The following is a 43,589-nucleotide window of genomic DNA, read 5'->3' on the forward strand; positions in this document are numbered from 1 at the left end:
TTGACCGACCCGGACAGCGCCCGCGGCAAACTGCTGCAAGTGGCGGCTCACCTGTTCCGCAACAAAGGCTATGAACGCACCACGGTGCGCGATCTGGCCGGCGCGGTGGGGATTCAGTCGGGCAGCATTTTTCATCACTTCAAAAGCAAAGATGAAATTCTCCGTGCCGTGATGGAAGAAACCATTCGTTACAACACCGCGTTGATGCGCGCAGCGCTCGCCGAAGCGACCAGCGTGCGTGAGCGGGTGTTGGCGCTGATCCGTTGCGAGTTGCAGTCGATCATGGGCGGCAGCGGCGAAGCCATGGCGGTTCTGGTCTATGAATGGCGCTCTTTGTCCGAGGAAGGTCAGGCCAAGGTTCTCGCGTTGCGCGATGTCTATGAAGACATCTGGCTGCAAGTGCTCGGTGAGGCCAAGGACGCCGGGTTTATCCGCGGCGATGTATTTATTACCCGACGTTTCCTCACTGGCGCACTGTCCTGGACGACCACTTGGTTTCGCGCAGGTGGCAGTTTGAGCCTTGATCAGTTGGCGGATGAAGCCCTGATTCTGGTCCTCGAAGAGCGTTGAGGCGCTTTATATCCGTCCGGGAAACTGGCTAACTGGGCAAAACCGCCTAGCTTGAATGCATTGATCGATATTTTTTCGGGGAGTGGGGTGTTTTGAAGTCTTCGCCAATTCGCACAGTCGCGGGGTTAGTGCTCGCAGTGCTGGCTGCATTATGGGTATTGCCCGCTCAGGCAGCGCAATTGGTTCGGGTCGGCGCGGCACATTTTCCGCCTTACACCGTTCGCCCCGAAAATGGTGCCGATACCGGTCTGTTACCACAGTTGGTTGAGGCGCTTAATCGCCTGCAAAGCGACTATCAGTTCGTGCTTGTGCCGACGTCGATTCCCCGACGTTTCGGCGATTTCAAGCAAGGCCGGATCGACATGGCAATCTTCGAGAACCCTGACTGGGGCTGGAAGGAGATTCCCCACACCGACGTCGACATGGGCCTTGAAGATGCCGAGATCTTCGTCGCGCAGCGCGAGGCTGGTCGCCAGCAGAACTACTTTGCTGATCTCTCCGGCAAACGCCTGGCGTTGTTCAGTGGTTATCACTACGAATTTGCCAACTTCAACGCCGACCAAAAATTCCTCACGCAGCACTTCAACGCCACGCTCACCTATTCCCACGACAGCAACCTGCTGATGGTGCTGCGCGGGCGGGCGGATATCGCGCTGGTGACCCGCTCCTATTTGAGTGATTACCTGCTGCGTAACGAAAAAGTGCGCGATGAGTTGTTGGTGTCGCAACGCATTGATCAGGTCTATCACCACTACGCCATTCTTCGCCCGACCGCGCCGATCAGTGGCGAAGCGTTCGGCAAGCTGCTACAGGGTTTGCGCGACAACGGCGAGATGCTGAAGATTTTCCAGCCGTACCAGATTGCCGTGGTGCCAGTGCCTCATCACTGAGGCACTGATTGACCTCCAAACCTAAATTTCCCCTCTCGGCCCACGTTCCATCGTTTAACTGTCGACGATTACCGTGAGCCCGACCCATGTCCAATCTGAATGACCTGACTGCCCTGGCCTTGCCATCGGGCAGCCAATTGGTAGCCGATGCAACCGAAAGCCGTCTGAGCCTGAGTCTGGAAGGGCAACCGTTGATTCGCCTGCGTCTGGATCGTGTGGCCAAGGGGCCGATCCAGATCGATGAGCGTTTTGCCCTGCCGCCAGGCCAGGCGCTGTGGGCTGCCTGTTACTGGCTGTTCGCGCGGGACCCGGAGTGCCAGCAATTGACCTGGCAACTGGATCAGCCGCCGACTGAGGCCTTGCTCAGCGGTTTGCTGGTGAGCACCGACGTGGCGGGTGAATACCGCTGCGAACGCACGCTGTTCTGGCAACTGCCGCAACCGTGGCTCGGCGCTTCGCTGACCGGCAGCTATCCGCAGCAAATGGTTGTCAGCGCTGGCAAGCGCCATCCGTTGCGACCGATGAAGCCGCGCGGCGAGGTTTATCGGCGTTTTGATGCGCGCCTGGGCGCTTGGATTTCCCTGCGTACCGTTGAAATCGAAGCAGACCTGCCGCGCTTCAATTGCTGGCAGAACAGTCCGCGGGTGGCCAGTTTCTGGCAGGAAGAGGGTAGCCTTGAACAGCATCGCGAATACCTGAGCAAGCTTGACGTCGACCCGCACACCCTGACCCTGATCGGTTGTTTCGATGATCAGCCGTTTGCCTATTTCGAAGCCTATTGGGCCAAGGAGGATCGCATTGCACCGTTCTACGACGCGGACAATTACGATCGTGGCATTCACATGCTGGTGGGGGAGGAAGATCACCGTGGCCCGCACAAAGTGGCAAGCTGGTTATCGGCGCTGGTGCATTACCTGTTTCTCGATGATCCGCGCACTCAACGGGTGGTCGCTGAGCCCCGTGCAGACAACGCGAAGATGATCGGCCATATGCAGAACCAGTGCTTTCATTGCGAGAAAGAGTTCGACTTCCCGCACAAACGCGCAGCGCTGATGATTCTGGGGCGTGAGCGGTTTTTTGATCGATGCAAATTGGCTTGATGATCGGGCCTCAGGATCAGGGTGATCCAGAGGCCGCCTTCGCGAGCAGGCTCGCGTCCACATGGGTTTGATGAACAAGTCAAATCCAGTGTGGGGGCGAGCCTGCTCGCGATTGGGAGCGCTGAAAACTCTACGGGTTAGCGACGACCCACCGCCACGGCATCCCGACGACTGCCCGAGACCTTGCGGCAGTGCACCAGCGCATCACGAATCATGAAGTTGACCAGGGTCGGCGAAACGCCGAGTTCCTTGGCGATGTCCTTTTGCGGCACACCGTGCAAGCGGTACATCTCGAATGCATAGCGAGTGCGGCTGGGCAGCTCGGTCAGGGCGTCGGCGATGTGTTCCAGGGTCGAGAAGTTGATGTGCGAGATTTCCGGGGAGGCCCCCTGAATGACCACGTTCAACCCTTCCTCTTCAGGGCCGGAATACTTCTGCTCCAACGCCTGTTTGCGGTAGTGATCGATGGCCAGGTTGCGCACGATCTGGAACAGGTAGCTCAGTTGAGCCTTGATCGACGAGGTGATCTGTGGCGCTGATTGCAGTCGGAAAAACGCATCCTGCACCACGTCTTCGGCCCGCGATCGGCAGCCGGTAATGCGCGCTGCAATTTTGACCAGAATCAGTCGGTTGTCGACAAAGGCCTGAAGTAGCGGTGAATCGCACCTGCCTGTGGATACTTGTTCCGTCATGGAAATCACCTTGCTGCCAATAGGTTAGTGGGGCGCCTGGGGGAGGGGCGTCCTACACATCGAGCGACAAATTATGTTGAATGATAATGATTGTCAATTGAGAAAGAGAATTAATGATCCATCAAGGTGCGGTCTGAGAACTGCGACACGCCGCCGCACTCCGGTCCCATTGGCTAGCCCGCTTGGCGACTAATTATTTCAAGACGTCATCCGTTCTCATTGGTGAATGGTTGCGGGTTAACAATCCAAACCAGACAGCATTCCCATGCCTTGCGCGGTCGGCGTAGACCGCGCCCTGCATGCCCTCGAAGGGCGTGACGCAGCAACCCGATTCCACTAGCAAGCCGAATTCAGGCAGGAAACCAAATGACCGACGCGTTCGAACTCCCCAGCACCCTGGTCCACGCCCTCCAGCGCCGCGCGGCCCTGACGCCGGATCGACTGGCCTTGCGTTTTCTCGCCGAAAACGAAGAGCAGGCTGTGGTGCTCAGTTATCGCGAACTCGATCAGCGTGCGCGCAGCATTGCTGCCGCGTTGCAAGCCGAAGCCGAGTTTGGTGATCGCGCGGTTCTGTTGTTTCCCAGCGGTCCGGATTACGTCGCGGCGTTCTTTGGTTGTCTGTACGCGGGGGTGATTGCGGTACCGGCCTATCCGCCGGAGTCTGCTCGTCGTCACCATCAGGCGCGATTGCTGTCGATCATCGCCGACGCCGAACCGCGTCTGTTGCTGACCAGCGCTGATCTGCGTGACGCCTTGCAGCAGATCGAAGGGGCGCCGCCGTTGCTGTGCGTCGACACCCTCGACAACGCTCTGGCCGAGCGTTGGGTTGAACCGACCCTGCCGCCGGATCACATCGCCTTCCTGCAATACACCTCCGGCTCCACCGCGTTGCCCAAAGGCGTGCAAGTCAGCCACGGCAATCTGGTCGCCAACGAATTGCTGATCCGCCACGGTTTTGGTATCGACGTGAACCCCGACGACGTGATCGTCAGTTGGCTGCCGCTGTATCACGACATGGGGCTGATTGGCGGTTTGCTCCAGCCGATTTTCAGCGGTGTGCCGTGCATCCTGATGTCGCCGGCGTACTTCCTCGGCCGGCCGTTGCGCTGGCTCGAAGCGATCAGCCAATACGGCGGCACCATCAGCGGCGGGCCGGATTTCGCTTACCGCTTGTGCAGCGAGCGGGTCAGCGAATCGGCGCTTGAGCGTCTCGACCTGAGCCGCTGGCGTGTGGCGTATTCCGGCTCCGAGCCGATCCGCCTCGACACCCTGGAGCGTTTCGCCGAAAAGTTCACCGTGTGCGGTTTCAGTGAAGACAGTTTCATGGCCTCGTACGGCCTGGCCGAAGCCACACTGTTTGTCGCCGGCACACCGCGCGGCACGGGCATTGCTGCGCTGCGCGTGGACGATCAGGCGCTGGCACAAAACCGCGCCGAGCCTGGTGACGGCAGCCCGATCATGAGTTGTGGCATCAGTCAGCCGGAACACGCGGTGCTGATCGTCGACCCCACCCGTCTTGAAGAACTTGCCGATAACGTCGTCGGTGAAGTCTGGGCGGCCGGCCCGAGCATTGCTCAGGGCTATTGGCGCAACCCCGAGGCCAGTGCCAAGACCTTCGTTCAGCACGCCGGTCGCACATGGCTGCGCACGGGTGACCTGGGTTTCATCCGCGACGGTGAGCTGTTCATCACCGGTCGGTTGAAAGACATGCTGATCGTGCGCGGTCACAACCTGTATCCGCAGGACATTGAGCAAACCGTCGAGCGCGAAGTGGAAGTGGTACGCAAGGGGCGCGTGGCCGCGTTTGCGGTCAGCCAGGATGGCGAAGAGGGCATCGGCATTGCCGCAGAAATCAGCCGCAGCGTGCAGAAAATCCTGCCGCCCGAAGCGCTGATCAATGCGATTCGCCAAGCGGTGGCCGAGGCTTGTCAGCAAGCACCGAGCGTGGTGGTGCTGCTCAATCCGGGCGCGTTGCCGAAGACGTCCAGCGGCAAACTTCAGCGCTCAGCCTGCCGCCTTCGTCTGGCCGATGGCAGCCTCGACAGCTACGCGGTGTTCCCTTCGGCTGCAGCCTCAAGCAGCGAACCGGCCGTGCCAACCACTGACCTGCAAGCCCTGATCGGCAACATCTGGGCCGAGCAATTGAACGTCAAACAGGTCAACAACGATGACCACTTCTTCCTGCTCGGCGGTAACTCCATCGCCGCCACCCAAGTGATCGCCCGTGTTCGCGAAGCACTCGGCCTGGAACTGAACCTGCGCCTGCTGTTTGAAGCGCCGACCCTGTCTGCTTTTGCCGCCGCCGTGGCGCAACAGCAAGAGGACGGCGGCCACGCTCAGGGCGCAATCACCGTTGTGCCGCGCACTGAGCCGATGGCGCAATCGCTGGCACAGAATCGTTTGTGGATCACCTGGCAACTGGACCCGCAAAGCAGCGCTTACACCATTCCCGGTGCCCTGCGTTTGCGCGGTGAGCTGGACGAAGACGCCTTGCGCCGCAGCTTCCAGCAACTGATCGAACGCCACGAATCCCTGCGCACGCGCTTCTTCGAACGTGACGGTGTGGCCCTGCAGCAAGTCGATGCGACGGCTCAATTCAACCTGCAACGGATCGACATCAGCGATCTGCCAGTCCATGCGCGTGAAACCCGTGCGCAACAAATCCGCGAGGACGAAGCGCGCACTCCCTTTGATCTGCAAAAAGGTCCGTTGCTGTGGGTGAAGCTGATTCGTCTCGATGACGAAGACCACCAACTGCTGGTGACGATGCATCACATCATCGCTGATGGCTGGTCGCTGAACGTGCTGATCGATGAGTTCTCGCGCCTGTATGCCGCCGCCTCGCAAGGCGCTACCGCTGATCTCGCGCCGCTGCCCACTCAGTACGCCGACTATGGCAGTTGGCAGCGTCAATGGCTGGCGCAAGGCGAGAGCGAGCGGCAACTGGCGTACTGGAAAGCGCAGTTGGGCGATGAGCATCCGCCTCTGGCACTGGCCACCGATCATCCGCGTTCGGCTCAGCAACTTCATAGCGCCGCACGACACACGGTGCGTCTGAGCGTCAGCCTCAGCGAAGCGATCCGCAACACCGCGCAGGCGCACGAAGCGACGCCGTTCATGCTGTTGCTCTCGGCATGGCAGAGTCTGTTGCACCGCTACAGCGGCCAGCGCGATATTCGCATCGGTGTGCCCAATGCCAACCGTCCGCGCTTGGAAACCCAGGGCCTGATTGGCTTCTTCATCAACACCCAAGTGCTGCGCGCGGAAGTCGATTCGCGCTCGTCGTTTCTCCAATTGCTGGCCCAGACCCGCCACGCCGCACTCGGTGCTCAGGCCCATCAGGATCTGCCGTTCGAACAACTGCTCGAAGCCTTCCCGCAGGCCCGTGAGCAAGGCCTGTTCCAGGTCATGTTCAACCACCAGCAACGCGATCTGAGTGCGCTCAAACGTCTGCCGGGTCTGCTCGCCGAGGAGCTGCCGTGGCACAGCCGCGAAGCCAAGTTCGATCTGCAGTTGCACAGTGAAGAAGACCGCAACGGGCGCCTGACCCTGTCCTTCGACTACGCCAATGAGCTGTTTGACGCCGCGACCATCGAGCGTCTGGCCGAGCATTTCAGCAACGTGTTGCGTGAGGTCTGTGAACGTCCGCAACAAGCCATCGGCGACCTGCAACTGCTGGCTGCCGACGAGCACGATCAACAGCAACAGTGGAGCGTTGCGCCGTGTGCTCCGGCGCAACAATGGTTGCCGGAACTGCTCAATGAACAGGCACGCCAGACCCCTGAACGCAGCGCACTGGTGTGGGAGGGCGGTAGCCTCGACTTTGCCCAATTGCACGCCCAGGCCAACCGCCTCGCGCACTGCTTGCGCGACAAAGGCGTTGGCCCGGATGTCTGCGTGGCCATCGCCGCCGAGCGTTCGCCGCAACTGTTGATCGGCCTGCTGGCGATCATCAAGGCAGGCGGCGCCTACGTGCCGCTGGACCCGGATTATCCGGCCGATCGCTTGGCCTACATGCTCAGCGACAGCGGCGTTGAACTGCTGTTGACCCAGACCGCACTGCTCGACCGCTTGCCGGCCAGCGCGGGTGTCAGCGTCATCGCCATGGACGCGCTGCATTTGGAAAACTGGCCAAGCGAGGCACCGGGTCTGCGCCTGCACGGCGACAACCTTGCCTATGTGATTTACACCTCCGGCTCCACTGGCCAACCCAAAGGCGTCGGCAACACCCACGCGGCGCTCGCTGAACGTTTGCAATGGATGCAGAACAGCTATCGCCTCAACGAAACCGACGTGCTGATGCAGAAAGCGCCGATCAGTTTCGACGTGTCGGTGTGGGAGTGCTTCTGGCCGCTGATCACCGGTGCCCGTTTGCTGATCGCCGGCCCCGGCGAGCACCGCGATCCGCATCGCATCGCCCAGCTGGTTCAGCAGTACGGCGTGACCACGCTGCACTTCGTGCCACCGCTGCTCGCGTTGTTCATCGACGAGCCGCTCAGCGCCGAGTGCACCAGCCTGCGTCGGGTCTTCTCTGGCGGTGAAGCCTTGCCGGCGGAGCTGCGCAACCGCGTGCTCGCGCAATGGCCGGCGGTCCAACTGCACAACCGTTATGGCCCGACCGAAACCGCGATCAACGTCACCCATTGGCATTGCACCCGCGCCGATGGCGAGCGCTCGCCGATTGGCCGACCGCTGGGCAATGTGGTCTGCCGTGTGCTCGACGCCGATCTCAATCCAGTACCGGCCGGTGTACCCGGTGAACTGTGCATCAGTGGTAGCGGTCTGGCCCGTGGTTATCTCGCCCGCCCGGCACTGACCGCCGAACGTTTCGTGGTCGATCCATTAGGCGAGCAGGGCGCGCGGCTGTACCGCACTGGCGACCGCGCACGCTGGACGTCGGCTGGAGTGATCGAATACCTCGGCCGTCTCGATCAGCAGGTCAAACTGCGCGGCTTTCGCGTAGAACCGGAAGAAATCGAAGCGCGTCTGCTCGCTCAGGACGGCGTTGCCCAAGCCGTGGTGCAGGTGCGCGAAACCGCCGCTGGCGCGCAACTGATCGGCTACTTCACCGCCCTTGATGGCCGCGAGGATCAGGACGCGCAGATCATTCGCCTGAAAACCGCATTGGCCGCCGAACTACCGGAGTACATGGTCCCGGCGCAACTGATGCGTCTGGACGAAATGCCCCTGAGCCCAAGCGGCAAACTCGACCGCCGCGCCTTGCCAGAGCCGCAATGGCAAGTGCGCGAACACGTCGAGCCGGTCAGCGAACTGGAACGGCAAATCGCCGCGATCTGGCGCGAAGTGCTCGGTCTGGCGCAAGTCGGTCTGCGCGACGATTTCTTCGCCCTCGGCGGCCACTCGCTGCTGGCCACGCAAATCATCTCGCGTACTCGTCAGGCTTGCGACGTCGAAGTACCGTTGCGCGCCTTGTTCGAACACAGCGAACTCGGCGACTTCGCCGAGCAGATTCGCCTGATCCAGGTCAGCGGCCGCACCAACCAACAACCGCCGATTGCTAAAGTCGACCGTCGCCAAGCGGTGCCGCTGTCCTACTCACAGCAACGCATGTGGTTCCTCTGGCAAATGGAACCGGACAGCCCGGCGTACAACGTCGGCGGCATGGCGCGCCTGCGTGGCGTGTTGCATGTCGAGCATTTCGAGGCGGCATTGCAGGCGCTGATCCTGCGCCACGAAACCCTGCGCACCACGTTCCCCAGCGTCGACGGCGTGGCCCGTCAGCAAGTGCATGCCGAAACCGGTGTAAGCATGGGCTGGAAGGATTTCTCCCAACTCGCGGCTGACGTGCGTGAGCAAAACGTCCAGCAACTGGCCGACGAAGAAGCGCACCTGCCGTTCGACCTGGAAACTGGTCCGTTGCTGCGCGCCTGTCTGGTCAAGACCGCCGAGCAAGAGCATTACTTCGTCCTGACCCTGCACCACATCGTCACCGAAGGCTGGGCGATGGACATCTTTGCCCGCGAGCTCAGCGCGTTGTACGAGGCGTTCATCGATGACCGCGATTCGCCGCTGGAACCGCTGCCGGTGCAATACCTCGACTACAGCGTCTGGCAGCGCGACTGGCTGGAGTCCGGCGAGCGTCAGCGCCAACTCGACTACTGGACCGCGCAATTGGGCCGCGAACACCCGCTGCTGGAACTGCCGGGCGACCGTCCGCGTCCGCCGGTGCAAAGCCATCAGGGCGAACTGTTGCGCTTCGATCTGAGCGACGATCTTGCTGCTCGGGTTCGGGCATTCAATGCGCAAAACGGTCTGACCCTGTTCATGACCATGACCGCCGCTCTCGCCACGCTGCTCTACCGCTACAGCGGCCAGACCGATCTGCGCATCGGCGCGCCGGTGGCCAACCGTATTCGTCCTGAAAGCGAAGGGTTGATTGGTGCGTTCCTCAACACGCAGGTGCTGCGTTGTCAGCTCGACGGGCAGATGTCGGTCGGCGAGTTGTTCGACCAGGTTCGTCATACGGTGATCGAAGGGCAGTCGCATCAGGATCTGCCGTTCGATCATCTGGTCGAGGCCTTGCAGCCACCGCGCAGCGCTGCCTACAACCCGCTGTTTCAGGTGATGTGCAACGTGCAGCGCTGGGAGTTCCAACAGAGCCGCACGCTCGCTGGCATGACCGTCGAATACCTGGCCAACGATGCGCGGGCGACCAAGTTCGACCTCAACCTGGAAGTCACCGACCTCGACCATCGCCTCGGTTGCTGCCTGACCTACAGCACGGATTTGTTCGATGAGTCGACCATCGCACGCATGGCCAGACATTGGTGCAACCTGCTCGAAGCACTGATCGCCGATCCGCAACAACGCCTCAGCGAGCTGCCGCTACTCGATCAACCTGAACGCCAGCAATTGCTCGACAGCCTCGGCGTCGAGCCGGGCGAGCATCGTCTCGATCAATGCATCCATCACCTGTTCGCCGAGCAGGCTATGGCGCGAAAAGACGCACCGGCCCTGACTTTCGCCGCACAGACCCTGAGCTACAGCGAACTCGATGCCCGCGCCAATCGTCTGGCCTGGGCGCTGCGTGAGCGCGGCGTCGGGCCGCAAGTGCGGGTTGGTCTGGCGTTGGAGCGTTCGCTGGAAATGGTCGTCGGTCTACTGGCGATCCTCAAGGCTGGCGGCGCCTATGTGCCGCTGGACCCGGAATACCCGCTCGATCGTCTGCATTACATGATCGAAGACAGCCGCATCGGGCTGCTGCTCAGTGACCGCGCCATGTTCAAAGCCCTTGGCCAATTGCCGTCGAACGTGGCGCGCTGGTGTCTTGAAGATGACCGCGCCGCACTGGCCGATTACCCGGCCACCGAGCTGCCCTTCATTAGCCTGCCGCAACATCAGGCGTACCTGATTTACACCTCGGGCTCGACCGGCAAACCGAAAGGCGTAGTGGTCAGTCACGGTGAAATTGCCATGCACTGCCTCGCGGTGATCGAGCGTTTTGGCATGCGTGCGGATGACTGCGAGTTGCACTTCTATTCGATCAACTTCGACGCCGCCACCGAGCGTCTGCTGGTGCCGTTGCTCAGCGGTGCGCACGTTGTGCTGCGGGCGCAAGGGCAGTGGGATGCGCAAGAAATCTGCGGGCTGATTCGCCGTCATCGCATCAATGTTCTTGGCTTTACCCCCAGCTATGGCAGCCAGTTGGCGCAATGGCTGGCGACGCAAAACGAAATCCTCCCGGTACGCATGATCATCACCGGTGGCGAAGCGTTGACCGGCGAACACCTGCAGCGCATTCGTGCAGCGTTCAAACCGAGCCTGTTCTTCAACGCTTATGGCCCGACCGAAACCGTGGTCATGCCGCTGGCGAGTCTCGCTCCCGAGGTGCTGGAAGAAGGCGCCGGCAGCGTGCCGATCGGCAGCGTGATCGGCGCGCGCGTCGCTTACATTCTCGACGCCGATCTGGCGCTGGTGCCGCAAGGCGCGACGGGTGAATTGTTCGTTGGCGGCGCGGGACTGGCTCAGGCCTATCACGACCGTGCGGGCATCACCGCCGAACGGTTTGTCGCTGATCCGTTTGCGACCGATGGCGCACGCATGTACCGCACCGGCGACCTGGTGCGCCAGCGCGCCGACGGTCTGGTGGAGTACTTGGGGCGCATCGATCATCAGGTGAAAATCCGTGGTTTCCGTATCGAGTTGGGCGAAATCGAAACGCGCTTGCTCGATCACGACGCGATCCGTGAAGCGGTGGTGCTGGCACTGGACGCGCCGAGTGGTCAGCAATTGGTGGCCTATCTGGTGACGGCGGTTGCCGAGCAAGGCGAAGCCAGACAGGCCGAGTTGCGTGAAGCGCTCAAGTCCCATCTGAAGGCAAAACTGCCGGATTACATGGTGCCGACGCACCTGATCCTGCTGGCGAGCATGCCGCTGACGGCCAACGGCAAACTCGACCGCCGCGCCTTGCCGGCGCCGGATCCGGAGCTCAATCGTCAGGACTACGTTGCCCCCGGCAGTGAACTGGAGCAGACCCTGGCGCAGATCTGGTGCGAAGTGCTTAACGTCCAACGGGTCGGCCTCAACGACAACTTCTTCGAACTCGGTGGCGACTCGATCCTGTCGATTCAAGTGGTCAGCCGTGCGCGCCAGCAAGGCATTCATTTCAGCCCGCGTGATCTGTTCCAGCACCAGACGGTGCAGACGCTGGCCGCCGTGGCCAGTCGCACGCAGCAGGTGACGGCCGAGCAAGGTCTGGTTGTTGGTGAGTCGCGTATGACGCCGATTCAGCGCTGGTTCTTCGACACTGACATCCCTGAGCGTCAGCACTGGAACCAGGCATTGTTGCTGGAGCCGACCGTGGCGCTGGAGCCTCATCGTCTGGAGCAAGCGCTGTGGGCGGTGGTTGGGCAGCACGACGCCTTGCGCCTGCGTTTCAGCGAAGTCGCAGGCGAGTGGCAAGCGACGCATCAAACGGTGTCTGAAACGGCCGTGTTGTGGCAGGTGCGTGTCACGTCGATGGACAAGTGCGAAGCGCTGTTCGCCGATGCCCAGCGCCGTCTCGATCTGCAAAACGGCCCGTTATTGCGCGCCTTGCTGGTCGATGGTCCGCAGGCGCAGCAACGCCTGTTTATCGCCATCCATCACTTGGTGGTCGACGGTGTGTCGTGGCGTGTATTGCTCGACGATTTGCAAACCGTGTATCGCCAACTCGACAGCGAGCAGTCGCTGAAACTGCCCGCAAAAACCAGCGCCTTCAAGGACTGGGCGGCGCGTTTGCAGGCTTACGCCGGCAGCGAATCCCTGCGTGAAGAATTGAGTTGGTGGCAGTCGCAACTGGCCGGCCCGAACGCTGACTTGCCGTGCAAACACCCGCAGGGCGGCCAACACAATCGTCACGCACAAACCGTCAGCGTGCGACTCGATGCCGAGCGCACCCAGCAGTTGCTGCAACAGGCACCGAGGGCCTATCGCACCCAGGTCAATGATCTGTTGCTGACTGCGTTGGCCCGTGTCCTGTGCCGCTGGAGCGGTCAAGAATCGGCGTTGATTCAACTCGAAGGCCACGGCCGTGAAACCCTGTTCGACGAGATCGACCTGACCCGCACGGTCGGCTGGTTCACCAGCGCCTATCCATTACGCCTGACCCCGCACAACATCGAAGAGGCGGCCGGGCAGGGCGCTTCGATCAAGGCGATCAAGGAACAACTGCGTGCCGTGCCGCACAAAGGTCTGGGCTATGGCGTGCTGCGTTATCTGGCCGATGACGTCTGCCAGCGCAGCATGGCGGCGTTGCCGAATGCGCCGGTCACCTTCAATTACCTCGGTCAGTTCGACCAGAGTTTCGGCATCGATGCGCTGTTCCGTCCGCTGGACGAGCCGGTCGGTGCCGCCCACGATCCACAGGCGCCGCTGCCGAACGAGTTGAGTGTCGACAGTCAGGTCTATGGTGGTGAACTGCTGCTGCGCTGGACTTTCAGCGCCGAGCGTTACAACGCGCAGACCATCAACGATCTGGCCGATGCCTACCTTGGCGAATTGCAAAGCCTGATCGCTCATTGCCTGCAAAGCGAGGCCGCAGGCCTGACGCCGTCGGACTTCCCGCTGGCCAGGCTAACCCAGGCGCAACTCGATGCCTTGCCGGTGCCGGCCGCGCACATCGAAGACGTCTATCCACTCACGCCGATGCAGGAAGGCATGCTTCTGCACACCTTGCTCGAACCGGGCACCGGTCTGTACTACATGCAGGATCGTTATCGCATCAACAGCGAACTCGACCCCGAGCGTTTCGCTCAGGCCTGGCAAGCGGTGGTCGCCCGTCACGAAGCGTTGCGTGCGTCGTTCTGCTGGAACGTTGGCGAAGACATGCTGCAAGTGATCCACACACCGGGCCGCACGCCGATCGAATATCTGGACTGGAGCACCATCGCCGACACCGAGCAGGAACCCAAGTTGCAAGCGCTGCTGAAAAGCGAGCGCGAGGCCGGATTCGATCTGCTCAATCAGGCACCGTTCCACCTGCGTCTGATCAAGGTCGGCGCGGGGCATTACTGGTTCATGATGAGCAACCACCACATCCTTATCGATGCCTGGTGCCGTTCGTTGTTGATGAACGATTTCTTCGAGATCTACACCGCCCTCGGCGAAGGTCGTGAAGCGCAGTTGTCGGTGCCACCGCGTTATCGCGATTACATCGCTTGGCTGCAACGCCAGAGCCTGGCCGAGGCGCGGCAGTGGTGGCAGCAGAATCTGCAAGGGTTCGAACGCACCACGCCGATCCCGAGCGACCGTCCGTTCCTGCGTGAGCACGCCGGTGAAAGCGGCGGCATGATCGTCGGCGACCGCTACACCCGCCTTAATGTCGAGGACGGTGCGCGTCTGCGTGAACTGGCGCAGGCCCATCAACTGACCATCAACACCTTTGCCCAAGCGGCGTGGGCACTGGTGCTGCGACGCCTGAGCGGTGATCGCGACGTGCTGTTTGGCGTCACCGTGGCCGGGCGCCCGGTGGACATGCCACAGATGCAACGCACCGTTGGCCTGTTCATCAACAGTGTCGCGCTGCGGGTGCAGATGCCGGCGGACGATCAGCGCTGTGGCGTGCGTCAGTGGCTCAGCGGTCTGCTCGACAGCAACATGCAACTGCGCGAATACGAATATCTGCCGCTGGTGAATATCCAGGAACAGAGTGAATTACCCAAAGGCCAGCCGCTGTTCGACAGCCTGTTCGTGTTTGAAAACGCGCCGGTAGACGTCTCGGTGCTGGACCGGGCGCAGAGCCTGAATGCGACCTCGGATTCGGGCCGCACCCACACCAACTTCCCGCTGACGGCGGTGTGTTACCCGGGCGATGACCTCGGCCTGCATCTGTCTTATGACCAGCGTTATTTCGACGAATCGACGGTCGAGCGCATGCTCGGCGAGTTCAAGCGACTGCTGCTGGCGCTGGTTGACGGCTTCCATGGCGACATGGCCGATCTGCCGCTGCTCGGCCGCGAAGAACAAGACTTTCTGCTTTACGGTTGCAACCAGAGCGGGCATGACTATCCACTGGAGCACAGCTACGTGTCGCTGTTCGAAGCGCAGGTTGTGCAACATCCGCACTGCATCGCCGCCAGTTACCTTGATCAGCAACAGAGTTATGCCGAGCTGAACCACAATGCCAACCGCCTGGGCCATGCATTGGTAGCGGCCGGCGTGCAGAGGGATCAACCGGTGGCGTTGCTGGCCGAACGTAACCTCGATCTGCTGGGCATGATCATCGGCAGCTTCAAGGCCGGTGCAGGTTATCTGCCGCTGGACCCGGGCCTGCCGAGTCAGCGTCTGCAACGCATCATCGAACTGAGCCGCACGCCGGTGCTGGTCTGCAGCGAGGCGTGCCGTGAACAGGCGCAGGTCTTGCTGGACGAATTCAGTTGTGCCAACCGCCCACGGTTGTTGGTCTGGGAAGAGATTCAGACCTTGGCGACATCGATGGAAAACCCGGGCATTCACAGCGGCCCGGACAACCTCGCTTATGTGATCTACACCTCGGGCTCCACCGGTTTGCCGAAGGGCGTGATGGTCGAACAGCGCGGCATGCTCAACAACCAGTTGAGCAAGCGCCCGTACCTCGATTTGAGCGAGGCCGACGTGATCGCACAGACCGCTTCGCAGAGCTTCGACATTTCCGTCTGGCAGTTCCTCGCCGCGCCGCTGTTCGGGGCGCGAGTGGACATTGTGCCGAACACCATCGCTCATGATCCGCAAGGTTTGCTGGCGCATGTGCAGGTGCAGGGCATCACGGTGCTGGAGAGCGTGCCGTCACTGATTCAGGGCATGCTGGCCTCGGATCACCTGAGCCTCGACGGTCTGCGCTGGATGCTACCGACCGGCGAGGCGATGCCGCCGGAACTGGCGCACCAATGGCTGCAGCGTTACCCGCAGATCGGTCTGGTCAATGCTTACGGCCCGGCGGAATGTTCCGATGACGTGGCGTTCTTCCGTGTCGACATGGCCTCGACTCGCGGCAGCTATCTGCCGATCGGCACACCCACCGACAACAACGTGCTGTATCTGCTTGATGGCGCGCTGGAACTGGTGCCGTTGGGTGCGGTAGGTGAATTGTGCGTGGCCGGCACCGGGGTCGGGCGCGGTTATGTCAGCGATCCGCTGCGCACAGCGCCGGTGTTTGTACCGAATCCGTTTGGTGCGCCGGGTGAGCGTCTGTATCGCACCGGTGACCTGGCGCGACGTCGCAGCGATGGCGTGCTGGAGTACGTTGGCCGGGTCGATCATCAGGTGAAAATTCGCGGTTACCGGATCGAATTGGGTGAAATCGAAGCGCGTCTGCACGAACAACCGGAAGTGCGCGATGCGGCGGTCGGGGTGCAGGAGGGCGTCAACGGCAAGCACTTGGTCGGCTATCTGGTTGCGGCGGATTCCGCGCTCAACCCGAACGAACGTCTGGAGCGCATCAAACAACGTCTGCGCAGCGAATTGCCGGAATACATGGTGCCGCTGCACTGGTTGTGGCTTGCGCAGTTGCCGCTCAACACCAACGGCAAACTGGATCGCAAAGCTTTGCCTGCGCTGGAGATCGGTCAGTTGCAGAGCCGCGATTATCGGGCGCCACGCAATGAGCTTGAGCAGACCCTGGCGGGTATTTGGGCTGAGGTGTTGAAGGTCGAGAAGGTCGGTGTGCGCGACAACTTCTTCGAGCTGGGCGGGCATTCGTTGCTGGCCACGCAGATTGCTTCGCGGGTGCAGAAGACCCTGCAACGCGACGTGCCGCTACGGGCGATGTTTGAGTGCAGCACGGTCGAGGCGCTGGCCGAATACATTGAGGGGCTGGCGGCCAGTGATATCACCGAGGAGAAGGTGGATCGCTTGAATGATCTGATGGCGCAGCTGGAGGGTTTGTAGTCTCTGGCGTCATTGAACTCAACACACTTCAACCGCCACATTCGAGTACATTTTCAAGGTTGACGACCCCGAACCGGCAGCTCAGTCTGCCGGTTCACTTTTTTACCGCGCAGGTGAATCGATGCCCTTTTTCAAGGTGGACGGACAAGCACTTCATTACATTGATCAAGGCACAGGCCCGGCCGTGTTGCTGGCCGGCAGTTATTTGTGGGACCAGGCTATGTGGGCGCCGCAGATCGCCGCGTTATCGCCGCACTATCGAGTGATTGCGCTGGATCTGTGGGGTCACGGCGAGTCCGGACGTCTGCCCGATGGCACTCAATCGCTAGATGACATCGCCCGGCAGGTGCAGGCGTTGCTCGATCATCTGGGCATCGACAAAGTCACGCTGGTCGGGCTGTCGGTGGGTGGCATGTGGGGCGTGCGTCTGGCGCTGTCGGCACCGCAGCGGCTCAAGGGGTTGGTGCTGATGGACACTTACGTCGGCGTCGAACCCGAGCCCACCCGTCAGTACTACTTCTCGCTGTTTAAACAGATCGAAGAAACCGGGGAAATCTCGGAACAGTTGCTCGACATCGTCGTGCCGATCTTCTTCCGGCCGGGCATTGATCCGCAGTCGGCGTTGTATCAGGATTTTCGCGCAAAACTCGCGGCTTACACCTCTGACCGGCTACGCGAAAGCATCGTGCCGATGGGGCGCATCACCTTTGGTCGTGATGACCTCCTGCCGCGTCTGAGTGAGCTGAATGCAGCCACCACACTGGTGCTGTGCGGCGATCAGGACAAACCACGACCACCGTCGGAAGCGCAGGAAATGGCAGAGCTGATCGGTTGCCCTTGGGTACTGGTGCCGGAGGCGGGGCATATCTCCAATCTGGAGAATCCGGCGTTTGTGACTGAGGTGCTGTTTAACTTCCTGAGTGAGCGCAACGGTTAGACCGCGTCATCGCTCTTCGCGAGCGAGCCCGCGCCCACAGAAGGATGGCATTCCAATGTGGGAGCGGGCTCGTTTGCGAAGGGGCAGTAGCCTCAACAATGTCCAGTGTTACTTAGGCCCAAGAATCTTCGCCAACTTGTCCGGCGTCGGCGCGCCTTGTTGCTGTTGCAGTTCGCCCTTGTCGTCCATATAGAAAATCGCCGGCGTGGCTTGCAGGTCCAGGTCTTCCATCAACTGCATGTTTGCCGCCAGTTTGGTCTGCACCGCCGCCGGGATGTCTTTCAACGCCTTGAGCGAACTGCCCTTGCCTGCCTTTTCGTGGTCTTGCAGTGCCTTTGCCGGATCCTTGGCGGCCAGCAGCGCAGCAGATTTACCCGGGCTGTCTTCGCGAATGATCCCGACCATGATGTGCCGTAATTGCACCTTGCCGGAGTTGACCCACGGCCGTGCCTGTTCCCAGAACATGTTGCAATACGGGCAGTTCGGGTCGCTGAACAGGTACACCGTGCGGGGTGCATCCTTGTTGCCGTCCTGAATCCAGTTGCTCGCTTCAAACTTGGCCCAGACTTCCTTGGCCATCGGCGCGTAGACCAGTTTTTGCAGCGGTTCACTGCTCAGGTCCTTGCCGTCGGCGTCGTACAGGTTACCCAGCAAAACGTGTTGACCGTCCGGGGTCAGGTACAGCGCCATGCCACGGTTCTGGTACTGCGCGGCATAACCGCGCAAGCCGTCCGGGGCGTCGAACTGGCCGACGATTTTTGCGCCTTTGGCTTCGATCTTTTTGATCGCGGCCGGTAACTCTTCAGCGGCCTGAACGGACGGCAGGTGCAGCAGGGCAGTGCCCAGGGTCAGCGTCAGCAGGTGGCGGAGGCGGTGCATGGCAGTTTCCTTGCAGAGGTGGCCGGGCCAGTGGCTCGGTTCGGGACGTCGAAGTTTTCCAGGGCGCGGGCCAGGCTGGCGTTGGACAGCTCGCCCAGATGACTGGCCAACAGCCGGCCGTCAGGGCTATAGAACAGGGTAGTCGGTAATGCCATGGAACCCACGGCCTGACCCAGGCGGCCGCCACGGTCGAACAACACGTTGCTCAGGCTCAGGCCCTGTGTTTCGAGAAACGTCGCCACGCTCTGCATGCTTTCGGCCTGATTGACGAAGAGGAAGGTCAAATCGGGGCGTTGCTGTTGGGCACTTTCCAGTACCGGCATCTCCCGCCGGCAGGGCGGGCACCAGGTCGCCCACAGGTTGATCACCAGTGGCCCGCCCTGATAGTCGCTGAGTTTGATGGTCTCTCCGGCCGCGTTGCGCAGGGAGATGTCCGGCAAGCGGGTACCTTGTTCGTAGATATTCAACGACAGCGTCGCCAGCAGCCAGAATGCCACGCCGCTGGCGACGCCGAACCCCAGCGGTCGACGCGACCCCGGGCGACGCCAGCCGCGATACAGCGCAGCCAGCAGCAATACGATCACCCCAGGCCAGGCAAGGAAACCACCATCGCGCAGGTCGATGATCTGCCACGGATCATTGCGATAGTGGCTCCAGTACATCGCGACAAATGCGACGCGAGCCGCGAGTATGCCGAGCAGAAACAGGCTGAACAACGCTGACTCGGGGTTATCACCACCACGTTTGGCCACCCGCCAGCCAACAAAGGTCGCCAGTGCCAATGCACTGATCAGCAGCAGGTGATTAAGCGCGATGGCAAAAGTGCCGAGAGTGAAGGTCAGCATCAGTTGGCGTCCCGGGTGGCGGTCCAGCGTTGCAGGAACGTATCGGCATCGACTTCGCCGGTAATGCGCTGGCTACGACGTTCCTCGCCGTCGGCACCGATCCACACGAAGCTGGGTGGCCCCGGTACTTTGAAGCGAGCGAGCAGTTCACGGCTGGCGGCGTTGTCAGCGGTGACATCCAGTCGCAGCAGGCGCACATCGCTCAGTGCCTGCATCACCTTGTCCTTGCCGAACACCTGCTTTTCCATGACTTTGCACGACACGCACCAGTCGGCGTAGTAATCGAGCAGCACCCACTGGCCCTGGGCCTTGGCGGTATCAAGTTCGCGTTGCAGTGCCGCCGGATCCTTGAGAGTGGTGAACGCGTCATGGCCACTCGTTGCTGCGTTGGTGACACGGCCGGCGCTGTAGACCTGCAACGGCTGGTACGGATCGTCGCTGCCGCCAGCGGCGCCGATCACCAGCAAACTGCCCCACAACCCGAGCAGCAAGGACGTGGCACCGAACATCTGGGCAACCCGGCCATAACCGTCGGATTGCTTCCAGGCGCTATAAGCGGCGATCAACAACAGGGCACCGCACAAACCCTGCCACAACGACGGGTCCAGCACCGGGCGCAACATCAACAATGCGGTGGCGAGGAACAGGAAGCCGAACACGCCTTTGAGCAGGTTCATCCAGTCACCGGGTTTTGGCAGGAAGCGATTGCCGACTGTCACCAGCAGCAACAGCGGTACGCCAATGCCGATCCCCAGCGAGAACAGAATCAGACCGCCATGCAGTGCGTTACCGCTCTGCGCGATGTACAGCAGCGCACCGGCCAGTGGCGCGGTCATGCATGGGCCGACCAGCAAACCGGACAGCGCGCCGAGTACACCTGCGCCAATCAGGCTGCCACCGGTGCGGCTGCGCGAAGCGTGTTCCAGTCGGTCCCGCAGCGCGACCGGCAATTGCAATTCAAAGAAACCAAACATCGGCAATGCCAGCACCACAAACACGGCGGCGAAGGCGCCCAGCAACCACGGATTTTGCAACCAGGCCTGCAGGTTCGCCCCCAGCAGTGCGGCAATCACGCCCATCGCTGCATACACCAGTGCCATGCAGATCACATAACTGCTGGCCAGCGCGAAACCCCGGCGTGGCGTCGCACCACTGCCGACAATCATCCCGGCCAGAATGGGCAGCATCGGTAGCGTACAGGGGGTGAATGCCAACAGCAGGCCGAGGCCGAAAAACACCAGCAGGCTCCAGCCCAGCGCCCGTTGTTGCAGGCTGCTGGCCAAGGCTTGATCCGGAGCTTCTGCGCCTGTCGCCACGGCCGCTTTACCGCCCAGGTCAATCACCCGTGTTTGCGGTGGATAACACAAACCGGCATCGGCACAGCCTTGGTAGCTGACTTTGATCTGACCGGTAGCCGCCGCCGGGATCTTCACCTCAAGCCCTTGACGATAGACCGGTTGTTCACCGAAAAACTCATCGCTGTGGGATTCGCCTTCAGGCAGCAACGGTTGTTGTTCGGCGGTCAGCCCGTCGAATTTCAGGCGCTTCTGGTAGAGGTAATAACCGTCGGCGATCTGCCAGAACAGTTGGTTCTCACCGGACTCCAGGCGCTCGGATGTAAGGACGAATGCTTTGTCGACCGGCAAAAACTCGGGTTTTGTTTCAAATGGATTGTTCCCGGCCTGGGCAAGGCCCGAGATCAAGAGCGCAAACAGTAGAAAGAAATGACGCATGTAGGAGCCTTGTCCCTGTGCAAGTGAAGCGCAGAATGGGCGGTCGCGATTAACCGATGATTAACCGCGCCCTGTGACGCCTCCTGGCCAGTCAGTCACGCAACAGTCCTGGCCACGTACCGTCATTGACCGACTTTGGGCCGTACGTTCGTGACTTGCTCATGTCGTATCTCAGGTACTCGTGGTTAGTCAGGAAGATGTAAAGCACCGAACTGTCTGACGTTCGATCATTTTGTGCAACGGAAATAATTCGATGTTTATAGCGCGACAAGCCGGGCCAGTTATTTTCGTTGATCGTGTCGTGACAAATAGTGTCGCGTTCCAGGTTGGCGCTGACGGTGGTGCCATCGCTTAACAGAAACCGGAAATATTTGTCGTTTGCGGGACGTGGCCACCAGGTACCTCCGACAATCCGCTCAAAATAAGGTTGCAGGCGATGCCACATTGAATGTTCAACGTACTGTTGGCCCATGACTTTATCGGTATCCTGGTTGTACCACGTCACCACTGGAGTTTTATTCTGATAAGAGAACAACCACAGAATATCGCGGTCGTCGAACAATACGCTCTTGCGAGGGAATCCGGTTGTTGTGAAGCCGAAGCGCAGGTTCTTTACGTCATTGAGAGTATCCCAACTGCCCTCGACAGGTGAGGGGTAACCCGCCGGTACTTCATTGTCACCGATGTTGAAGCGTGAGTAGGTATTGGTGTCTTTGAAGAAAAAATAAATCCGGTCTTTTCCTGCGCGCCAGTCCACAGCGACAAAATTTTTTAATTCAGGCATGTCTGATTCCATTCATATAAAAGCGGTAAGTTTGCTGCTTTAAGGTTTGTTTGTACGGCGGCTGCCAAACACAGGTTCAGTCGCGCAGCAGTCCCGGCCAATTGGTTTCATTGATGTTGTGCGGGCCGGAGACGAGCCGGTCTGTCTGTATGTTGTAAACAAGGTATTGGTTGCCGGTCAGGAAGATATACCAATAGCTGTCAGCGAAAGTTCGATCATTTTGTGCGCCGGTGATGATCCGGTTTTTATAAGGAATAAGGGCGCCCAGTCTATGCTGGCCCAAAGCATTGCGGGTCAGTGTTTTTGCTCTGTAGTCGAACGTCAGGTAATGCCCGTCATTGAGGATGAATCTGAACAGGAAAGAATGGCCAGTAATCTCTGCCCATGTGCCGGTAATGATCTTGTCAAAGTAAGGAAGTATTGGCTTCCAGAGCGTGTCGGCCAGTTTGTAAATGCCCGACACTTTATCTTCATCCTGGTTGTACTTGCAGACTGTCGGTGTGTCGCCGTTGTAGAAGAACAGCCAGGCGATATCTTCGTCGCCACCGGCGTTAAAACCCAGCGACGTGGTGGTGAAGCCGAAGCGCAAGTGTTTGGTGTACGGGTCGAACTTGTCCCAACTGCCTTCAGTGGGGCCGGGATAACCGTCCGGCACTTGTCGATCGCCGATATCGAATCGAGAATAAGTGTCGGTGTCCTTAAAGAAAAAATAAATGCGGTCAGGGCCAGAGCGCCAGTCGACGGCGACGAAATTTTTTAATTGAGGCATGTTTTAAGTCCATTTAATTAGGGTTGTTTTTTGAGGCGTGTTCAAACTATCTGGAAACGTTATTTGTATGTAGTGAAAAGGTGTTGTTTTTTATTTCTGGAAACGCTGGATGGAAATGATCTTGCGCGACATCTGACTATTGGAGTGGGCGATCACAGGGCGCATGCCCACTCGATTGTTCACTGTGCTTTGCGTCACCATCGGGGATCGCCATAATTGCCGCTTAATCCTCGCTTGCTTCACTCACGTTTTTTGCTCAGGGAGTTGCCATGCACGTACTGGTTTGTGAAGACGATGAGTTGATCGCCAGCGGTATCGTCGCCGGTCTCACTGCCCAGGGCTTGACTGTGGAGCACGTCAACACCGCGTCCAAGGCGCGGGCGATACTCAAGGTCGCCGAGTTTGACGTGATGGTGCTTGATCTCGGCCTGCCCGACGAAGATGGCCTCAAATTGTTGCAGCAGCTACGCCAACAAGGCCTGGAGATTCCCGTGCTGATTCTGACTGCGCGCGATTCGGTCACCGACCGCGTCAACGGTTTGCAGGCCGGCGCTGACGATTACTTGCTCAAACCGTTTGACCTGCGTGAGCTTTTTGCGCGTCTGCAAACCTTGCTGCGTCGAGTGGCCGGGCGCAGCGTCAACCTGATCGAACACGGTGCGCTGACCTACGACCCGAGCAGCCGTGAAACCACCCTGGCGGGGCAACCGGTGGATTTGTCGCGACGCGAACAATCGCTGCTGCAAGCCCTCCTGCACAACCGGGGCCGAGTGCTTTCCACCGAACAATTGAAAGACAGCGTCTACGGTTTCAATGATGAATTGGAAAGCAACGCGCTGAACGTGCATATCCACCACCTGCGCAGCAAACTCGGCAAAGGCATAGTCGAAACCGTGCGAGGGCTGGGCTATCGCCTCGGGCCGGCCGATGGTGGAGATCAGAACAAGTGATGAGCCTGCGATTGCGCCTGAGCCTGACCCTCGGCGCTGCGTTTGCGCTGATCTGGGCGTTGGCAGCGGCCTGGATGCTCAGCGATCTGCGCAATCAGATGATGTTTTCCCTCGACCAGCGTCTGGTGGCTTCAGCGCGCATGGTTGCCGGGCTGCTGGAGCAATTGCCAGCCTTGCCGAGCAAAGGCGAGGGCACCCATTTCAGTGCCGAGCAACTGAACATTCCCGGCGGCATGGCCTGTCAGGTCAGTTCGCTGCGCGGGGAGATTCTTGCCCGCAGTCACAACCATCCTGAACAAGCGCTGGAGGCCGAGAAAATGGGCTTCCACGACCAGATGATCGACGGCGCGCCGTGGCGCAGTTTCACCCTCGCCCGGGGCGACGTGCGGATCACCACGGCGGACCGGCAGATTGAACGCGAAGCCCTGAACATGTCGATCCTGCTGGCGGCGTCGGTGCCGGTGGGGGTGGCGTTACTCGGATGTCTGTGCCTGCTGTGGCTGGGGATCGGCCAAGGGCTGGCGCCGCTCAACCGTCTGCGCGAAGCCTTGATGCGGCGTAATGCCGATTCGCTTGAGCCGTTGCAGTTGCAGTCGTTTCCCAGCGAACTGAAGCCTTTGCTCGACACCCAGAATCAGTTGTTCCAGCGCATCGGCAAGACCATCGAACGTGAACGTCGCCTGACCGGAGACGCGGCCCACGAACTGCGCAGCCCGCTGACGGCGATCAAGACGCACCTGCAAGTGGCACGCATGACCGACGGCAGTGCCCGCGATCAGTCGCTGGCACGGGCCGAGGAGGGCGCTGATCGCTTGCATCGCACGCTTGAGCAGTTGCTGTTGCTGGCGCGGGTTGAGGGCAGTCTGTCGTTTGATGACGGCTCGCAATGCAGCGCCGAACAAGTGGCCAGACTCGCCATTCAGGACGCCACGGGTGGTGAACGTCAGCGGATCGAATTGAAGTTGCCGGCCAATCTCTCGGCAGCGCCATTGCAAATGCCAGCGGTGCTGTCGATTGCCGCGCTGCGCAATCTGCTCGACAACGCCCTGCGCCATACGCCCGAGGACTGTGCGGTCGAGGTGAGCCTGGAAACCATCGGCAACCGTGTACGCTTTGTCGTGCGTGACCACGGTCCCGGCATTGCGCAGGACGATCTGCAGCATCTGACCCAGCGCTTCTGGCGCAACGGCCAGAGCACGGGCTGCGGCCTGGGCCTGGCGATTGTTCAGGCAATCGTCCAGCGTTGCGACTGCGCGCTGCATTTCGACAGCCGCCCGGATGGGTTGCGGGTTGAACTGACCATGCCGTTACAACCGGCCTGAATCCAGCATGAATCCCTGTGGGTGCGGGCTTGCTCGTGAAGGCGTCTGATCAGTTGATATTGATGTCGACTGACACAACACCTTCTCGAGCAAACCCGCTCCCACAAAGGATCAGTGTTTTGGCTCATCAAATGTAACTTCTCGGCGTTCGCTATCCGGCTGGCTTGGGGTTAAGGTCACCCCAGCTTTGACTCAATGGATTGAGGGAACTGCGCCATGGAAGCACCCATCTGCATTCGTCCGGCCATTCTGGCCGACGTCGGAATCATCAGCCGTATCATCGAACATTCGATCCGTTTCGGTTGTGCGCTCGATCATCGCAATGACCCGCCGCTCGTCAGTGGCTGGACCCGGCAGCATTGCGCCGACGTCATCAGTGCCCGGCTCGCCGATCCGCACTTCTACTTGAGTATCGCTTTGCTTGCGGACAAACCGGTCGGTGTCGGCATGGCCCGGGTCAGCGGCGACATTGTGTTCTGCTATGTACAGCCGCAATCCTTTCGCCGTGGTGTGGGGCGGGCGTTGATGAGTGATCTTGAAGGCTGGCTGCGGGTTCGGGGGGCGCTTCACGCCCACCTCAACAGCACTCGCACCGGTGAAGCCTTTTATCGTCATCTGGGGTATCACGAATCTGAACCATCCCTGGCACACCAAGGCTTGCAGGTCCTACCCATGTACAAGCCGCTGCCGTTGCCCGGATGACGAGTCGATCAAGGGCCTAAATCCTCACCTCGCTTAAGCGTTTCCAGAACAGGAAAACCTGCAAGTGCGCCCCGTGACGGGAGTGCGTAACTGTCGGGTGTGCTGTTTTGGTCGCTATTCATAGCCAATTGAGGGGTCGAGAGATGTCAGTCGCCACCAGCCTTATCGAAGAGTCGTCGGCCCGGGTCATCTCGGCGCCAGCGGAAACCTTGTATCAGTTCAATGAATCGCCATTGCTGGCCCGTCAGGCCCGGCAGGAATCCAATGCCCGCAGCTATCCACGCCGCATTCCACTGGCACTCAAGCGCGCCAAGGGCTTGTATGTCGAAGACGTCGAGGGGCGTACGTTCATCGACTGCCTGGCCGGTGCCGGCACGCTGGCGCTGGGGCATAACCATCCAGTGGTGATCGAGGCGATCCAGCAGGTGCTGGCCGATGAATTGCCGCTGCATACGCTGGACCTGACCACCCCGGTCAAGGATCAGTTTGTCCAGGATCTGTTCGGTCTGCTGCCCCCGGCGCTGGCGTCGCAAGCGAAGATCCAGTTCTGCGGCCCGACCGGCACTGACGCGGTGGAAGCGGCGTTGAAACTGGTGCGCACCGCCACCGGGCGCAGCACGGTGCTGTCGTTCTCCGGCGGTTATCACGGCATGAGTCAGGGGGCATTGAGCCTGATGGGCAGCCTGGGGCCGAAAAAACCGCTGGGGGCTTTGCTCAGCAGCGGCGTGCAGTTCATGCCGTTCCCGTATGACTACCGTTGCCCGTTTGGCCTCGGTGGCGCGGCGGGGGTGAAGGCAAACCTGAGCTATCTGGAAAACCTGCTGAACGATCCTGAAGCGGGCGTGCAATTGCCTGCGGCGGTGATCGTCGAGGCGGTGCAGGGCGAGGGCGGTGTGATCCCCGCCGATATCGAATGGCTGCGCGGTTTGCGCCGGATCACCGAGAAGGCTGGCGTGGCGCTGATTGTCGATGAGATCCAGAGCGGTTTCGCCCGTACCGGCAAAATGTTCGCCTTTGAACACGCTGGCATCACCCCAGACGTGGTGGTGCTGTCCAAAGCCATCGGCGGCAGTCTGCCGCTGGCGGTGGTGGTCTATCGCGACTGGCTCGACACCTGGCAACCGGGCGCCCACGCCGGTACGTTCCGGGGCAATCAGATGGCGATGGCTGCAGGCTCTGCGGTCATGCGGTATCTGGTCGAACACAAGGTTTGCGAACACGCCGCCGCCATGGGCGAGCGTTTGAGTGAGCACCTGCGCATCCTGCAACGGGATTTCCCGCAACTGGGCGATGTTCGTGGTCGCGGTTTGATGCTTGGTGTCGAGTTGGTCGATCCGAATGGCGCCCCGGATGCGCTCGGCCATCCACCGTCGTTTGCGCGCCTGGCGCCACTGGTGCAGCGCGAATGCCTCAAGCGTGGCTTGATTCTGGAACTGGGTGGCCGTCATGGCGCGGTGGTGCGTTTCCTGCCGCCGTTGGTGATCACCGCTGCCGAGATCGACCGTGTTGCCGAGATTTTCGGTCGCGCTCTGGGCGCGGCCATCGCGGCACTCTAAATTTCTCACCACGCCGAACGTTCTTTCTACATACCCGGCTGCACCCTTCGAGCAGCCCACCCTTACAACGATGGAGAATCAGCATGACGTCAGTATTCGACCGCGAGGACATCCTCTTTCAGGTCGTGGTCAACCACGAAGAGCAGTACTCGATCTGGCCGGATTACAAGGCCGTGCCAGAGGGTTGGCGCACCGTGGGCAAGAGCGGCCTGAAGAAGGAATGCCTGGCCTACATCGAGGAAGTCTGGACTGACATGCGTCCGCTGAGCCTGCGTCAGAAGATGGAAGGTCTGACAGCCGCTCAATAAGCTGCCGGGCAAAAAAAAGAAACCCGCTGGACTGGATGCAGTCAGCGGGTTTTGTCATTTCCGGGATTTGATCATGCAGAGCGTTAATGCGCTGTAACTGCACTCAGCCCCTTGATCAGGGCGTCGACATTGCCTTCCAGCTCAGCCACCGGGTCCGCCGCATCTGTACTCAACACCAACAGCCGACCGCCCGATTCAGCAATTGCCGCTTTTACCGCCTCCGACGGCTGTCGATGGTGCAACACCACCGCCACCTCATTGTCTTTTAGCGTCGCCGTCAGTTGCTTCAGATCTTCCGGCGTCCAGTCAGCATCAGGGCGCGGATCCTGAGCGATCAGTTCCAGGTTCAGGCTGCTGATCAGATACCCGAAGTGATCACTCAAGCTCATCACACTCAGATTATCGGTACTGGCCAGACGCGCTTCGCTGTCGGCGCTGAGCTTGAGCAAGCGCTGTTTCAGCTCCGCCAGATTCGCCTCGATCTTCGGCTTGGCGGTCGGTGCCAAACGCACCAGATCGGCGGCCATCACGTCGGCCATGCGTCCCATGTTGTTGCTCGCCAGCCATGGCTGACTGTTCAAACCATCGACCTTCGACCCCGGTTGCACAGCGATGCCGGGCAGGGCGCCGTCGACCGGACGGGCAGCATCGACTTCAACGATACGGATGTTGCTGCGGCGGGCGATCGGGTACAGCGGATCATCGGCCCACAACGAGCGCACACCGATCACCGCATCGGCGCCGGTTGCCAGTTTGCTCAACGCCGGCGCGCCGCGCCCGGTGAAGTAGGCGGTTTGGCGACTGCCCGGCAGGTTGACCGGTGCCGCACGTTCCAGGCTGATGTCGGTGCCTTTGAGCAGCACCTCGCTCAGGCCATAGGTGATTGGCAGTGAGGTCAGCACTCGCAGGGGTTTGGTGCTTTCGGCGGCCATCAGAGGGGGCGAGACCACGCCGCACAGGGCCATGGCCAACGTCAGGTTGCGCAATGAAAAAGCCATTTATCCAAGGTTCCCTTTCAGACTGGGGACGACACCGCGCGCAATGGCGGCGAGGGCGAAGGCGATGCCAGCGACCAGAATGATCGCGGCGCCGGACGGAATCGGCAGATCGAACACGATCGGCGCGAGAATGCCGCACAAAGTGCTGATGGTGGCAATCAATACCGAGCACCAGAAAAAGCCCTTCAGCGACTGGCTGAGTAACCGCGCGGCCGCCGCAGGAATCACCAGCAGCGCGCCCACAAGAATTGCGCCGATGACTTTCACGGCCGCGACGGTGATCAGTGTCACCAGAATCACGAACAGGTAATCCAGAGTCTTTACGGCCACGCCGCGCACGGCGGCCAGTTGCGGGTTGAAACTGGCGAGCATGATGCGGTTGTAAAGCGGCAGGGCCAGCGCCATGACCAGCGAACCGACGATGGCCAGCACTGCCAGATCGTTGCCGTTGACGGTCAGCACCGAACCGAACAGCACGTTTTCCAGAATGTGCACGTTGATCTTGCCCGCCAGAATCAGCAGCAGACTCGCGCCCAGTGCCAGCGACACTGACAGGAACACGCCGATCAGGGTGTCTGGTGCCAGGCCGGTGCGGTTGCGCAGGTAATTGAGCAGGATGCCGAACAGCAGGCAGTAACCGAACAGGCTGCCGTAAGGTCCGGTGTAGGGTTCGCCGAGCAGGATGCCGATGGCCACACCGGTCAGCGCCGCATGGCCCACCGCCTCCGAGAAAAACGCGAAGCGCTTGACCACCACCAGCGTGCCGAGGCCACCGAGTACCGGGCCGATCAACAGACCGGCAAGCAATGCATTGACCACAAAACCATAGGCCAGCGCTTCGGGCAGGTAACCGGAGGAGGCCCAGCCCTGGACCATCAGACGAAAGGCTTCATAACTCATCAGGCAACGCTCCGTGGATGGGTCGAAAACAAACTCAGCAGGCGTTCCGGAGTCAATGCCTGTTGCGGTGTGGCGTCGAACAGCACGCGACGGTTGAGACCGGTGACGCGGTCGGCCAGACGCCCGACCGCGTCCAGATCATGTTCGATCCACAGCACGGTGATGCCCGCTGCGCGCCAGTCGCCGAGCAGGCGTTCGAACACCTGAATCCCTGCTTCGTCCAGAGCTGACATGGGCTCGTCGAGCACCAGCAGTTGCGGCGCCGGGATCAGCCCTTGCGCGAGGAGCACTCGCTGACGTTCACCGCCAGACAGCGCGCCCATGCGGCGTTTGCGTTTGTCCTGCATGCCGACGCGCTCCAGTGCCGCACCGATGGCGCCGGCGTAGCGCTTGCTCAATCCGAGAAACGCCGGTCGGCGCTGGCACATGGCGGCCATGAAATCGTCGACTGTCATCGGCAAACCGCGATCAAATTCCAGCGCCTGCGGGACGTAGCCGATGGTGCCGGGCATGCCGGGCCATTGCAGGCTCAACTGCCCCTGATGCGGCATTTGCCCCAGCAACGTCTTGATCAGCGAGCTCTTGCCACCCCCGTTGGGGCCGACCAGTGCATGCACGCTGCCGGGCTGCACCTCAAAGGTTACGTTGTCGAGAATCGTGGTGCGCCCCAGCGTCAGACTGACTTCGGCAAAATCCAGCGTCGGCCCCGAAACCTGTGCGAGCAAGCTCGCTCTCACAGCGGATCTGGATGCGTCAGAAAGGGGTTCTTTTATCGTCATGCGCCGGACTCCTGAATCGCCCGAACCACGGTGTTGAGGTTGCCGGTCATTTCCTTTTCGTACTTGTCTGCCGCGTATTCACCGTAAGAAATGTGCGACAGCGGGTACAGCTTCACGCCTGACTCACGCTGAATGGTGTCGACGTAAGTGGACGGGAAGTCCATTTCCGAGAAAATCACTTTTACGTCCAGTTCGCGCAACTGGTCGATGGTCTTTTTCAACTGGCTCGGGCTTGGTTCAATACCGTGGGCCGGCTCAACCACCGCGGTCACTTCCAGGCCGAATTCGCGCAGCAGGTAGTCATAAGCGGCGTGAACAGTGGCGACGCGCAATTCGGCGTTGGGTGCCTGGGTCAGTTTGGCGAGCGCATCGGCACGCATCTGCCGCAGACGTTTGCCGTAGGCGCGGGCATTTTGGGTGTAGGTCTTGGCGTTGTCCGGATCGAGTTTGCCCAGCTCGCGGGCGATGTTGTTGACCTGCGCGATAGAGGCGCTGATCGACAGGAACGTATGCGGATTCACGACTTTGCCGGCACCGCGTGCGGCGACCCCGGTGGCGGCCAGCAGCGGCACGTTTTCGTTGGCTTCGATGGTGTTGACGTTCGGCGTTTCGCTGGCCGCGATCATGCGGTCGGCGAAATCATCATGGCCGACACCGTTGAGCACGATCACATCCAGACCGCTGATACGTTTGATGTCCTCGGCCCGTGGTTCGTAGGCGTGCGGATTGAAACCCGCAGGAATCAGCGGCACGACCTCAGCCTTGTCGCCAACGATGTTCGCCACATAGCTGTAATAAGGGTGCAAGGTGATGCCGATGCGCAGGCGTTTGGCCGGATCGGCGCTCGCCAGCGGGCTCAGCAGGCAGGCGCAAAGGCCCGCTAGAAACAAACGTAACAACGGACGGCGAGGCGATGAAATAGACATGGGCAAGCGGTCTTCTCTCGAATAAGGGCGAGGAATCAATGACGATGTTCGCGGGTAACCCCGGCATCGTATTGCGCGACGATCTGTTTCCACCCAGCGGCGGACAGGGCGGTGTCGGTCAGCTCCGATGGGGCTTGCAGACCCGCATCACGATTGAGCCAGATATCCGGTGCCGCCTTGTCATCGGCGGCTACGCGCATCAGAAACGAACCGGCGACGGCGGGTGTCTGGCTATGGCCGAAGTAGGCGCTGTCCGCGAGTATTTGCCAGGCATGGCCGCCACGGCTGATCGCGCTGACGTCCTGAGCAAACGGGGCGAAACCTTCATCGGCCAGGCCTTGTGGGGACGGCAGGGTTTTCTGTTCTTCGCGCAGCAACTGGATTTCGTCCAGCGTCACGCGCAGATCGGCATAAATGCCCTGCTCGGCGGCGCTGAGGTCGCGCCGGGCATCGAACTGATGGCTGGCAACAGGCTCCGGTTCGTGGGAAACCCTGCGCCATGCCACCACGGACCCTGCTATCGCGAGGATCAACAGGCACATCAGCAACACGTTGAGGGTTTCATGGCCGGCTCCTGCCGGGCGCACAACTTGGGTGGTTGGCGTACTCATGGTGCCTCGATGTCCGCTTGGTCGATTTCCACGACATGCCCGGGACCGGCGTCGAACAGCACGTAGAACTCGGCGCCGGGTTTCTTGAAGGTCAGGGTCGAGTCGCTACCGAGTTTGCCCGGCACCAGAATCGTCTCGTCGTAGCCGATCACGTCGAGGGTTACCCCCGGTGCGCCGCTGCCGTCAGAGAAGCCGCCGGTGCATTTGATCTGTTCGGCATCAATGGCTTTGCACTCGCACATCGGGTTGTGCGCCAGGGCGCTGGCGCTCAAACCGGCGCACAGTACCAGCAGCGCGGCGCTCAGTCGCAGACGGGAAGGGCGTTGAGCGTGGCTCATGGGTTGGCTCCTTGTTTGTTCAGCCAGGCAATGGTGGCGGGGGAGGCCTGGCTCAGGGGAATCGAGGCCTGATGCATGCTGCCGTCCCAGCCCTCCAGGGTGATCCACAGTTCGGCGTCAGTTTTGGTTTTTTCCGGGATCGGCAGTTGTGTGTCCATTCGGTAAGGCGTACCGAAGAAGATCACGCCGGCTGCACGCAGGCTGCGCGGCTTGCCGATGCGCAGATAGGTGGCCTTGACCTGTTCGATACAGGTATCGCAAAGGGCGGCGCTGAAGCTCTTCATATAGCCGGCCGGCCCCGTGAGTATGGGGGCTTCATTACGAAGTTCGGCCAATCGCAGGCTCCAGGGTCCGACCTGGATATCGCCGATCTCGTGCTGACCCAGGCCACTATCGCCGCGAAACAATGAGGCATCGGCGAAGTATTTGGGCATGAAGCCCAACGGGATCAACAGCAGCAGAACATTGATGTGAAACCGCCACTTGTGCCAGAAGCGAGACAGTCGGGATGGCCGCTTGATCAAGGTGGACTTGCTCACAGGCTGGCCTGCGAAGGTTCACGGCTCATGGCCGCTTGCGCCTTGATGCGGGTTTTCTTGTCCTCGCGCTTCAGCGCGTTGGCGGTCGCCAGGGCGGTACGTTTGGTCCAGATGAGCAAGCCGCTGAGCACCATCATGCTCAGCAGCAGGCCGAAGAAAAACCAGATCAGCTTGATCCAGATTCCGCCGAAGTCACCGGTGTGCAGCGGGCGCATGGATTCGGTTACGAACTCCAGCGAGGAGCGATCGGACAGTAACCGTAAAGCGGCCAGGTCACCGTTGTACGGGTTGAGCGTCGCGGTCTGGAACATCAATGGATACCAGCCGCGACCGCCGACACTCATGTGGCTGTAGGCGTTACCCGGCAGGCTGACGAAACTGGCTTGCAGCCCCGGAATCTTCTGTTGAGCGATCTCGATGGCGTGATCCAGGCTGATACGTGGCGGCGGCGTGCCAGCCGCTGAAATGGGTACGCTTTCTCGGGACATGGCCGGGATGATCGGTTCGCTGGAGATGGAAATCTGGTTATCAAACAGAATCGCCCGGATCAGGAACCAGATGCCGGTGATGGAAATGACCGCAATGAACCAGATCGACCAGATGCCGCACAGTCGATGGAAGTCGCCCCAGAAGATGCGTGCTCCGTGGCGCACACGCAGGGTCGGGCGCAGAAAACCTTTCCAGAAGCGCTTGTAGACCACCAATCCGGTCATCAATGACACCAGCATGGGCACGCCCAGAAACGACACCAGATACCAGCCCCAACTGAAACCGTTGGTGAATGGCACCAGCCACCAGCCATGCAGGGCGCGGGTGAAAGCCTTGAAGTCGAAGGCGGGCGCAGTGCCCTGAATGACGCCGGTGTACGGGTTGACGTAGACCGTCAGTGAACGCCCGTCGGGGTAGCTGACTTCGACATCAAGGGCAAAGTGTGATTCGTCCGGACGGCTGATGCTTTGCACCCGTGTCTGGGGCTCGGCCTTTTTGATCGCAGCCAGAATCTGGTCATAACTGAGCAGCGGGGTATCGTCCGACGGCTGGCTGGCGCGCATTTGCGGGTTGGCTAGCCAGACTATCTCCTGGCTGACGACCGCCAGCGTGCCAGTCACACAGACGATCAGGACAAAAAACCAGATGGGCAAGGCGAGCCAGCTATGTGCCAGGAACCACAGTTTGGAGCGGGATTTCTTCGACATGATTACGCGTCTTGATTCGGTGAAAGGCCGCGTGACTACGGGCTTCGTAGTTGGCGTCCCTGAAAGGCGCAGTCGTGGCTTTTGCCTACGCGAAAGGCCTGTATCCCTATAAGACGGATGAGCGAAGCAAATCCCGATAAACGATATGAAAGTAAATGTTTCGCAATTCTCCCGATTATCCAGAACTGCTCTTGGGGATCTCGGTAAGTAGCGCTGGCAGGTGAAGCAACCGCGCCAAACAACCCTGTGGGAGCGGGCATACTCGTGAGGAGGCCAGACCTGCCACCCAAAAATCTAACCCTGACTGAACATCTCCATCGCCCGCTGTCTGATCTGCTCCTCTGTCAGATCCTCCTTGCGTGTGGCCAGAAACCACAAATGCCCATAGGGATCCTTCAACGTGCCGCTGCGATCACCGTAAAACTGGTCCTTGACCTCGGACACCGTCGTCGCCCCGGCGTCCAGCGCCCGTTGAAATGATTTGTCGACATCAGTCACATACAGATGCAAACCGACCGACACCGCTTTGTCGGGGCTGCTCAGTGGCCCTTGATCACACGGCGAGCCGAGCATGATTGCGCTGTCGCCGATACGCAGTTCCGCGTGGCCGATGCCGCCATCGGGCATGGCCAGGCGCATGACTTCGGTGGCACCGAAGGCTTTCTTATAGAAATCGATGGCCTCGGCGGCCTTTTGGATGCCCAAGTATGGGGTAATGCTGTGATACCCCTCCGGGATGGGCTTGATGCTCATGACGTTCTCCCTGATTTTTATTCGAAGAGATGTGGCTCCACCCGAAAGGTGGAAAATTCACTATAGAACTGTCCTTGCGGCGAGGATTTTTGCCCGACGAGCAGCACCCATTATCGGTATTAGAGAAAGTGCGGCCCGGGCCCTTGTTCTCCCAGCACATCGCCCTGATTGCGCAGCGGACAAGCCTCCATCGACAGGCAGCCACAACCAATGCAGCCATTGAGTCGGTCGCGCAGCAGCGTCAGTTGGTTGATCCGCTCATCCAGTTCGCGCTGCCACTGCTGCGACAGGATCTTCCAGTGCGCCGCGGTCGGGGCGCGATCATCCGGCAGGATTTTCAATGCCTCGCCAATTTCCGCCAGCGTAATGCCCAGGCGCTGTGCAACTTTGATCAGCGCTACCCGCCGTAGCACTGCGCGTGGATAACGCCGCTGATTGCCAGCATTGCGCTGGCTTTTGATCAACCCCTTGGCTTCATAAAAGTGCAGGGCGGTGACTGCAACGCCGCTGCGGGCCGCGACTTCGCCCACGGTTAACGGCTTGTGTAGGTTTTCTTTGGTGATCATCTGAAACAGCTCTTGACCTTGACTTAACTAGAGGTTTTACCCTGCGCTCCTTCGAGTCGCAAGATTCGCCTTACAGATACGAGGGGGCTTTTCATGCAAGCATCAGCGAAAAATCGTAGCTTCACCCAGTTGATCGAATTCGAGATCGAACCTCGGCAGCAAACGGCACTGGTCTTGGCGTTGTCGGTGCAGACCGAGCGTTTGGCCCTGCGCTACGAGGGGTTTGTCAGCGCCAGTGTGCAGGCCAGCGACGATGGCCGGCGGGTGTTGAGTTTTGTGCAATGGCAGAGCCGCGAGGCGGGGGAGGCGGCATTCAGCAGTTTCGAGAATGGTGAACAGGATTTTTGGCAGTTGATCCGCGCCCATCAGGCGAAAACCGTAACGTTCAATTCGTTTCAGGTGCTGAGCAGCATCGCCCGCAGTCATGACGATGCGCTGCACTGCCATTTGGTCGGGTAGTTCGAAAGCTGGATCAGCCGTTCGCGGGGAGATGGTCAAATTCTGATAGCCACTATCGAGAGCGTTGATTTTTGCACGAGCGCGGCCGGGCGTAGCCTTTGTCCATCGACTCCTCACTGCTTGCCAGGACGCGCCCCATGAATCGTTTACTGACCCTTTCGCTGTTGCTCGTGGTTTCCGTGCTTGCCGGATGTGCCACCCATGTCTCCCCGGAACAACGTCCTTACACCCCCGAAGAAACCCGTGAGTTAGCGATGGAGGCCCTCAACCGCAGTGGTTTGTCCTTTGACGAATACCACGCGAAAAAAGCCTTGTTGCTTGGCCAGTCGCAAAAAGCATTTGGTTTCGATAAACAAGGCGAAATGAGTGCTGAGCGTGCCGTACAGCTACACGGCCGTTCAAGCTGAAAGCCAACTGTACTGCTTGAAGTTTTACCTAACTGTCCATGGGTTTAATGGACAGCGTGGGATAGGGTCGACATCTGAATGACCTTGATGGATTGCTCACCATGACCCTCTCGCTTGATCTTCTGCTGGGCTTTGCCCTGTTTGCCCTTGTCACCTCGATTACGCCGGGGCCGAACAACACCATGTTGCTGGCATCGGGGGTGAATTTCGGCTTCAACCGTACTATCCCGCACATGCTCGGCATCACCTGCGGCTTCTTTGTGCTGGTGGTGGCGGTGGGTTTTGGTTTGGGTGCGGTATTTCAGAACTATCCGATTCTCTATACGGTGCTGCGCTATGTCGGCGCCGCGTACCTGCTGTATCTGGCGTGGAAAATCGCGCGCTCTGGGCCTGTCGGTGACAGCGCGCAAGGCGAAGGCAAGCCGATCAGCTATCTGGGCGCTGCGGCGTTCCAGTGGGTCAATCCCAAGGCGTGGATCATGGCCATCGGTGCCATCAGTACCTACACGCCGATGCAGGGTTACTTCACCAATGTGCTGGTGATCGCCGCCGTGTTCGCCATTATCAATCTACCGAGCGTCGGCGTCTGGGCCGCGTGCGGTACGCTATTGCGCAATGTGCTGAAGGATCCGCGCTGGTTGCGTGTTTTCAACTGGGGAATGGCCACGTTACTGGTAATTTCGCTGTACCCGTTACTTCTCGAAAGCTTTAGCTGACGCATTGCTTCAATCGCCGGCCCGATGCCTGTTAAGCTCGGCTTCAGGAGCGTTCCTACGCACTTTTAAATGAAGTTGTTCTTCTTTAACGGCATCCGATCAGGTATTGATGACGCTCTCGAACCGACGCGCAGCTCACGAGGCTGCGCTGTGCCGTTTGCAGACACGAGCCTCCTGATCCCGGAACACGCTCTGCGAGTCTTTTATGAACACACGTCCGTTGTATTTCGATTACGCCGCCACCACCCCGGTGGACGAGCGGGTCATCCAGGTGATGATCGAATGTCTTGGGTTTCACGGTAACTTCGGCAACCCGGCCTCCAGCTCCCACACCTTCGGCCAACAGGCCCGGAAAACGGTCGAGCAGGCTCGCCGGCAAGTCGCCGAACTGGTTGGCGCGCAAGCCGAACAGATCGTCTGGACCTCCGGTGCCACCGAGTCCAATAACCTCGCCCTCAAAGGCGTGGCCCAAGCGCGCGGTGTGCCGGGCGGCCACATCATTACCAGCCAGATCGAACACAAAGCCGTCCTCGATACCGCCCGCCAATTGCAGGACGCCGGCATCGCCGTGACCTATCTGGTGCCGGACACCGACGGCCTGATCACGCCGCAGGCTGTCAGCGAAGCGATGCGCGATGACACCTTTCTGGTGTCACTGATGCTGGTCAACAACGAACTCGGCACGGTCAACGACATCCCCGCCATCGGCGAGGTCGTGCGTGGCCGCCAAGCACTGTTCCATGTCGATGCGGCGCAGGGCGCTGGCAAGGTAGCGATTGACCTGGCGCAGTGGCCAGTGGATCTGATGTCGTTCTCGGCGCACAAACTTTATGGTCCCAAAGGCATCGGCGCGTTATATGTCGGCCCGCGGGCGCAGCAACGTTTGCAGGCGCAGATTCATGGCGGCGGCCACGAGGGAGGGCTTCGTTCCGGGACTCTGGCGACCCATCAGATTGCCGGAATGGGCGCTGCGTTTGCCTTGGCTGCAGCCTCCTTTGATGAAGAGAAGACGTCCATCGTCGCGCTGCGCGAGCGCCTGCTCGAACCACTGCTGAGCCTGCCGGGCGTAAATCTCAACGGCAGCGCGAGCCAACGTATCCCGCACACCTTGAGCCTGACCTTCGGCGAAGGCGAGTTCAACAGCGCGGCGCTGAGCCATTCGATGGCGTTTTCCGCAACCTCGGCCTGCAACTCGGCAAGCAACGCGCCGTCCCATGTGCTGTTGGCGCTGGGGCATGACGCACGTCTGGCCGAACGCACCATTCGCTTGAGCCTTGGCCGTTTTACAACGACCGAGGATATCGACAAGGCCGTAGAATTGATCAAAACCGCCTGCGCCAGTGCTCCGGCATTCTGGGCGACAGGTCTTTAACCAGCCGACCTAACGGCTACGAATAATAACGATGAAGTGATTGGCAGGAGACATGATGAGTAACCAGACCTCGACCGAAGGATCGGTGCCCCACCGCCTCGCGCAGACCCGCGAACTGATGCGCCGCGAAGGCATTCATGCGTTGTTGGTGCCGTCGGCCGATCCGCATTTGTCGGAATACCTGCCGGGCTACTGGCAAGGCCGGCAATGGCTTTCGGGCTTTCATGGCTCGGTCGGGACTTTGATTGTCACCGAAGATTTCGCCGGCGTCTGGGCCGACAGTCGTTACTGGGAACAGGCGACCAAGGAGCTCAAGGGGAGCGGCATTGAACTGGTCAAGTTGCAACCGGGTCAGCCGAGTCCGTTGGACTGGCTGGCCGAGCAGACGCCGGAAGGTAGCGTAGTTGCGGTCGATGGTGCGGTGATGGCTGTGGCTTCAGCGCGCACCTTGAGCAGTAAACTTCAAGCACGCGGCGCTCGTCTGCGTACCGATATCGATTTGCTGAAGGAAGTCTGGAGCGATCGCCCGAGCCTGCCGAATGCTCCGATCTATCAGCATCTGCCGCCACAGGCGACTGTCAGCCGTGTCGACAAGTTGGGCAAACTGCGCGAAAAACTGCACGAGCGCGGAGCCGACTGGCATTTCATCGCCACCCTCGACGACATTGCATGGTTGTTTAACCTGCGTGGCGGCGATGTGTCGTTCAACCCGGTGTTTGTTTCCTTCGCGTTGATCAATCAACAGCAAGCCATGCTGTTCGTGGCCTTGAGCAAGGTTGATGCAGATTTGCGCGCAGTGCTCGAAAAAGATGGCGTGACGCTGCGCGATTACAGCGAAGTGGCTGACGCTTTGCGCGCTGTGCCGAATGGCGCCAGCCTGCTGGTGGATCCGGCCCGAGTCACCAGCGGTCTGCTGGATAACCTCGACAGCGGCGTGAAACTGGTCGAAGGTTTGAACCCGACCACGCTGGCCAAATCGCAAAAAAGCGAAGCCGATGCCCAGCACATTCGCAAAGCAATGGAGCAGGATGGCGCAGCGTTGTGCGAATTTTTCGCCTGGCTGGAGTCGGCCTGGGGCCGAGAACGCATCACCGAATTGACCATCGACGAGAAACTCACCGCTGCCCGTGAACGTCGTCCTGATTATGTTTCGCTGAGTTTCAACACCATTGCTGCGTTCAACGCCAATGGCGCGATGCCGCATTATCACGCCACCGAAGAAGAGCACGCGGTGATCGAGGGCGATGGTCTGCTGCTGATCGATTCCGGTGGTCAGTACCTGGGCGGCACGACCGATATCACACGGATGGTGCCGGTCGGTACGCCGACTGAAGAACAAAAGCGCGATTGCACGCGCGTTTTGAAAGGCGTGATTGCACTGTCGCGAGCGCAATTTCCGAAAGGCATTCTGTCGCCGTTGCTTGATGCCATCGCTCGTGCGCCAATCTGGGCCGAGAGCGTGGATTACGGTCACGGCACCGGTCACGGCGTGGGCTATTTCCTCAACGTTCACGAGGGCCCACAAGTCATTGCCTATCAAGCGGCGCCGGCACCGCAGACGGCGATGCAGCCAGGGATGATCACGTCCATCGAGCCTGGCACTTATCGTCCGGGTCGTTGGGGCGTGCGTATCGAGAACCTGGCGATGAACCGTGAGGCGGGCAGCAGTGAATTCGGTGAATTCCTCAAGTTTGAAACCTTGACGCTGTGCCCGATCGACACTCGGTGCCTGGAGCCAGCGCTGCTGACGCAGGAAGAGAAACAGTGGTTCAACACCTATCATGCCGAAGTGCGTGAGCGTCTGAGCCCGTTGCTCGATGGTGCGGCGCTGGAATGGCTGAACACTCGCACTATGGCTATCTGATCGACTGCAACTCAGGCGCTGATACCAGCGCCTGAGTCACGGCTTCCTCTAGGCTTGGCGCAGCGCTTCCTCGACAAAGTCGAGGCGATCCTGGCCAAAGAACATCTGTTTGCCAATAAACATGCTCGGCGCGCCGAAAACTCCGCGTTTAACCGCTGTTTCCGTATTTTCCTTAAGAACGGCTTTGACGGTTTCGTCGTTGGTCAGTGCCAGTACTTCTTGTGGATCGAAACCGTGCTCGCTCAATACCGCTGCGACAGTTGCTGTTTCATCCAGGCTGCGGCCTTCTACCCAAAGTGCACGAAACAGGCAATCAATTAAGGCCTGGAAACGATTTGGCTGACGCAGTTGGACACCTGTTACGGCGCGCATCAGTATCAGCGTGTTGATGGGGAAGTGTGGGTTGAACCTCAGGGGGACGCCATAGCGTTTGGCGTAGCGGTCCAGATCCTGAAACATGTAGCGACCTTTTGCCGGAATCATTGCCGGGGAGGCGTTGCCGGTGGCTTTGAATACGCCGCCCAGCAGCATAGGCATGTAGATCAACTCGCTGTTGGTCGCAGCGCATATCTTCGGCAACTGGGTATAGGCGAGGTAAGTGGCAGGGCTGCCGAGGTCAAAATAGAACTCCACGGTTTTGCTCATCATCGCTGAACTCTCTTTATTGTTATGGAGGGGATTACCAGCGCTCGTTCCAAGGGCGCAGGTCCAGCTCAAACGTCCACGCATCCCGTGGCTGACTGTGCAGATACCAATAGTTTTCGGCAATGTGTTCGGGGTTCAGAATACCGTCATGGTCCTTGGAGGCGTACTTCTCGGGGAAGCTGTTGCGGATGAAATCGGTATCGATGGCGCCATCGACCACTACATGCGCGACGTGAATGTTCATCGGCCCCAATTCACGCGCCATGCTCTGTGCCAGAGCGCGGATACCGTGTTTGGCGCCCGCGAACGCGGCGAAACCCGACGCCCCGCGAAGTCCGGCGGTAGCACCCGTGAAGAGAATGGTGCCGCGTTGACGGGTAACCATGCGTTTGGCCACTTCGCGAGCATTGAGGAAACCTGAAAAACAGGCCATTTCCCAGATCTTGAAATACTTGCGAGCGGTTTCTTCGAGAATACTGCACGGCACATTCGCGCCGATATTGAATACGAAGACTTCAATCGGACCGAGGCGAGTTTCGATGTCTTCAATCAGCGCGATGACGTCTTCTTCCTTGCGCGCATCGCAGGCAAAACCGTGAGCTTCGCCACCCTCGGCCAGAATCGACTCCACCAGCGGGTGCAATTTGTCGGCGCTGCGCCGCGTGACGCAAGCGATGAATCCCTCCCTGGCAAAGCGCTTGGCAATCGCGCCGCCTGTCGCATCGCCTGCGCCGACAACCAATACGACCTTCTTGTTATTCATGGGTAGCCCCTTTATTAAACGATCGTTAAGTGAACGAACGTTATGCTAGGATCCAGGCAACGTCAAGGCGGCCAATCGAGGGCAAACACATGCGTTACTCCGCCAGTCACAAACTGGAAACCCGGGAAAAACTATTGCAGAGCAGTGCGCTTTCAGCCAAGCGATCCGGGTTTTCCACGGTTGGCGTCGATGGCTTGATGAAGGCCATTGGCTTGAGTGGTGCGGCGTTTTACAGCCACTTCTCGTCGAAGGATGCGTTGTTCTCTGCCATCGTCGAGCGAGAGTTGGGTCAAAGCCTTGAGCGACTGGGCGGGCATGGCACGCAGGATCGTGAGCGACTGGAACGCTGTCTCAAGCACTATTTGAGTATGGCTCACGTTGAACAGCCTGAATCCGGCTGTGCCTTGCCAGCGTTAGGGGCGGAAATCGCACGTTCGGACATTCAGGTGCGTGAACAGGCAGAGTTGTGGATATGCCGGCTTCAAGAGCGTTGGGCGCAGATACTTGAGAGCGACAGTCTGGCCTGGTCGGTCCTTTCGCAGTGTGTTGGGGCACTGGTGGTGGCGCGTATGCTGGCCACGCCGGACATTCAGCGAGCGGTGCTGAAGTCCAGTCACCACGAGATTGGACGCCAGATCGCTACACAGGCGTGATCTATTTACAGATGACGATCATGCTGCGACTTGTGTAGCCAGCGGGGTTGAGGCCAAACGGATAGTCGCCTGGTTCCTCCACGGCATCCCCCGATTTGGCGATGACCCTGTAGCCTTTCGGAGCGCAGGAATTAGCTGCGCTGGTATAGCACCGATCCCAAGAGGACGAGAGTCCCGAACAGTTGATGTGCAGTCCTTTCTTGCCGTGCTTTACCGAAGTTTTCGAAGTTGCCGCGCAGCCAGCGACTGCGAGTACGGCTACCAGTATCAAAATTCGCTTCATTACTGTCCTTATAGCTAGCGGCCACGAGTCTCTCGCTCGGGTCTGCCTGTATTCGCTCGCACTCTAAGCGTTTCGATATCCCTATCCGAAAAAATCCATATCTGGCACTGAGTTAAGGGCTTAAACATGGCCTAAATGAACGCCAATTGCCAGACCTTCGTCAAATCCTGTTTCAATCTGCCGCAATGACAGGCTTGGCCGCGCTACCCATAGTCATGGTCGCGCCGACGGAAGCCAGGATAATGCACAGGATCGCCAGCCATTGTGACAGTGTGAGGTATTCCTGCAGGAACAGCAGTCCCGACAACGCTCCGAACGCGGGTTCGATGCTCATCAACGTACCGAAGGTGCGTGCGGGCATACGCGTGAGTGCGACCATTTCCAGCGTGTAGGGAAGGGCGGTGGACAGGATGGCAACGCCAATGGCAATCGGAATCAGCGATGGCGTCAGTAGAGCCGCGCCGGCATGCACGATACCGATGGGGGCCACAAACAAAGCCGCGATCATCACGCCTAACGCAGCGGTTGTAACACCGTTGTCGGCACCGGCCTTCTGACCGAACAGGATGTAAAGCGCCCAGCAGACGCCGGCACCTAACGCATACCCGGCGCCGACCCCATCGATGCCGGCGGTTGTTGCTCCTGTAGGTATCAACAGCAGCAGCCCGGTTGCTGCCAGGCCGATCCATAGAAAATCGATGGCGCGACGGGATGCATATATAGCTACAGCCAGCGGACCGGTGAATTCGAGAGCAACGGCGATTCCCAGCGGAACCGTGCGCAAAGACATATAGAAGAGGAAGTTCATACCGCCTAATGCCATGCCGTAGACGATCACTGTGCGCAACGACTTGGCGGTTAGCTTCGCTCGCCATGGGCGCAGCAATAACAACATGATCACGCTGGCGAAGATCAGGCGCAGGGTGGTTGTCCCTTGAGCGCCAACCACCGGAAACATGCTTTTGGCCAAAGACGCGCCGGACTGGATAGATGCCATGGCTATTAAGAGCAGGCCAACCGGGAACATCATGGAGGCAAGAGAGCGGGGTTGGTCATTCATTGCGCGGTATCGTCCAAGGTGGGAACTGGGTATTGTTCTAGGCGTTGGGCAATATACTGCGCACTCGCTGCGGCTGCGTCTATATATACGGGGCTTTTTCCGGCTACCGATAGAAAAAAGAAATTAACGGTTGACGGCAGATTCTGGAAGCCTATAATTCGCCCCACTTCCGGCGCAGTCGAAACGAAAAACTCCTTGAGATTCAATGAGTTATGATGTTTTCTGCGGTGGGTTGCTTCAGGTTATCGAAGCCAGAAAGAAGTTGAAAAAGAGGTGTTGACAGCAGCGTGTAACGCTGTAGAATTCGCCTCCCGCTGACGAGAGATCGGAGGCGCAAGTGGTTGAAGTTGTTGAAGAAT

The 43,589-nt window shown here is 59.8% G+C and carries 36 protein-coding genes (1 of these 36 only partly in view); 16 read left to right on the plus strand and 20 right to left on the minus strand.

Annotated features, from left to right (window positions below; translation table 11 throughout):
- The 3 genes from ACIOU6_RS05425 to ACIOU6_RS05435 form a co-directional block, all read left to right on the plus strand.
- Positions 1-570: the 3' portion of a TetR/AcrR family transcriptional regulator gene (locus ACIOU6_RS05425; RefSeq protein WP_221729157.1), read on the plus strand. The gene continues 54 nt to the left of window position 1, outside the view; 570 of the gene's 624 nt are visible here — the last part of the coding sequence; its start codon lies off the left edge, out of view; it ends in the stop codon at positions 568-570.
- 92 nt (positions 571-662) lie between these two features.
- Positions 663-1,460: an ABC transporter substrate-binding protein gene (locus ACIOU6_RS05430; RefSeq protein WP_221729156.1), complete on the plus strand. Its 798-nt coding sequence runs from the start codon at positions 663-665 to the stop codon at positions 1,458-1,460.
- 86 nt (positions 1,461-1,546) lie between these two features.
- The gene (locus tag ACIOU6_RS05435; protein WP_401134468.1) at positions 1,547-2,560 is read left to right on the plus strand and encodes a GNAT family N-acetyltransferase; all 1,014 of its coding nucleotides are present in this window, start codon (positions 1,547-1,549) and stop codon (positions 2,558-2,560) included.
- 137 nt (positions 2,561-2,697) lie between these two features.
- Here the strand turns inward: ACIOU6_RS05435 and ACIOU6_RS05440 are convergent, their stop codons facing one another.
- The gene (locus ACIOU6_RS05440; RefSeq protein WP_339431237.1) at positions 2,698-3,252 is read right to left on the minus strand and encodes an RNA polymerase factor sigma-70; all 555 of its coding nucleotides are present in this window, start codon (positions 3,250-3,252) and stop codon (positions 2,698-2,700) included.
- Positions 3,253-3,618: 366 nt separating this feature from the next.
- On the opposite strand from ACIOU6_RS05440, the gene ACIOU6_RS05445 reads away from it, so the two are divergent.
- Both ACIOU6_RS05445 and ACIOU6_RS05450 read left to right on the plus strand, forming a co-directional pair.
- On the plus strand, positions 3,619-16,617 hold the full coding sequence (locus ACIOU6_RS05445; protein ID WP_401134471.1) for a non-ribosomal peptide synthetase: 12,999 nt from the start codon (positions 3,619-3,621) through the stop codon (positions 16,615-16,617).
- Between the two features lie 121 nt (positions 16,618-16,738).
- Complete coding sequence (locus ACIOU6_RS05450) at positions 16,739-17,554, plus strand: alpha/beta fold hydrolase (protein ID WP_401134474.1); 816 nt, start codon at positions 16,739-16,741, stop codon at positions 17,552-17,554.
- Positions 17,555-17,662: 108 nt separating this feature from the next.
- Here the strand turns inward: ACIOU6_RS05450 and dsbG are convergent, their stop codons facing one another.
- The 5 genes from dsbG to ACIOU6_RS05475 form a co-directional block, all read right to left on the minus strand.
- Positions 17,663-18,433, minus strand: coding sequence for a thiol:disulfide interchange protein DsbG (dsbG, locus tag ACIOU6_RS05455; RefSeq protein WP_221729151.1), 771 nt, complete (start codon positions 18,431-18,433; stop codon positions 17,663-17,665).
- Positions 18,409-19,278 carry a TlpA disulfide reductase family protein gene (locus ACIOU6_RS05460; protein WP_221729150.1) on the minus strand — a complete coding sequence of 290 codons (870 nt, stop codon included), beginning with the start codon at positions 19,276-19,278 and terminating at the stop codon, positions 18,409-18,411. Before ACIOU6_RS05460 ends, dsbG begins: the two co-directional genes overlap by 25 nt.
- The gene (gene dsbD / locus ACIOU6_RS05465; protein WP_401134477.1) at positions 19,278-21,011 is read right to left on the minus strand and encodes a protein-disulfide reductase DsbD; all 1,734 of its coding nucleotides are present in this window, start codon (positions 21,009-21,011) and stop codon (positions 19,278-19,280) included. Before dsbD ends, ACIOU6_RS05460 begins: the two co-directional genes overlap by 1 nt.
- A 91-nt stretch (positions 21,012-21,102) precedes the next feature.
- Positions 21,103-21,795: a hypothetical protein gene (locus tag ACIOU6_RS05470; RefSeq protein ID WP_221729148.1), complete on the minus strand. Its 693-nt coding sequence runs from the start codon at positions 21,793-21,795 to the stop codon at positions 21,103-21,105.
- A 76-nt stretch (positions 21,796-21,871) separates the two neighbouring features.
- Positions 21,872-22,564: a hypothetical protein gene (locus tag ACIOU6_RS05475; protein ID WP_401134482.1), complete on the minus strand. Its 693-nt coding sequence runs from the start codon at positions 22,562-22,564 to the stop codon at positions 21,872-21,874.
- Between the two features lie 269 nt (positions 22,565-22,833).
- Here ACIOU6_RS05475 and ACIOU6_RS05480 point away from each other — a divergent pair, with 269 nt between their 5' ends.
- The 5 genes from ACIOU6_RS05480 (at position 22,834) to ACIOU6_RS05500 (ending at position 27,402) form a co-directional block, all read left to right on the plus strand.
- The gene (locus ACIOU6_RS05480) at positions 22,834-23,514 is read left to right on the plus strand and encodes a response regulator (protein WP_221729146.1); all 681 of its coding nucleotides are present in this window, start codon (positions 22,834-22,836) and stop codon (positions 23,512-23,514) included.
- Positions 23,514-24,836, plus strand: a complete 1,323-nt coding sequence (locus ACIOU6_RS05485) for an ATP-binding protein (RefSeq protein ID WP_401134485.1) — start codon at positions 23,514-23,516, stop codon at positions 24,834-24,836. Before ACIOU6_RS05480 ends, ACIOU6_RS05485 begins: the two co-directional genes overlap by 1 nt.
- Positions 24,837-25,052: 216 nt before the next feature.
- A complete protein-coding gene (locus tag ACIOU6_RS05490) occupies positions 25,053-25,538 on the plus strand; it encodes a GNAT family N-acetyltransferase (RefSeq protein ID WP_401134488.1) in 486 nt (161 codons plus the stop codon).
- A 143-nt stretch (positions 25,539-25,681) separates the two neighbouring features.
- Positions 25,682-27,094, plus strand: coding sequence for an aspartate aminotransferase family protein (locus ACIOU6_RS05495; RefSeq protein WP_221729143.1), 1,413 nt, complete (start codon positions 25,682-25,684; stop codon positions 27,092-27,094).
- A gap of 83 nt (positions 27,095-27,177) precedes the next feature.
- Complete coding sequence (locus ACIOU6_RS05500) at positions 27,178-27,402, plus strand: MbtH family protein (RefSeq protein WP_221729142.1); 225 nt, start codon at positions 27,178-27,180, stop codon at positions 27,400-27,402.
- 83 nt (positions 27,403-27,485) lie between these two features.
- On the opposite strand, the gene ACIOU6_RS05505 is transcribed toward ACIOU6_RS05500, so the two are convergent.
- The 10 genes from ACIOU6_RS05505 to soxR form a co-directional block, all read right to left on the minus strand.
- A complete protein-coding gene (locus tag ACIOU6_RS05505; protein ID WP_221729141.1) occupies positions 27,486-28,400 on the minus strand; it encodes a metal ABC transporter solute-binding protein, Zn/Mn family in 915 nt (304 codons plus the stop codon).
- Complete coding sequence (locus ACIOU6_RS05510) at positions 28,401-29,300, minus strand: metal ABC transporter permease (RefSeq protein ID WP_221729140.1); 900 nt, start codon at positions 29,298-29,300, stop codon at positions 28,401-28,403.
- Positions 29,300-30,079 (minus strand): metal ABC transporter ATP-binding protein, encoded by a 780-nt coding sequence (locus ACIOU6_RS05515; RefSeq protein ID WP_260455448.1) that lies wholly within the window; start codon positions 30,077-30,079, stop codon positions 29,300-29,302. Before ACIOU6_RS05515 ends, ACIOU6_RS05510 begins: the two co-directional genes overlap by 1 nt.
- A complete protein-coding gene (locus ACIOU6_RS05520; RefSeq protein WP_221729139.1) occupies positions 30,076-31,005 on the minus strand; it encodes a metal ABC transporter substrate-binding protein in 930 nt (309 codons plus the stop codon). Before ACIOU6_RS05520 ends, ACIOU6_RS05515 begins: the two co-directional genes overlap by 4 nt.
- 35 nt (positions 31,006-31,040) lie before the next feature.
- Complete coding sequence (locus tag ACIOU6_RS05525) at positions 31,041-31,616, minus strand: DUF6162 family protein (RefSeq protein ID WP_221729138.1); 576 nt, start codon at positions 31,614-31,616, stop codon at positions 31,041-31,043.
- On the minus strand, positions 31,613-31,954 hold the full coding sequence (locus tag ACIOU6_RS05530; RefSeq protein ID WP_401134494.1) for a hypothetical protein: 342 nt from the start codon (positions 31,952-31,954) through the stop codon (positions 31,613-31,615). The genes ACIOU6_RS05525 and ACIOU6_RS05530 overlap by 4 nt, the downstream gene beginning before the upstream one ends.
- On the minus strand, positions 31,951-32,493 hold the full coding sequence (locus ACIOU6_RS05535; protein WP_401134497.1) for a thiamine pyrophosphate-binding protein: 543 nt from the start codon (positions 32,491-32,493) through the stop codon (positions 31,951-31,953). The genes ACIOU6_RS05530 and ACIOU6_RS05535 overlap by 4 nt, the downstream gene beginning before the upstream one ends.
- Positions 32,490-33,689 carry a PepSY-associated TM helix domain-containing protein gene (locus ACIOU6_RS05540; RefSeq protein WP_401134500.1) on the minus strand — a complete coding sequence of 400 codons (1,200 nt, stop codon included), beginning with the start codon at positions 33,687-33,689 and terminating at the stop codon, positions 32,490-32,492. The genes ACIOU6_RS05535 and ACIOU6_RS05540 overlap by 4 nt, the downstream gene beginning before the upstream one ends.
- Before the next feature lie 294 nt (positions 33,690-33,983).
- Complete coding sequence (locus tag ACIOU6_RS05545; RefSeq protein ID WP_221729134.1) at positions 33,984-34,442, minus strand: VOC family protein; 459 nt, start codon at positions 34,440-34,442, stop codon at positions 33,984-33,986.
- Positions 34,443-34,561: 119 nt separating this feature from the next.
- Complete coding sequence (soxR, locus tag ACIOU6_RS05550) at positions 34,562-35,008, minus strand: redox-sensitive transcriptional activator SoxR (RefSeq protein WP_221729133.1); 447 nt, start codon at positions 35,006-35,008, stop codon at positions 34,562-34,564.
- Positions 35,009-35,101: 93 nt separating this feature from the next.
- Between soxR and ACIOU6_RS05555 the strand changes: the two genes are divergently transcribed.
- The 5 genes from ACIOU6_RS05555 to ACIOU6_RS05575 all read left to right on the plus strand — a co-directional run bounded on the left by ACIOU6_RS05555 (position 35,102) and on the right by ACIOU6_RS05575 (position 39,826).
- Positions 35,102-35,467 carry an antibiotic biosynthesis monooxygenase gene (locus tag ACIOU6_RS05555; protein WP_221729132.1) on the plus strand — a complete coding sequence of 122 codons (366 nt, stop codon included), beginning with the start codon at positions 35,102-35,104 and terminating at the stop codon, positions 35,465-35,467.
- A 137-nt stretch (positions 35,468-35,604) separates the two neighbouring features.
- Positions 35,605-35,874: a hypothetical protein gene (locus ACIOU6_RS05560; protein WP_221729131.1), complete on the plus strand. Its 270-nt coding sequence runs from the start codon at positions 35,605-35,607 to the stop codon at positions 35,872-35,874.
- 101 nt (positions 35,875-35,975) lie between these two features.
- Positions 35,976-36,590: a LysE family translocator gene (locus ACIOU6_RS05565; RefSeq protein ID WP_221729130.1), complete on the plus strand. Its 615-nt coding sequence runs from the start codon at positions 35,976-35,978 to the stop codon at positions 36,588-36,590.
- A gap of 205 nt (positions 36,591-36,795) precedes the next feature.
- Positions 36,796-37,962 carry an aminotransferase class V-fold PLP-dependent enzyme gene (locus ACIOU6_RS05570; RefSeq protein WP_401134504.1) on the plus strand — a complete coding sequence of 389 codons (1,167 nt, stop codon included), beginning with the start codon at positions 36,796-36,798 and terminating at the stop codon, positions 37,960-37,962.
- A gap of 55 nt (positions 37,963-38,017) precedes the next feature.
- A complete protein-coding gene (locus ACIOU6_RS05575; protein ID WP_401134507.1) occupies positions 38,018-39,826 on the plus strand; it encodes an aminopeptidase P family protein in 1,809 nt (602 codons plus the stop codon).
- 48 nt (positions 39,827-39,874) lie between these two features.
- Here the strand turns inward: ACIOU6_RS05575 and ACIOU6_RS05580 are convergent, their stop codons facing one another.
- Positions 39,875-40,471, minus strand: a complete 597-nt coding sequence (locus tag ACIOU6_RS05580; protein WP_401134516.1) for a 2-hydroxychromene-2-carboxylate isomerase — start codon at positions 40,469-40,471, stop codon at positions 39,875-39,877.
- Between the two features lie 34 nt (positions 40,472-40,505).
- A complete protein-coding gene (locus ACIOU6_RS05585; protein WP_221729127.1) occupies positions 40,506-41,234 on the minus strand; it encodes an SDR family oxidoreductase in 729 nt (242 codons plus the stop codon).
- Positions 41,235-41,323: 89 nt separating this feature from the next.
- On the opposite strand from ACIOU6_RS05585, the gene ACIOU6_RS05590 reads away from it, so the two are divergent.
- On the plus strand, positions 41,324-41,887 hold the full coding sequence (locus ACIOU6_RS05590; protein ID WP_401134510.1) for a TetR/AcrR family transcriptional regulator: 564 nt from the start codon (positions 41,324-41,326) through the stop codon (positions 41,885-41,887).
- Between the two features lies 1 nt (position 41,888).
- On the opposite strand, the gene ACIOU6_RS05595 is transcribed toward ACIOU6_RS05590, so the two are convergent.
- Together ACIOU6_RS05595 and rhtA are read right to left on the minus strand one after the other, a co-directional pair.
- Positions 41,889-42,170 (minus strand): hypothetical protein, encoded by a 282-nt coding sequence (locus ACIOU6_RS05595; RefSeq protein WP_221729125.1) that lies wholly within the window; start codon positions 42,168-42,170, stop codon positions 41,889-41,891.
- A 172-nt stretch (positions 42,171-42,342) separates the two neighbouring features.
- Positions 42,343-43,230, minus strand: coding sequence for a threonine/homoserine exporter RhtA (gene rhtA, locus ACIOU6_RS05600; protein WP_401134512.1), 888 nt, complete (start codon positions 43,228-43,230; stop codon positions 42,343-42,345).
- Positions 43,231-43,589 lie beyond the last annotated feature (359 nt).

Origin of the sequence: Pseudomonas sp. NPDC087615, from assembly GCF_044743445.1 — a bacterium.
In the GTDB taxonomy this organism is placed as follows: Bacteria; Pseudomonadota; Gammaproteobacteria; order Pseudomonadales; family Pseudomonadaceae; genus Aquipseudomonas; species Aquipseudomonas baetica_A.

Coding starts and splice junctions, on each gene's coding strand:
- ACIOU6_RS05435 (WP_401134468.1), top strand. CDS start 1,547: ATGTCCAATCTGAATGACCTGACTGCCCTGGCCTTGCCATCGGGCAGC.
- ACIOU6_RS05440 (WP_339431237.1), bottom strand. CDS start 3,252: ATGACGGAACAAGTATCCACAGGCAGGTGCGATTCACCGCTACTTCAG.
- ACIOU6_RS05445 (WP_401134471.1), top strand. CDS start 3,619: ATGACCGACGCGTTCGAACTCCCCAGCACCCTGGTCCACGCCCTCCAG.
- ACIOU6_RS05450 (WP_401134474.1), top strand. CDS start 16,739: ATGCCCTTTTTCAAGGTGGACGGACAAGCACTTCATTACATTGATCAA.
- dsbG (WP_221729151.1), bottom strand. CDS start 18,433: ATGCACCGCCTCCGCCACCTGCTGACGCTGACCCTGGGCACTGCCCTG.
- ACIOU6_RS05460 (WP_221729150.1), bottom strand. CDS start 19,278: ATGCTGACCTTCACTCTCGGCACTTTTGCCATCGCGCTTAATCACCTG.
- dsbD (WP_401134477.1), bottom strand. CDS start 21,011: ATGCGTCATTTCTTTCTACTGTTTGCGCTCTTGATCTCGGGCCTTGCC.
- ACIOU6_RS05470 (WP_221729148.1), bottom strand. CDS start 21,795: ATGCCTGAATTAAAAAATTTTGTCGCTGTGGACTGGCGCGCAGGAAAA.
- ACIOU6_RS05475 (WP_401134482.1), bottom strand. CDS start 22,564: ATGCCTCAATTAAAAAATTTCGTCGCCGTCGACTGGCGCTCTGGCCCT.
- ACIOU6_RS05480 (WP_221729146.1), top strand. CDS start 22,834: ATGCACGTACTGGTTTGTGAAGACGATGAGTTGATCGCCAGCGGTATC.
- ACIOU6_RS05485 (WP_401134485.1), top strand. CDS start 23,514: ATGAGCCTGCGATTGCGCCTGAGCCTGACCCTCGGCGCTGCGTTTGCG.
- ACIOU6_RS05490 (WP_401134488.1), top strand. CDS start 25,053: ATGGAAGCACCCATCTGCATTCGTCCGGCCATTCTGGCCGACGTCGGA.
- ACIOU6_RS05495 (WP_221729143.1), top strand. CDS start 25,682: ATGTCAGTCGCCACCAGCCTTATCGAAGAGTCGTCGGCCCGGGTCATC.
- ACIOU6_RS05500 (WP_221729142.1), top strand. CDS start 27,178: ATGACGTCAGTATTCGACCGCGAGGACATCCTCTTTCAGGTCGTGGTC.
- ACIOU6_RS05505 (WP_221729141.1), bottom strand. CDS start 28,400: ATGGCTTTTTCATTGCGCAACCTGACGTTGGCCATGGCCCTGTGCGGC.
- ACIOU6_RS05510 (WP_221729140.1), bottom strand. CDS start 29,300: ATGAGTTATGAAGCCTTTCGTCTGATGGTCCAGGGCTGGGCCTCCTCC.
- ACIOU6_RS05515 (WP_260455448.1), bottom strand. CDS start 30,079: ATGACGATAAAAGAACCCCTTTCTGACGCATCCAGATCCGCTGTGAGA.
- ACIOU6_RS05520 (WP_221729139.1), bottom strand. CDS start 31,005: ATGTCTATTTCATCGCCTCGCCGTCCGTTGTTACGTTTGTTTCTAGCG.
- ACIOU6_RS05525 (WP_221729138.1), bottom strand. CDS start 31,616: ATGAGTACGCCAACCACCCAAGTTGTGCGCCCGGCAGGAGCCGGCCAT.
- ACIOU6_RS05530 (WP_401134494.1), bottom strand. CDS start 31,954: ATGAGCCACGCTCAACGCCCTTCCCGTCTGCGACTGAGCGCCGCGCTG.
- ACIOU6_RS05540 (WP_401134500.1), bottom strand. CDS start 33,689: ATGTCGAAGAAATCCCGCTCCAAACTGTGGTTCCTGGCACATAGCTGG.
- ACIOU6_RS05545 (WP_221729134.1), bottom strand. CDS start 34,442: ATGAGCATCAAGCCCATCCCGGAGGGGTATCACAGCATTACCCCATAC.
- soxR (WP_221729133.1), bottom strand. CDS start 35,008: ATGATCACCAAAGAAAACCTACACAAGCCGTTAACCGTGGGCGAAGTC.
- ACIOU6_RS05555 (WP_221729132.1), top strand. CDS start 35,102: ATGCAAGCATCAGCGAAAAATCGTAGCTTCACCCAGTTGATCGAATTC.
- ACIOU6_RS05560 (WP_221729131.1), top strand. CDS start 35,605: ATGAATCGTTTACTGACCCTTTCGCTGTTGCTCGTGGTTTCCGTGCTT.
- ACIOU6_RS05565 (WP_221729130.1), top strand. CDS start 35,976: ATGACCCTCTCGCTTGATCTTCTGCTGGGCTTTGCCCTGTTTGCCCTT.
- ACIOU6_RS05570 (WP_401134504.1), top strand. CDS start 36,796: ATGAACACACGTCCGTTGTATTTCGATTACGCCGCCACCACCCCGGTG.
- ACIOU6_RS05575 (WP_401134507.1), top strand. CDS start 38,018: ATGAGTAACCAGACCTCGACCGAAGGATCGGTGCCCCACCGCCTCGCG.
- ACIOU6_RS05580 (WP_401134516.1), bottom strand. CDS start 40,471: ATGAGCAAAACCGTGGAGTTCTATTTTGACCTCGGCAGCCCTGCCACT.
- ACIOU6_RS05585 (WP_221729127.1), bottom strand. CDS start 41,234: ATGAATAACAAGAAGGTCGTATTGGTTGTCGGCGCAGGCGATGCGACA.
- ACIOU6_RS05590 (WP_401134510.1), top strand. CDS start 41,324: ATGCGTTACTCCGCCAGTCACAAACTGGAAACCCGGGAAAAACTATTG.
- ACIOU6_RS05595 (WP_221729125.1), bottom strand. CDS start 42,170: ATGAAGCGAATTTTGATACTGGTAGCCGTACTCGCAGTCGCTGGCTGC.
- rhtA (WP_401134512.1), bottom strand. CDS start 43,230: ATGAATGACCAACCCCGCTCTCTTGCCTCCATGATGTTCCCGGTTGGC.